We start from the raw sequence: 57,671 nt of genomic DNA, 5'->3' as shown, positions 1-57,671 counted from the left end.
TTCTTCTTTTTTTCCATCATCTAAAGACTGCGACGCCATCGTTTCTTCATATCTTTTCTCCCTTCTCATCTAAAACAAAAAACACGCCCACACATAGCAAAAGCTATGTGAGGACGTGTCATCGCGGTGCCACCTCACTTATGGGAAAAGGATAGTCTCCCCCATATCTCTGTCTTGTCTAGCAACAAGTTGCACGATAAGGTGTGCCAACCGAATTTTTATTGTTTCAAATTCATCTCATCATTAGTCCAATTTCATAAACTGCCGCTACCCACTCTCAGCAACCGTGGGCTCTCTTGAAACTTTCATTTACTACTTTTCTAATTTCTTACATTTTAAAGTTTTCTTACAAAAATGTCAATACTTTTTCTGCATTTTTTTTGAAAACGTTCGCATTTTCTATATTACATCCCCTTGCTTCTTTCTGGGATTTCCGCTCTATTTTTGATATAATTTACTAGAATAAACGCTAGAATGATGAGGAATCCCATGTCTTTTGATGGATTTTTTTTACACCATATGGTCCACGAATTGAAGGCTGAACTCTTAAGTGGTCGCATTCAAAAAATTAATCAACCTTTCGAGCAAGAATTGGTACTCCAAATCCGAGGCAATCGGAAAAACCAAAAACTCTTACTCTCTGCCCATTCTGTTTTCGGACGGATACAACGGACCCAGACCAACTTTGAAAATCCTGCCTTTCCTAATACCTTTATTATGGTCATGCGTAAATATCTTCAAGGCGCTGTCATCGAAGGGATTGAGCAATTGGAGAACGACCGGATTCTCGAAATCCGTGTCTCCAATAAAAACGAAATTGGAGATGCCATTTCTGTCAGCTTAATGATCGAAATCATGGGCAAGCACAGTAATATTATTCTCCTAGACCGGACCAGCAATAAAATCATCGAGGCCATCAAACATGTCGGCTTCTCACAAAATAGCTACCGGACCATTCTTCCTGGATCAACCTATGTAGCCCCTCCGAAAACCGACGCGGTCAATCCTTTTACAATTGGAGATGAAGCCCTCTTCGCCCTTCTTCACAAGGAAGAGTTAAGTCCCAAAAACCTTCAAAAATGTTTCCAAGGTTTGGGGCGAGATACGGCTCAAGAATTAGCCAAGCGACTTGAGACAGATGAAAAATTAAAGACCTTCCGTGCCCTTTTCAAGACACCTTCTGAGCCTCGCCTAACGACCAAATCCTTCTCGGCTATCCCCTTTGCAGATGCGACTAGTCAAACCTTTGAGACACTTTCAGATCTGCTAGATGACTATTACCGAGACAAGGCTGAGCGCGATCGGGTGCAACAACAGGCCAGTGAATTGATCCGGAAGGTCGAAAACGATCTTGAAAAGAACCGGAAAAAATTAGCCAAACAAGAAGCCGAGTTAGCAGCGACCGACAATGCAGAAGAGTTCCGCCAAAAAGGAGAATTGCTAACAACATTCCTCCATCAGGTACCAAACGACCAAGACCAGGTTGTCCTGGACAATTACTATACCAACGAACCCATCACCATCCAACTCAATAAGGCTCTGACCCCCAACCAAAATGCGCAACGCTACTTCAAACGCTACCAGAAGTTAAAAGAAGCTGTCAAACATTTGACCATCCTCATTCAAGAAACCAAGGAAACCATTTCTTATCTCGAAACGGTTGAAATGGCCCTTTCTCAAGCGAGCCTGGCTGAGGTGGCAGAGATTCGTGAAGAGTTAATCCAGACCGGCTTTATCAAACGGCGCAACCGAGAAAAAATTCATAAACGGAAAAAACCAGAAAAATACCTGGCTAGTGATGGCAAAACCATCATTTTAGTGGGTCGCAATAATCTGCAAAACGATGAACTGACCTTTAAGATCGCTAAAAAAGACGAACTCTGGTTCCATGCCAAAGATATCCCAGGCAGCCATGTCGTCATTACCGGAAATCTCGATCCGACGGATGAAGTGAAGACCGATGCCGCAGAGTTGGCCGCCTACTATTCCAAGGCCCGTCTCTCAAATCTGGTCCAAGTCGATATGATCGAAGCCAAGAAACTCAATAAACCAACCGGCGGAAAACCAGGCTTTGTGACCTATACCGGCCAGAAGACTCTGCGGGTTACCCCAGAAGAAGAAAAAATCAAAGCCATGAAACTAACAGATTGATGTCAAAAATAAAAGGTTGAGCAACGCTCAACATGTCATATTGAAGTTAGCCTGTCTCAGAAACTTTCCTTAGGTGAGATCGGACGTCAGCGAACTTCAAAGAAGTTCCATGACTTAGTTTTGGACCTAAGGTTCCAAAACTCCCGAGTGCTAGAATCAAGATTATTTCTAGCACTTTTCTCACGGCGGAAAGTTTCAATATATGTTGTATATGTTGAATGAACCTAAAAATATACCTCATTTTATTTTTTCAGCATACTTAGAACAGTTTGTCTACATTCTAAAAGGTTGAGCGACGCTCAACCTTTTATTCTGCTTTATTGATGTCTTCTTTGACCTCATCGACATTGAATTTGGCAAAGAGGTACTGACGGTCTTGGACTGGGAAACGTTGATCCAGCTGATCGATAGCTCCCACCTCTACAATCCCTTCTGAGATGACAAAATCCATCACATGGCCACCAAAGGTGTGGTCATCTGAAATAAAGTGCAAATGGTATCCTGCCACACTCACGCCATGGAAAATTTCTGGTGTCCAAAAACCGACGATGGTCCCTGTGACATTTTCCCGTGTATACTCTGGCTGATGGGTTGCAACCTCTGCAAACTTCATCTCTGGTGTTGATTTTGGAATCATACGGACATGCATCTTGACAAAGTCACCACGAATCTTAATGGAGCGAAAAAGATTTTCGCCATCGTAATAAGACTCAATACGAGCTTCCAATTCCTCATCCGTCATTTCAAAGCGTTGACGGAAAATCACTTCTGCTTGGTGAGGAACAACTGCTGCATAAGGAACCTTGGCATCAGGAGAAACTTCGACAATTTCAGGATGGTCGCCTGATCCCTTAGCCTGATAAGCCTTTCCATCTAATACGATCAACTCTCCATCAATAGAATCAAGCGTTCCAACTCCTAGATCCCCATGTTCCAAGAGTTCTCCAATCGTAAATGAACCCCCGTACAGACCCGCCATTAGGGCACCCAAGGTATTGTATTGAAAAAGTTTCACTGGTTCCATGTTTTTCTCTCCTCATTCTATCTTCTACCAGTATACCACAAACTGTTCCGAAACTTCACGATATGGTTTTATTAGAGGCTATCATAGATGGTTTGCATCTGCACATCGTCTGGTACGATCGCCAAATACTGATTGGCCACTTCACGCGCCCTTGTCACATCGCCAGCTTCACGCAACAGATACACATAGGTTTCGAGGAATTCTGGGTTGTCCTTCAAGTCCTCATAGAGCTCTTGGTAGGCTGATACGGCTTCTTCTGTTTTCTCTAAGGCAGCCAAAGCACGAGCAATGTTCCAACGGGTGACAACCGTTTCGACTTCTTCATTTTGCCAATCTAAGACTTGGTCAAAGCGCTCCTGTTCTAAATAAAGGGTAGTGAGGCGAAGAGCAATCTCTTCGAGATCATCTGCCACTTCTTTAGCTTCCAACAGATAAGTTTCTGCCTGTTCAGGCTGGTGGAGCTCATAAGAAAGCTGAGAGGAAAGAAGCTTCAACTGTGCGTCAAATGGATTCTTCTCAATCCCTTGTTTGGCGATTTCAAGCGCTTTTTCACGGTCATTTTCAGCCTGTAAGGCCAAGGCATACCCAAACTCATAGCCTTCAAAATCAGGCGACAAGGTGTCAATTTGTTTGTAGTAGATCAGGGCTTTTTGGTATTCTTCTTGATCAGACAATAAGGTCGCCAATTCGTAGGCAATCTGGTCATCAAACTCAATCTCCAGAGCTTTCTCTAAGAAGGGCACAGCTGCTTCAAACTTACCAAGATTGGCATAGGCAAAACCAATCCGTTGATAGGTAGAGATCCCCGTCGCTTCCAAAATCTCCCGATTGTCCAACTGGGCATACTCTTGGATAGCCTCTTGGTAGCGTTCCAATTCCAGATCGATTTCTGCAAGCCCTAATTGAATGATCGGATCATCAGACAGACTGGCTGCTTCAACTAATTTTTCACGCGCCACATCTGCAAGACCTTCCAGCTGATAGAGATCTGCCTTGACCAAGAGACTGGCTACATACCAGTTAGACTCAGGGCCAATTTCTTCTAAATAAGCAAAGGCCTCTTCCGTTTGCCCTTCCTCTGCAAGGATGGTTGCCAAACTCAGATATACTTCTGGATAGGTTTCTGCAATCTGTTCATAAACCTCTTTTGCCTGAGGGTAAAAACCGATACTTTCAAGATATTGACCCAAATCCAATAGTTGCGCTTCACTATCTTCTAACAAGGCCTTTTGAAATTGAACTTCTGCTTCTTCTAGCTCTTGCTGATCAAGAGCCTCTACCATTTGTTGACTATGACTCACTCTGTGTTTCCTCTTCTACTTCATTGTGTTCTTCATACAAGCCACTAACGACCTTATACCATTCAAAGATAGCTCCAATAACGACCTTAGCAGACGCATAGACCGGAATACCAAGGAAAACTCCCCAGATTCCAAACATAGATCCTGACGTCAAGAGCACAAATAAAATGGTAATCGGATGGATATTTAACTGACTTCCCAAAACCAAAGGAGATACGAAACGTCCTTCAATGGTTTGCTCCACTGCAAATACAATCAAGACCTTGATAAACATCTCTGGTCCTGCTACCAATCCTAAGACTAAAGCAGGTAACATGGCTAAGAAACTACCCAAGTAAGGGATTAAATTCAAGATCCCCGCAGAGATCCCAAGTGTCACCGCATAACGCAAGCCAATGATCTTAAAGAAGAGGATAAACATAATGGCGACGACAATGGCTACCGTAATTTGCCCTCGAACATAATTGGAGAGCTGGGTATTGACATCTGAGAGAACTTGTTCAGCCGATTTACGAATCTTAGTCGGTAAGAAGCGAACAATGTGACCCTTTAAATTTTTTCCATCTCGCAGAAGATAAAAGACAATAAAAGGCATGATGATCAAGGCCACAATGACTTGCGAAGCAACTCCGATCAAGTTACTGACCCAATTGACCGCCCGCCCAGAGATCGAACTAGCCCAAGTAGTAATATTTGCAGACAATTCCTTGGTGATCTCATCCAACTGAGGTTTGATATCTGAGGAAACGCGATTGTCTAGAAAATCGTCGATGGTTGCATTGGCCTTCTCCAAATAAGTTGGCAGGTTATGAAAGAAACTCACCACTTGTCGTTGGACAGCTGGAATCACGACAGCCAGCCCCCAGATTAAGAGCACTGCAATCAAGAAAAAGACGAAGGAAATCGCAAAAATCCGCTTAAGACCTTTTCTTTCAAGAAAGTCGACAATAGGATTGAGCAAGTAATAGAGCAAACCAGAAATAATGACTGGCAGCATGACAGCTCCTGCAAACTCAAAAATCGGAATAAAAATAAAGGTGATCTTACTCAAGACCAAGAGGTTCAGGCCCAAGAGCAAGGTAACTAAAAATACGGTAATAGCCTTGTTGTCTAAAAACCATCTAAAAAACCAGGACAAACTAAACTGTTTTTCTTTATTATCCACAGAGAACTCCTTTTCATTTCAATCTGTTTCTATTTTAGCATTTTTTGAGCTTAAAGTTACGAAAAAACTAGCAAAATAAGAAAGAAAGGCCCTCCCCTTTTCAACTAGCAATTGCCTTCCAATAGGACCTTTGATATAATAAACCTAACAAATCATACGAGGTGACCTATGTCTCAAACCATTTATTTCGGTACCTATACCAAAAAAGAATCCAAAGGAATATACAAGGCACAATTTGACCCTGAAACAGGGACATTGAACCATCTGGAACTAGTGGCAGCTGAGCCCAATCCAACCTATATCGCCTTTTCTGAAAAAGGCAACCTCTATAGCGTCGGAGCTGAAGAGGGAAAAGGAGGAATCGCAAGTTTTACAGCTGATTTTCAGCCGCTCAATCACGTCGTTGAAGAGGGAGCACCACTCTGCTATGTCTCTGTCGATGACAAGCGTCAACTGGTCTATGGAGCCAACTATCACAAAGGCCAAGTTCTCGTATATAAGCTAGAGGCAGATGGGCGTTTGTCCTTTGTCGATCAAGACACCCACCAAGGAAGTGGTCCTCATGCCAATCAAGCAAGTCCACATACCCACTATGCAGACCTTACACCAGATCAGTACCTGATCACGTGTGACCTAGGAACAGATAGTTTGCATGTTTATGATGTCAGTGAGGAAGGAAACCTAACCCTGATCAATCAATATCAAACAGCTCCAGGGGCAGGACCTCGTCACTTGGTCTTTCATCCTCACTATAAGACTGCCTATCTCATCAATGAATTAAATGCTACGATTGATGTCCTCTTTTATGACGGTATGGGTGAATTCGAACACTTCCAAACCGTCTCTACCCTTCCGTCTGACTACGATGGTCAAAAATGGGCTTCTGCGATCAAGCTCTCAGCTGATGGAAAATTCCTCTATGCATCTAACCGTGCTCACAATTCCATCGCTGTCTTCAAAGTTGTAGCTGATGGTAGCCTAGAACTCATTGAAATTGTTCCAACTCAAGGCCTCAATCCACGAGATTTCACGCTTAGTCCTGATCAAAACTATTTGATCGCAGCCCATCAAGATTCACCTAATGCTACCGTCTTCAAGCGAGATCCTGCTAGCGGAAAATTAACCCTTCTATCCGACGACTTCTATGTTCCAGAGGCCGTTTGTACGGTTTTTCATTAAGTCGTTTTAGTTGTCAAACCTCTAAAAAAATGATTGAATAGATGTGAAAAAGGTGCGAGCCTGACTTCACAACTTATATTTTAGGAGATCCTAACATGAATCCATTGGACTTATTTAACCAAGTTAAAGAAATGATCGAAAAGAAGGATTTCGACGCTGCAAAAAAATTTGTTGATGACAACAAAGACAACCTCGGTGACTATCTTGAACAAGCCAAAGGGCTTGTATCTGGAAATGAAATGGTCAGCGGTGCCTTGGACAAAATCAAAGGCTTGTTCTAATAAGACGATGAGAGTGGGACAGAAATCGGTTATTCGTTAGAATTCGATTTCGTCGTCCCACCTCCGCACAGTTGAGTAGGGCTGTAAAAGCTGATGAAATCAGCGTAGTAGAGCCCACTCAACCACTGCGTCTTGCTCGACAATCCAAAAACAATTGAGAGGCTAGGACTTTCGTCCCAGACTCATTTTTGTTTACCCCAATCACAAAAAAAGACCCCTGAGAAAATGATATGTACCCTCTTTCTTTCTGCCATTTATTCCCCTTTCATTCGTTCTTTCTGTATATAGCCGATTTATACATTTCTAACTCGGCTTTCAGTTGCTTGTTTTCTTTTGTAAGCTCACGTTCTCGGTTTAGCGTGACACGGTTAATAAAATTAGATTCTTTTATCCAAGATGTTCTAAGTGATCCATCGTTCGAAGTTTGTTGTGTAGACCCTGAACTTTATGCTATCCCTAAAAACGAAATTATTGCTGAATGCATAAGCGCTGGCTACACAGTTGAAGAACGTGAAGATGGTATCTTGAATATTTCATGATTTGCTAGACTGATCACTTGAGATTCAAGTCTACAGATTCGTGTTAGTGAGTCTATCGAGTTTTCGATAGGCTTTTTTCTTTTTCCACTATACGGATATCGTTTTGGTCTCATTCTTTCACCTCCTCATTATTTAATTCCCTATCGTTATTTGGTATAATAAAATAAAAACGAATGGGGTTAGTCGTTATGTCTAATAAAACTTGCTTTGTTGTTACTGCTATCGGATCACCAGGAGATGCCACCAATAAACACTCTAACAAAGTATTGAGAAACCTAATTCAACCTGTTTGTGAAGAACTTGGTTACAATGTAGTTCGAGTCGATCAAGAAAGTTCATCTGGAAATATCAATGATAGTATTATTAGTCATCTTAAACATGATCATCTTGTAATCGCAGATATGACTGGGCACAATCCAAATGCTTTTTATGAGCTAGGATTTAGAGAGGCTCTTAATCTACCTATGATTCCGATTATTCATCACGGAGAAAGTTTGCCTTTTGATGTTTCTAGTAATAGAACAATTATGTATTCACTAGAGGTAGAGGACATTGACGTGGCCAAACATAAACTTCATGAGATGATCGAAAGTTTTGATGGTTTTATCATGCCTGACACAAAAGAACAACAGCAAACAACATTAAATGATTTGGACAATAAGCTCGACAATATTCTTGCAAATTCATCGAGTAAAACAATTAACAATAAATTAGATAAAATACTAGAATTGTTAGAGAAAAACACTAACAAAAATTTTCCAATCTCATCAGAGATTAATGGAATTGATAGCAATAGTATCCGAACATTTTTAGAACGTTCTCGAGAAATAACTCCTATCATTGCTCCTGATCTGAAGCATCCATCACACCCTGAAGATAGTAAATAAGCATCTTCTGTTCAGTTTGTAATTGAATCAATTCTTCTGTTTTACTACGTACAACATTAACACTATTTAGCAGTTCATGAAATGCTTTTATTTCTTGTTCGTTCAGCATGAAGCTACCTCCTTTTAAATTTTTGATTCAAGCGCTCGTAGTTCAATTTCGTGAGCAACGTTGGCCATCAATTTCATGCACTTGCTTTTTGCTTCGCTATAAGTTTCAGATCGATCAATAAGCCACTCTGAAATTTCGATAACTTTATCTTCGGAGTTAGCATTTGAACTTATAACACCAGTGCTGAGATTTACAGATGATTTTCCGTCTACGGAAATAAAGATTCCTTTTTTTAAAGTGCTTCTATTCGATTCTGGTAACATTGGTTAGTGCTATGATCGCCGCTATGACTGTGGCTCTTGGTTGCGTCAACCAAGGGTCTTTTTTCTTTTGCTTTCGTCTTAGCATACTGTCCTTCCTTTCTTTTGTTTTGGGTTAATTCCTTAACCTTGATTATATTATACTTCACGAAACGTGAACTATCAATAGTTTTTTTGTCGAAATAATTAAAAAACTTTTCAAATCGTGAAGTATTTGTTATAATCTACCTATAAAATGTACAAAAAAGGTGATGAATATGACCGATCAAGAATTAGCCATTTACATTGGATTAAAAATAAAAGAATTTCGTGACCAAAGAGGTTTGACGCAGAAAGAGCTAGCGGACCTAATTGAAATGGGAAATACAACGATTGCTAATTATGAAAAAGGGTTTAGGACTCCAAAGAAGAACACCTTATTTAAAATAGCGAACGCTCTTAATGTCACTATAGATGATCTATTTCCTATTTTAAAACAATCAGACAATTCTATTATCGAAAGTATCGAAGAAATACTATCTGAACTCGACCCAGAACCATACCAGCATAACGTACTGACTTACGCAGAAGGACAGCTGGAAGAGCAGAAAGAGGCTAAGAAAAAGCTTGCTGAAGTCCATGAAATATTCGTAGAGTATATAGACTACAACTACTACGACCAGCCTGTATCTGCTGGTACAGGGCAATATCTAAATGAAGTACAAATCGAAACAATCCAATTACCTGTGAAGGTGGACGCTGATTTTGTCTGCCCGATTTATGGAGATTCGATGGAACCAGATTACAAATCTGGGGATTATGTGTTTGTTAAATTATCGGTAGACCTTCCAAGTGGTATGGTGGGAGTGTTTGACTACGAGGGAGAAGCCTATATCAAGCAGCTCATTATAGAGGAAAACAAGGCCTATCTAAGAAGTTTCAACAAAAAATACAAAGATATACCAATTGATTCAAACAGTGATTTTAGGATCATCGGCAAAGTTGTAGATGTGTACAGGGAAGAAAAATAAAAACCATCGCTAATGAAACGATGGTGATCGATGAATATAAGGCTTTAATTAATTAAAAGGGGAATTATTATGGGATTTTTTGATAATGTTAAACCAGAAGTTAGCTTTTCTAATACTTTTGGAACAAGTGGTTCTACTACTTTTGAAACAAGTGGATTGAACTATGTTGTTCTTCAAGTAACTCTAAAAGAGAAGTTTTTTGGTACTGGATCTGGTAACCTAACAGAACTTGAAAATGTGATTAACAAACAAGCTGCCAAAGGATACCGACTCCATACAATTAGTACAGCTAACGGAGGAAGCAAGGGTCTAGGTGGAGGAGATCGTATCCAGGCTACGATGGTATTTGAGAAGATTATTTAGTTATATTTTTTCAATATTACCTTCACAAAAATCTCAACAACCTGGGGCGAAGATATGATTCAGGAAGAGTTTAAGAATATTGTAGGAGCGTGAAGATGAAACATTATATAGAAATCCCTAAACTTTTAAACTTTGAGTTTAAAAACATGTCTAATTTTTATAGCCGTTTCTCTCAAATTAATGAAGTTCTTGCAAAAGACGATATTGTCCGTCTAGATTTTAAAAACACGAACTTTGTTAGCGGAGAAATGACAGTCTTATTATCAATGGTAGTTGAAAACCTACATGCCAGAAATTACCGTGTAGAAACTAATCATACAGTATTACCTGAAAGAACACAAAATCTTTTAGCGCGAAATGGTTTTTTTAAAAGATATAAATTAGCACCTGGATTATCAGACAATAAGAAAACTGTTATTCAATTATCTAAGATTCCCTGTGATGATGAAGATGCTGTTGATGAGTATATTGAAAATAAATTTCTTGCGAAAATTATTTCTGAAATTGAGCCAATTTTCAGAAATGAAATCTCAATTTTTATTTTCGAACTTGTACACAATATTTTAGAGCATTCTGGAGCTCAACATGTAATAATGTGTGGACAACACTATCCAAATATTAACAAGATACGTTTTGCTATCGCAGACACCGGGATTGGATTACCAAATTATATTCTAAGCAAAAAAGACTTATCTAGTGAAAGAGAAGCTATTGAATGGGCTTTTACAAGAGGGAATACAACGAAAGAATTAGAATCTGATTCTGATGCAGACAGTGGTGTAGGTTTGGCTTATATACAAGAAAAAATATCAAAAAAAGCATCTATGAAGTTATTTTCTAATCATTCGTATTTTCATATCAAACAAGATGGGAGTTTATCTTATAGAAATTTGGAATACAGTGTACTCGGAACACTAATTATTTTTGATTTCGACATCGAACAATGTAATAAAATGTTATAATTAAAGAAATGAAATGGAGGAATAATATGGAAACAGTAAATGTAAAAGAAGTCATTGGAAGTAAGCTAGCAACTAGTAGTGATAAAGGTTTGCTTCTCTATAAAATTTTGGAAGAAAAAGTAACTAATAAAGAACCAGTGACGGTTGATTTTTCTGATATAAAAACTGTTATCCCATCATTTACAAATAAAGCATTTGGTAAACTTTTTGATGTGATTAATTTAACAGAATACGAAGAATTAATAAACTATAATGAAAATATAAATAAACTTTTTATGGATTGTATTGAATATTCGATAGAAAACAGTACAACAAAAAGAGAACAATACAAAGCAGAAATTGATAAAATGTACAAAGAAATTGAGGAACAAAATGCTGAGTCCTAATTTTATTAAAGCTACTATCAACAAACTTAACTTAAGGATGCCAACTAGAGATGTTCTGGTGGATACAAATGTACTTTTAGATTTGTTTAGTGGTGAAAACAAATATAGATACGATAAATTCTGGGAACACTCTTTAGAAAATAATATCACTTTATATGTAACAACATTAACTATTTCCGAATATATTAATCGAAAATGCCGGACTGCATATGAAGTTTATCGGGATAATTTGTGTGATCGTGAAGAAAAAGGAGAAAGTATTGATGATGTAGAGTTTGAATACAAACGAGGATTTCAAAAAACATCTGAGTATACTAATGTTCTTGATGATAGTTTAAAACAAGTTAGGATTATATTGAACGATGTTCAATTGATAGACATAGAACATGATGAACTAAAAGATATAGAGCCAAGCAATTACAATCTCAAAGATTTCAATGATGCAATTTTTTATCATTTGGCAACAAAAAATTCTTTTGGCATTGTAACTCATGACAGGGATTTTCTTGAATCACCGTCACCTTTAATCGTTTATACAAATTTAAATTAATAAAAAAATCCTCACCTGCCTGCAAGCAAAGATGTGAGGATGTACTGTGTATAGAAAGAATGGCATTAAAAAGCCCTCTTTTCTGTACCCATTTTAACAAAATAAAGGGGAAAAATCAATGTGGGTTGAAGAACTTCCCAACGGAAAATACAAATTTTTTGAGAGATACAAAGACCCTTATACCGAGAAATGGAAAAGGGTTTCTGTCACGCTTGAGTCTAGATCAGCAAGGGCTAAAAAAGAAGCCCAAAAATTGCTGGACGATAAAATAAGTGAAATATTACGAAATCTTACAATTAGTGATGTGCTATTCCACCCGATATTTAATGAGTGGTGGGATCTGCATATTCTAGAAATGAAAAAAAGCTCGTACATCACACAGAAAGCTACAATCACGCGCATTCTTGATAAGGTTGAAAAAGGTACCAAAATTAAAAATATGAACGTGCGACTTATTCAATCAATCATCGATACCGAAGATTGGACTTACACCCAAAAATATCGTGTAAAATCCATGCTTAATGTATTCTTTGACTACGCTCAAGAACGCGACTACATAGATAGTAACCCTGCGAGAAAAGCAAAACTGCCTCCAAAAGAAAACAGGATCCAGAAGAAGCTGAAAGCTCAAAATAAATATCTGGAGCCATGGGAATACAAGGCGATTTTGAAAGAGTTGTACAGGAAAGATATCACGTTAAGATACGCCCTTGCTTGCGAATTTATGCTTTTAAATGGCTGTCGGATTGGAGAACTGGCAGCCTTAAAAATAGATTGTTTTAACGAAAAAGAAAAAACTCTGGATATTAGGACAACATACAATCGATACATACCAGACGATAATGGGCCTAAGACATTCGCGAGCTTTCGGACTGTGCATTTAACAAAGAGAGAAATCGAGATCATACACAAAATGCTGGAGCTTCGAGAATTGAGTGAAGCAACGGATCCCAAATGGTATAAGAGCGATCGCATATTTGTCACAAACACAGGTAAGCCAATACACAGCTCAATACTCTGTGCGTCACTTAAACGGGCCAATTCTCGGCTCGAGAAACCGATTGAAAAAGATATTGGATGTCACTACTTCCGACATACCATGATAAGTATACTGGCAGAAAATAAGGTACCGCTCAAGACAATCATGGATAGAGTCGGACACGCTGACTCTGAGGTGACTGAGTCAATATACATGCACGTCACGAGGCACATGAAAGATGAAGCAATAGAAATATTAGACAATGCTATAAGCGGGATTATTTAAAAAGTTTTGCCCCTTTTATGCCCCCTGAACAAAGAAAAAGCCCTTCGGATAAAATCCGAGGGGCTTAAAACGTTGTTAAATCAACGATTATTTTTTCAAGTTGTAGAATGATTTCAATCCACGGTATTCAGCTACTTCACCAAGTTGATCTTCGATGCGAAGCAATTGGTTGTATTTAGCGATACGGTCTGTACGTGAAAGTGAACCAGTCTTGATTTGTCCTGCGTTTGTTGCAACTGCGATGTCAGCGATTGTTGAATCTTCAGTTTCACCTGAACGGTGTGATACAACGGCAGTGTAACCAGCTTCTTTCGCCATTTCGATAGCGTCGAATGTTTCAGTAAGAGTACCGATTTGGTTAACTTTGATAAGGATTGAGTTAGCAGCACCTTCTTCGATACCACGTGAAAGGTAATCAGTGTTTGTTACGAAGAAGTCGTCACCAACCAATTGAACTTTACCACCAAGACGTTCAGTAAGAGCTTTCCAACCTTCCCAGTCGTTTTCATCCATACCATCTTCGATAGTGATGATAGGGTATTTGTCAACCAATCCTTCAAGGTAAGCGATTTGTTCTTCAGCAGTACGAACAGCAGCGCCTTCACCTTCAAATTTAGTGTAATCGTAAACTTTGCGTTCTTTATCGTAGAATTCTGATGATGCACAGTCAAATCCGATAAATACGTCTTTACCTGGAACATAACCAGCAGCTTCGATAGCAGCGATGATAGTTTCTACACCATCTTCAGTTCCGTCGAAACGAGGAGCGAATCCACCTTCGTCACCAACGGCAGTTTCAAGACCACGACCTTTAAGGATTTTCTTAAGTGCGTGGAAGATTTCAGCACCCCAACGAAGAGCTTCTTTGAATGTAGGTGCACCAGCAGGTACGATCATGAATTCTTGGAAAGCGATTGGAGCATCTGAGTGAGATCCACCATTGATGATGTTCATCATTGGAGTTGGAAGAACTTTAGTGTTGAATCCACCAAGGTAGCTGTAAAGTGGGATTTCAAGGTAGTCAGCAGCAGCACGAGCTACAGCGATAGACACACCAAGGATTGCGTTTGCTCCCAATTTACCTTTGTTAGGAGTACCGTCAAGAGCGATCATAGCACGGTCGATAGCTTGTTGATCACGTACATCATAGCCGATGATTGCTTCAGCAATAATGTTGTTTACGTTGTCAACAGCTTTTTGAGTACCAAGACCACCGTAACGAGATTTGTCACCGTCACGAAGTTCAACTGCTTCGTGTTCACCAGTAGAAGCTCCTGATGGAACCATACCACGTCCATGAGCACCTGATTCAGTATATACTTCTACTTCAAGTGTTGGGTTACCGCGTGAGTCTAGGACTTCGCGAGCGTAAACATCAGTAATAATTGACATTTCTTACTCTCCTTATTGAGTTATATTTTTTACTCCTCTATCATATCGTAATTAGGCTATTTTTTCAAGAAAAAACAAGGAAATCTACGAAAATTGAGAAGTTTTTAACAAGAAAACGGTTCCACTGCCTTATTTTCTTCCATTTCCCTTCCTTATTTAATTTTTTAGCATTCTTCTACTCTTCTGCTGCGCTTTATGCTATACTAAGCTTATGACAGATATTAATAAAACGATTTTAGAAAAAGCTGCTGGTCCTACTCGATTCAATCCGGATGAGCAGCGTCGATTTTTGGAGACGTATGAGGAACGGGTGATTGCTTCATGCACCTTGGAGGAGGCAAGGGACAAGATGTACCTGGAGCAGTATTCGACAATCCTCACTGATATTTCAGAGCGCTTTCAACCTATTTTGGTCAAGATCTCTCCAGCTTTAGATGAAAGCAGCCAGCTACAATATTTGAAAAAAACCAAGGACCTTGGCTTGGTAGCGAGCATCGTTTCGGATGACTGTCGCCATTCCCCCTTTGGTCTCATCATCCATACTGACCACCCATCTGGAATTTCTCCAACAGATATGAGTCTCCAGTATCCAAATTTGTTTGAAAAGAAAGAAGAGACTGCCAGTCCAGAAAAGAAATCATTTTGGAAACGTCTCTTTAGCTAAAGAAAAACCAATGGAAGGGAACATCTCCTTTCCATTGGTTTTTTAGTTTGCTTTTATTTTCAAAAGGTTCCCAATATTTCGAGCGCAGGAAATTAAATTTCTTTCAGCGTGAGCGAGTGCATCTGCTACCTCACAAGGACCATTTACGATAGAGAAGGCAGCATCAATGTGATGACTAGGAAAAGCAGGCAAATCCTCCGCTAAGCTACCACAAATAGCAAGCACTGGGATCTTCTCTGGTGTTCGTTTGGCTACCCCGACAGGAGCCTTCCCAGAAAGAGATTGGAGATCCATCCTACCTTCCCCAACGACGACCAGATCAGCTTTTTGTACTTTGTGATCAAAGTCAATCAAATCGAGGCTTTTTTCAATTCCTGAGGAAATCTGACCTCCCGCAAAAACAACCAAGCCAGCAGCCATGCCACCTCCAGCTCCGGCGCCAGGCATGGACAATATTCGTGCATCAGCAAGCTGGTAAAAATCCTGCATAGCCTGATCAACAGCTGGAAACAGAAGGGGATTCAATCCCTTTTGCCCACCAAAGATATAGGTCGCTCCTTGACTGCCACAGAGAGGATTGGTTACATCCGTTAAGACTTGGAGCTCGATGTCTTCTAAAGCTTTTGGAACCGCACTGGTATCTATTCTAGCCACACGACCGAGCGAAGCTCCTACAGGACGAAGCAGATGGCCTTGATCATCATAGAAGGCTACCCCTAATCCAGCTGCCATCCCAATCCCAGCATCATTCGTTGCAGAACCGCCAATTCCCACACAGATCGTTTTAACCCCTTGGTCAACCAATTGCAAAATAAGTTCACCAATTCCTCGTGTTTCCAGTTCAAGAGGATTTCGTTTTTCAGCTGGAATCGACCCTAAACCGACAAGAGACGCCATCTCAAAAAAGGCCATCTCATCTTTTTGGTAGTAAGACATTGAAACAGGCTGTCCAAATGGTCCGGTTACTTGCGTTTGGTACTCCGTTACATCCAGAACTCCAGCTAGGGTTTCCATGGTGCCTTCGCCACCATCCCCTATAGGAAGGAGGTCAAAAGTTGCATCTGGTAGAGCCTCTTGAAATCCTTTTTTCAAGGCTTCTGCTACTTGTTTGGCAGATAAGGATTCTTTAAATGAATCCGGTGCTAGTAGGATATGCATGCTGTTTCCTTTCTATGCTGGTCTAGAATTTCAAGAACAAAGCTTAAATCCCTCTTCTCGATACGATATGGGGCTCGCTCAGCGACGATTGGCTTGGCCATAAAGGCAATCCCGATACCGGCTGTTTCAATCATCGGAAGATCATTGGCACCATCACCCATCGCAATCGTCTGACTTTGTGGGACATGATTTTCTTTCGCCCAGGTCAGGAGAGATTCTTTTTTCCTTTCAGGAGTTATAATTTCACCAAGGACTTTCCCTGTTAAATGGCCATCAGAAACTTGCAAACGGTTGGCTCGGACTAGATCAATTCCTAAAGACCTCGCGATGGGGTCGATGACTTCATGAAATCCTCCGGAAACAAGGCCAACCTTGTAACCTCTTTGATGCAGTTCCGTGATTAAGCTTTCAGCACCCGGTGTGACTTCAATCTGCTCCAAAATTTTCGGAAAGATAGAGGTCTCTAATCCCTTCAATAAAGCAACACGCGCCTCTAAAGATGCTGCAAAATCCAGCTCCCCATTCATTGCTTGGGCTGTAATCTCAGCCACTTTTTCTCCCACGCCAGCTTCTTGAGCTAGTAGATCAATCCCTTCCTGTCGGATCAAGGTTCCATCTACATCCATAACGAGAAGACCTGTTACTTCTTTCATCGCTTTCCTTTCTTATTTCTCCCTTACTATACAAAAATAGGGTTTAAATTTCAAGTTTCAATTATGATTTGAAGATAAAAAAATGACCTCCTAAAAGGTCATTTTTCTGTTATTAAAAGCGAATTTGCTCGCGGGTTTTTTCATAGGAAGTAACAAAGCGATCAGTTACACCAGCTTCTACCATTTCCAAAGCATCTGAGATGACTTTGAAGGAAGCCGCATAGTCATATTCTCTTTCGAAAATATAAAGGGACTCATCAAAGGCTGCCTGTACATGATCATCAAATGAACGGTAACGGTTCGAGTATTGCAACAACTGCTCGGTTAAAGTAGCATTTTGTACAATTCGATAAGTCGCTTCTTCCAATTCATTCATATCATTTGTCAAAATATCTAACAAACGATTGGTTGATTCGATGTTGATTTTATCCCCTTCCAACTCATCCATCAAAGCCTCTGTATTGTTGCTTGCTGTGAAGAATAATTCCAAGAATTCTTGAGGGATTCCTGGCAAGTTTCGCTTGTCCATATAGCGTTTAATGGCATGCAAACGGTTGGCATAGATGTTAACTTTTTGGCGAGCATTGGCATCGTCTTTTTCAACTTTTGAAAGGGAATCACTCAAGCCGATTTGCTCATCTTCGATTTCTTTCAAGCGAGCCTCGATGGCTTCTAATTCTTCCTCTACGATAGAATAGGCCTTTTGTGTTTCAGATGAATCTTTCAAGGCATCTTCTACCACATTTTCTTGTGAAGACAGCTCAGCTTCCAACTCTTTTAACTGTTGGCTGAAAGCTTCATTCAAGACGAATGTTTTACCAAGGCGTTCCACTTCTGCTGCAAGGTTGCTATTGTTATCTTTTGCGTGTTTCAAATAGCCCGGCAGTTGTTTCACTAACTTCTTCACAACTTTTTGTGATTCAATTTCACGAGTAAAGATGTGATACAATGCATCGATTTCTTCTTGAATTTGTTCATTTTCGTAAATGGCATTGTCCAATTCAAGGGCAGATACATTTGCCATATTGTTCTTCAAGGAAGCATGCAACTGTTGGAAACGAGATTCAATATCTGTTTCAGTGAAGTGGTATCCAGATTCCAAAAGCTTGCGGTAGCCACTTTCCAAATCCTCTAATTGATCAGGAAGTTTTGCTTGAAGAGCAGTGACAATTTCTGGCACACGCTCAACAATTTGTTTTAAGGCTACAATATGATTTTCAGCTGTATCAAGGATTTCAGCCGCTTCAACAGGATCACCTGAAGAATTCAAGGTTACAAATTGTGAAAACTCAGATTGAATATTTCCAATTTGTTTTTCAATTTCAGGAAGCGCACTGCCATAACGATCTGGGTCTGAAGTGACTTCTTTTTGAAGTTCTTCAAACATATCCAAGGCGTGAACCACACGACCGCTATTCTTTTGTTCCTGCTCTTCCAGATCAGAAAGGGCTTTGCGAATCGCCTTGATATCTTCGTCGATCAATTGGATCTGACTTTCGATATTATCAATGGCTTGTTTAGCTTTCATGAAACGGAAAGAATTGTTATAGCCTTCCGCTTCAAACAGATTGTTTTCAATATCAGCAAATGAATTTAAGGATAAATCTACCCATTTTTGATTCCATTCACGAAATGCAATTTGACTTTGACCAATCAAATGCATGTTTTTTACGGCCTCTACTTCATCGTTGACCGGAAGGTTGTATAACTTTTCTTTTCGTTCTTCCAGTGCTGCCAGTAAGGCTTCATTTCGTTTTCTCAAAATGACTGCAACCACATATCCTACAATCAAGATAAGGGCGACAATAAAGATGAGAACAATTAGTCCACTAGACATATAAAAACTCCTTCATCGTATTACTTGAACGTAATCCTAGTAATTATACCATAAAATATCCATTAATGGGAAGCGTTCGGTGAATTTTATACATCGAGTGTACTATATTCAGCGTTTTCTTCGATAAATTCACGACGTGGTTCCACGCGGTCCCCCATCAACATATCAAAGATCTTATCTGCTTCCGCAGCATCGTCTACTGATACTCGTGCCATCAAGCGATGTTCTGGATTCATGGTTGTTTCCCATAATTGGTGATCATCCATTTCTCCAAGACCTTTATAGCGTTGGATGGTTGGTTTTGAGCGACCTTCTGAATAACGTTCCAAAGCTGCAGCTAATTCGGCTTCTTGGTTGGCACCAGGTTGGATATATTCTTTGATTTCACTACCGACTTTGACCCCATAGATTGGTGGTTGCGCAATATAAACATATCCTGCTTCCAAGACTGGCTTCATATAGCGATAGATCAAAGTCAATAGAAGGGTTCGGATATGAGCGCCATCGACATCGGCATCGGTCATGATCACTAATTTTTGATAACGCGCTTTTGTAACATCAAATTCGGCACCAAATCCAGTTCCCATAGCAGTAAATAAACTACGAATCTCTTCATTGGCTAGAATTTTGTCCATACTTGCTTTTTCAACGTTCAAGATCTTACCACGGATTGGTAAAATCGCTTGGAATTCCCGATTTCGACCAGATTTTGCAGATCCACCGGCTGAATCCCCTTCGACGATAAAGAGTTCTGTTTCTTGTGGATTATTTGAAGAGCAATCTGCCAATTTACCAGGTAGGTTGGAAATCTCAAGCCCTGATTTCTTACGGGTCACCTCACGCGCTCGCTTAGCAGCTACGCGAGCTTTCGCAGCTAAAATCCCTTTTTCGACGATTTTCTTAGCAATTTGCGGATTTTCCAAAAGGAAATCAGAAAAGGCATCACTAAAGAGTCGATTGGTAATCTTAACAACTTCTGAATTTCCAAGTTTAGTCTTGGTTTGTCCTTCAAACTGTGGATTTGGATGTTTAACCGAGATTACTGCTGTTAAGCCTTCTCGAACATCTTCCCCAGTTAGATTGTCTTCGTTTTCTTTTAAGAGTTTATTTTTCTTAGCATAATCATTGATCACACGAGTGAGAGCTGTACGGAAGCCCTGTTCATGCGTTCCACCTTCATGGGTATGAATGTTATTCGCAAAACTCATGACCGTCTCATGGTAGCCTGTGGTATATTGCATAGCTACTTCAACTGTAATATCATCCATTTCACCATCTGTGTAGATTGGTTTTTCAAAGATGACATCCTTGTTTTCATTGATGTATTCGACGTAACTAGAGATCCCACCTTCGTAGTGGTAATGTTTTTCTTGCTCTAAGCCTTCTCGCTTATCCGTCAAAGAAATACGCAAGCCACGATTCAAAAAGGCTAGTTCTTGAATTCGTTTATTTAATTTTTCAAAATCATACTCGGTGGTTTCCGTAAAGATTTCTGGGTCTGGAATAAAGTGAACAGTTGTCCCTGTCCGATCTGTCTCTCCGATGACTTTCAAATCATCCACAACGTGTCCTCGTCGATACTCTTGGTAATGGATACTACCATTTTTATAGACGCGAACATCGAGGGATGTGGAGAGGGCATTGACAACGGATGACCCTACCCCGTGAAGACCACCAGAAACCTTGTAGCCACCTCCGCCGAATTTTCCTCCTGCGTGAAGTACAGTAAAGACAGTTTCGACGGCAGGTCGACCTGTCTTTTCTTGGATATCCACTGGGATCCCACGACCATCATCGACAACCGTGATCGAATTATCTGCTTCAATGAAAACTTCAATATGGCTAGCAAAACCAGCTAAGGCTTCGTCAATCGAGTTATCTACGATTTCCCAGACCAGATGATGAAGACCTTCTTTTGAGGTAGAACCAATATACATCCCCGGACGCATCCGAACGGCTTCTAGTCCTTCCAAGACCTGAATCTGACTGGCATCATATTCTTGCACTTGAATTTCTTGCTGTTTATCCTCTGTCATAATTTCCCTTTTCTATTCAAATATAAACTGGTGTAAGTGTGGCATGGAATCAAATAAATAGGTCGAAAGCCCTGCAGCCTTCCCAGCTTCTATATCGATCGGACGATCTCCGATGACCAGACCGTCTTGAATGCCATATTTTTCCTTCAAATAAAGCATAGAGGCTGGGTCTGGTTTTCGAGGAAAGCCCTCGTCTGCTGTAACAATCTCCGTAAAGTAGGGTGCAATACCTGTCTGATCAAGAAGGGTCAAAACTTGGCGATCCCGATGAGATACCAAAAAATTGCGTCCTCCATGTGCTTGGATCTCTTCTAGTAACTCTTTTGCCCCCTCAAATAAGACCGGCTCTTGCAAGCCCAAGGCTTCTTTTTTCTTGTATTCCGTACGAAAATTTGAAATATGTGGTGCAAAGGTTTGAATTGCATCCTGTGTTGAGATTTTTAATGCTGCATAAACAGAATCATGATCGGCTTGGATGTGAAAGTCCTTCAATGTCGCTACAAAAGCATTTGTGGACGTTTCGTAATTATCCAATAGCGTCCCACCAAGATCCCATATAAAATCATGATAATTCATAGTCAATATTATACCACAAATGGACAAAAAAAATAAGCTAAAACCCTCATTTAGGGGGGATTTTAGCCATTTTTTACGGTCATTTCATTTTAAATCATAGAGAAGTCATTTCCCGTCATAGAATGGGATTTTTCACCAGAAAAAATGGTGTCCAAAAGAGCACTTTTAAGCATCTCCAAAGACATCTTGATAGAGCATTCCTTGACGAAGGCTTTGGGCATCTCCTCCAAATTGCTCTACCAAGGCATAAGCCAAGGCAAGCGCAGTTGAAGGACCACGACTGGTCAAGAGATTCCCGTCTTTCACCACTGTTTCTTTCTGATAGTGCCCATCTTGAATCTCTTCTTCAAAACCATCGTAACACGTATAGTGTTTATCTTTTAAGAGGCCGGCACGTGCCAAGACAATTGGTGCTGCACAAATCGCAGAAATGATTTTTCCTTTCCTACTTTCTTCTTGGAGAGCTGCAATCAATTCCGGATTATCCCGCAAATTCGCAGCTCCTGGCATCCCACCTGGTAAGAAGATTCCATCATAATCTGATAGGTCCCCATTCCAGAGGCGGTCGACTTCCACTGTGATCTGGTGAGAACCTGTGACCGTTTCTTCCATGCCAACGAGGTCACAGTCGATCCCAGCACGTCTCAAAACATCGACAATGGTCAAGGCTTCAATTTCTTCAAAACCGTTTGCTAAAATCGTTGCTACTTTTTTCATTTTCATTCCTTCTTTCTATCTATTGCGCCTTTTTAAGGACTACTTTTTTACGGATTGGAGGCCCATCTTCTGGCTCTTTCTTTTTGCTACTATGATTATATATTGAAAGGACCAGTCCAATACCAATCAGGTTACTAATAATAGACGATCCACCTTGTGAGATAAAGGGGAGGGGAATTCCCGTCAAAGGGAGAAGACCCGTTACCGCTCCGACATTTTCAAAAATATGAAAGACCAGCATCATAATAAATCCGATGGAAATATAGGTATAAAATTGGTTATTGGACTGGAGGGTAATTTTTAAAATGCGGTAAATCAGGGTCACATATAAAATCAGCAGCACCAGAGCTCCAACAAAGCCAAAGTCTTCTGCTACTACTGTAAAAATCATATCGCTTTCTCGTACGGGAACCAATAAATTAGAGACATTAAAGCCTTGCCCAAAGAGGCCACCACTAGCAATAGCTAGCTGTCCTTGTGCCTGCTGGTAGGTGGTGGTTTGTGCATAGTCAAAAGGATTTAACCAGGCTAAAATACGGTTCATCTGATAGGTTGGCATCCCTACTTGCTGGTGCAGAAAAGCTCGCCCCCCTTCTGAAAGAAAGAGGAAGAGAAAGCCTGATAACCCACCTGCTAGAAGCAAGATGACCGGCAAGATAATTTTCCAGGAAACTCCTGAAACGAGCACTAAGCCCGCAAAAATGGCCAAGAATACTAAGGCCGTTCCCAAGTCCTGCTGGAGGGCCAATAAGGCAAAGACCGGAATCGTATAGATGGTCAACTCTAGAATCAAAAACCAATCTTGTCGTAATAATCGCTCACGCCCCTTATTTCTTTGCAAAAATCGGACAATAGAGCGTGACAGCATCAGGATGAAGGGGATCTTCATAAATTCTGAGGGCTGAAATAAGGTGATGTTCCCATAAGCCACCCAGTTTTTAGCTCCTGTTGAAGCTACCAAGTTGGGATTATAAAAAACAAGGGGAAGAACCATCAAGGCCAGGCCAAGCAGGTAAAGAAAGGGAGTGATTTTCCAAAGAAATTTCGTGCTAAAAATGGTCACAATTAGGCAAATGACGCATCCCACACCAATCCAGGCCAATTGCTGCCCTAAAAAAGGCCACACCATTTGGGGATAGTCATGAGAAACTGCTACATAAACAGATAAAATCCCAATCATAAGAAGGGCGAAGACAATCCCAATGATCGAATAATCCAGGTGAATCGTCCAAAAATGATGTTTCTTCATTCACGTTCCTTTCTGTGAAAATCATCAAATCAATTAATAGAACAACATTTGTAGAATCAAGCTAGATCCTGCTACACAAAACCAAGCAATCAACCCTACTAGAAGAGGGGCTGCTCCTGCTGCACGGAACTGTTTCCAAGAAACCTTGCTTCCGATTCCGACCAAGGCCATGGCCATAAAGAGGTGAGAAAGGTCCTTTAAGTAAGGTAGAACCACTTTAGGTACCAAACCGATAGATGAAAGAATAGAAGCCACAATAAACCAGATGATGAACCAAGGAATAATTTTCTTTAGCATCCCTTTGTTTCTTCCTTGTTGCTTGCTCCGATACCATTTTAAACCAATCAAGCCCAAACAAACCGGTACAATCATCAGGGCGCGTGTCAACTTAACAATGGTCGCCATTTCACCCGCAGCCTTACTGTAGGAAAATGCTGCTGCTACAACTGATGACGTATCGTTAATAGCTGTTCCTGACCAGAGACCAAATTGAAAATTAGACATATGCCACAAATGCCCTAATACTGGAAAGATAAAGACAGCCAAAATGTTGAAGAAGAAGATAGTTGACATAGATAAGGCAATTTCCTCTTCATCAGCTTCAATGATCGGCGCTGCTGCTGCGATGGCAGATCCACCACAAATAGCTGTTCCAAACCCAATTAAGGTCCGTAGGTGAGATTTCAGATGAAAGACTTTCCCAAAGATCATCGCTGCAAGAAAGGCAACTGTTAGTGTTGGCAGACTAATCTTCAAAGAAGACAAGCCTGTAGAGGCAACCGTCGCAATGGGCAAGCTAAATCCCATGAAGATAATCGAATACTGCAATAATTTCTTACCAGACCAGTTCAGTCCTGGTCGTGAATTCTCTGGTAAATCTACTAATTCATTGAGGACAATTCCTAAAATCAAAGCAAAGACACTGGAGCCAATGATGGGAAAGAAAGTTCCTAACAGCATGGCGCAAAGAGCCAGTACAAATGCAATTGCAAGTCCAAATCCTTTATTTTTCATTCTCTCAATTCCTTTCAAAAAAGTCAGCTGCTTGCTCAACAAGCCGCTCTCTCACTGTCGTGTGAAGGGGCAACACTTGCTGCAAGCCATCTAAAATTTGTTTTCCATATCGTTTGGTCACCACCCGCTGATCCAATAAAAGGACCAACGATTCCTGGTCTTGAAAACGGCTGGTTCTCCCAATAGCCTGTTTGAGCCTTAAAATTGCGACTGGAAGACTATAGTCATAAAAGGGATTTTTTCCCTGTTCTCTGAGTTGGGTATTCAGCTTTTGAACCATATAATCTTTAGGGTTGTCAAAAGGAAGGCGCGTGATGATTTGAATCACTTCTTTTTGTTGGGAAAAATCGACTCCCTCCCAAAAGCTTCCCGTCCCCAATAGAATGGAGCTTTCTCCTCGGTCAAAGCGTCGCTTAATATTAGCTGCATCGCCATTTCGATACTGGGCCAAATGAGGAAACTTCAAGGCGTTTGACGTCTCCAGTAACAATTCTTTTGAGGTAAACAAAAGAAAAATTGGTTTTCTTAGAGGAAGGAGTTCATCGATGAGCTGACAAATCTCTCCTGCATACTCCACGGAAGATAAAGAAACGACATCTGGAAAATCTATCGGCACCAATAATTCCTGGTGTTGTTTGACTGCTATTGGCACCCGGTAGATCTGCTGCTCTTGGTATCCTAAAAGAGCAGGTAAATGCACTTTTTTACTAATAGCGATCGTCGCTGATACAAAGAGCACGGGTACTTCTTCAGGCACAAACTCCTTAAAGGATAGCAAGTCCTCAACTCCTCCATGGAGACGAAGAATCTGGTGGCTTTCGACCACTTCCTTGTCCATCCAAAAGGTCTGGTAGCGCTCATCAAACAATTCCCTTAGATTCTCTAGAGATTCGTTTTTTAATTCTGAGACATCCTGTCGAATTTTTGCCACTGTTTGATCTGATAAGATTGCTGTTTTTCCTTGTACAACTTCCTTAGAGCAGGCATTTAATTCAAATTGAATACTTTCCAGCAAACGCCGTTGCAGAAGATCTTTCTCCTCTTCGATGGCGTGTTGCAAGCCTAGAAGAAGAGATTGCAAGGTTTCTTCTCTCTGTGAAAACTGCTCTAAAGCAAAGAAGAGTTTTTGCGCTTCATCCACTACCAGAACAGATTCTTGAAGTAGACTCTTATCATCCTCTAGACGGGTTAACAGATAGGCATGATTGGTCAGAATTACCCGGCTGGTTTTCACTTTTTCCTGGCCGAGGCGCCAAAAATCTTCCTGATAAAAAAGTGAACGCTTCGACAATTGGCCATCGTGGCAAATGTCAGCTACAAAATGAAGATGACGATAGAGTTGGCCAATTTCACTGAACTCTCCTGATTCAGTCATGGTCAGCCAAACCAACAGTTGCATTTTAAAGCGTCGAATCATCCCATTATCTGACTCAATCTGTAAGGTCTCATAAAATTTATCGAGTTGGATATAATCCTTGGGACTTTTAAGGCTATGAAAGGGAATTTGGAAAAGATCCTGGATGGTCTTTCCTTCTTTCTTCATAATTTGATCCTGAAGAATTTTAGTTGGAACACTCACAAGAATGCGCTTGGAGGTTTTCGCCAAAAGCGTTAACAGATAAGCGTAGGTCTTCCCAATTCCCGTTGGCGCCTCGATAAAACTTGGAAGCGGCTGGTGCAAACTGTCCTCGATATAGGCAACAAATTCTCTCTGCTCCGGATAAGCTTCCATTCCCAACAACTGCATATTGAGTTCAAACTGTTCAGACAAATAGTGACTTTCTAAGAACTGCTGTGGCTTGCGCAGATAGAGACCATGAACTTCTACTAAATGAGCTGGTAAAAAAAGGCTACTGTCTTTAAGCGCATCTTCTATTAAGAGTCGCGATTCATAAATCAAACAATCTGCCATCGAAAGAAGTTTTTCGATCAATCCTCTTGGTAAGCTCGCAATTTTCTCTCTCAATTTCAACAGCAGCTGGGCTGTTGCCATAGCATCCGCTAAAGCGGAGTGAGCATGGTGCAACTCAATTTCCAGTTCAGCTGCAAGCGCTCCTAAATTGTAGCGTTCTAAAGTCGGATAGAAAATTTGAGACAATTCAACCGTATCAATCCGAGGAGTCGTTAGCTCAAATCCTTCCCAAAAGAGCGCTTCTGCCAATAAATTCGCATCAAATTTGACATTATGGGCCACAAAGACGGCATCTTCTATTAATTCAAAAATTTCTTTTGCCACTTGTGCAAACTCTGGTGCTTTTTTCAAGCGAGCATCTGTCAGGCCAGTCAGTTGTTTGATATGCTCATCCAATCGTTCATGGGGATTCACATCCGTCTCATAGGATTGCGTAATCCTCCCATCTTCGATGATGACAATCCCAACCTGAATGATCTTAGCATTGCTTCCAGCACTGGTCGCTTCCAGATCCACAATGGCATATTTCCGTTTCTGTCTTGTCATAATACTTAAAATTATATCACGTTTGAGCAAGCTCTGCAGATTTTTTTCTCCTTTCATGCTGACTTCAATCCTGTTATTTTCCTCGCAATTTGATACACTATTCTAGAAAGGAGTCCTTATGAAAATCTATCGTACCGTTAATCCTGTAGCTTATGAAAACACCTACTACCTTGAAAATGACCACTCCCTCATTCTTGTCGATCCAGGTAGCGACTGGGCGACTATTCAAAAACAAATAGATCGCATCGGAAAACCAATCGTAGCGATTCTTTTAACCCATACGCATTATGATCACATTATGAGTCTTGAAAAGGTTCGTCAGACCTATCATTTCCCACCTGTTTATGTCCATTCAGCAGAAGCCAGTTGGTTGTCTTCTCCTGTCGATAATTTATCTGGTTTGGATCGTCATGCGGATTTAGAAGATGTGGTATGCAAGGAGGCCGACTTCCTTTATGACATTCGCTCCGATTACCAAATAGCCGATTTCCACTTTTATGTTCTGGAGACACCAGGCCACTCTGCAGGAGGAGTCTCTATCGTCTTTCCTGAGGATCACCTGGTTCTATCCGGTGACGCCCTTTTTCGCGAAACCATTGGACGGACCGATCTTCCAACAGGGAACGCGGCACAGTTACTTAGCAGTATCAGAGAAGAACTCTTTACCCTTCCATCTTCCTACACTGTCTATCCCGGGCATGGCCCTGAGACTTCTATTGGTCACGAGAAGATGTTCAATCCCTTCTTTAGACAATCCTAAAGAGTCCTTATCATCCTTCCTGTCCTCATAGAAGTAGACAAAAAAAGCAAGTGCGAACTTGCTTTTTTATTATATCTTAAGAAAACGTCTCATGGAGATTGAAGAACCAATCGCCCCAATCAAAATTCCTAATCCAAAGAGGCCACCGACCATGATCGGTACCAAGAGATGAGGACTATAGAGATACAAGTTTTGATCTGCCAAGTTATTGTTCATAGATGTATAGACAACATTATACACATAGAAGACCAAAGCTGAAGGAACCAAGGCTCCCAAGAGACCGATCCAAGCACCTTCTAAAAGGAATGGTGCACGAATATAGCCATTTTTTGCTCCTACCAGTCGCATAATCTTAATCTCACGACTACGTGAAATGATGGTAATCCGAATGGTATTTGAAATCAAGAAGACTGCGATGAAGATCAATAAAGCTACACCAATCAAGCCCCAGTTTCGGATGAAGGTTCCAAGAGCAAACAAGCGTTGGGTATCGACCCCACCATCTTTAACTTCAGAGACCCCTTCAATTTTTTTGGCATCTGCTGAGACTTGCTTCACATATTTTGGAGCAGTCGTCTCTACATAATAAGCATCATAGAGAGGATTGGCATCTCCATCAAAAATCTTCCAGTTGTTCCCAGCCGTTTTGATCAGTTTATCATACTGTTCTTCCTTGCTAGAAAAATCAACCTTGTCGACATGCTTCATGGCTGTCAGAGCATCGTAGACCTTATGGTAGTTTTCATTGGTCACGGTTTGACCGTCTTTTTCAATCTGCTCGCTCTGATCTTGAATATCCTTGCGCATGTATACTACAACCCGCACACTGTTTTGAATATCATCTGAAAGCTTGATGGTATTAGCAATAACAGAGGCGAAAATAGCAACCAAGCTAAGGGTAATCATAACCGAGCTGACCGCTGCAATCGTCATCCAACCATTTCGTTTCAAGCTTTTAAGCGATTCGATTAAGTGTCGGAAAAATCTTCTAATCATCGTATCCGTACTCTCCTTCCGCTTCATCACGCACTACACGACCATTTTCAATCGCGATGACACGGTGACGTAAAGTATTTACAATCTGGCTATTGTGGGTCGCCATCAATACTGTGGTCCCTTGCAGATTAATCCGCTCCAAAAGATTCATGATTTCCCATGAATTATCTGGGTCCAAGTTCCCCGTTGGCTCATCCGCAATCAAGACTTTCGGATTGTTGACGATCGCACGAGCAATCGCAATCCGTTGTTGCTCCCCACCGGACAATTCATTCGGGAATGAGCGGACCTTGTGTTTCAATCCGACAAGATCCAAAACTTCCATCACACGCTTTTTAATATTGCGACGGCGCTCACCGATAACTTGCATTGCGTAGGCAATATTTTCATAAACGGTTTTCTTTGGAAGCAATTTATAATCTTGGAAGACCACTCCCACATTGCGTCGCAACATAGGAATATCGCGTTTTTTGATTTTATCCAAATCAAAATCAGCTACTTTCAAACTTCCTTTATCGTGTTTGACTTCACGGTATAAAAGTCGAATAAAGGTCGACTTCCCTGCACCAGAAGGTCCTACGATGTAGGCAAATTCTCCTGGTTCAATTTGGACAGAGACCCCGCGAAGGGCCGTCGTCCCGTTGTCATACTTTTTGACAACATCTTTCATTTCAATCATTGACATGTAATGAAATTCCTCTCATTCTTTTCTGGTTGATTCCCTCGAGGTTATTGGAGACGCCATTTAAGGTAGGCATCGATAAAGCCATCGATATCTCCATCCATCACCTTGTCCACCTGCGCTACTTCGTAGTTGGTCCGGTGGTCCTTAACCATGGTATAAGGGGTAAAAACATAGGAGCGGATTTGACTTCCCCAGGTGATTTCTTTTTTATCCCCTTTTAGAGAATCCACTTCTGCTGCTTTTTTCTCTTGCTCTAATTGGTAGAGTTTAGCTTGCAACATCTTCATCGCACGATCACGGTTCCCGTATTGGGTCCGATCCACGGTGGACGCCACTACAATCCCTGTCGGAATGTGGGTCAAGCGCACCCCTGTAGAGACCTTGTTGACGTTTTGTCCACCAGCTCCACCAGAGCGGAAGGTGTCCATCTTGATATCATCATCACGAACTTCGACTTCGATGGTATCGTCTAATTCGGGCATGACCTCAACAGATGTAAAGGAGGTATGACGACGTTTAGCGGAGTCAAATGGAGAGATCCGAACCAAACGGTGAACGCCCATTTCAGATTTCAGAAGACCGTATGCATGTGGCCCTTCAAAGGATAGGGTCACAGACTTGATTCCAGCCTCATCTCCAGCCTGATAGTCCAAGACTTCAACTTTAAATCCGTGGGCATTTCCAAAACGAGTATACATCCGAAGAAGCATGTCGCCCCAGTCCTGAGCTTCTGTTCCTCCTGAACCTGGGTGGATTTCTAGGATGGCATTATTATTGTCATAGGGTTCAGACAATAGCAAGGTCATCTCATAGCTGGTCATACGTTTATCCAGCTCCTCCAACTTCTCGATCAATTCTTCCTTGACCGAATCGTCTTCTGCCAAAAAGTCCAGTAAGATTTCTGACTCATCAAAGAGATCCACCATTTGATGGAAATTTTCATAGGTCTGCTTGAGTTCATTTAATTCTTGAGATGTCTTTTGCGCAGCAATATTATCATCCCAAAAATCAGGTTCTGTCATTTTATTTTCTAAAATGGCAATTTCTTCTTCCAATGCCTCTAAGTCAAAGAGACCCCCTGAAAGAAGCTAATTTTTCACGATTTGCGTCAATTTTTTGACGAATTTCTGAAATGTCCATAAGTACCTCTTTCTATGTATCTAGTCTATTATATCATAACCTTCACTATTTGCCCACCTTCCAATATTGGATCTGCTGGTTGACTACTGCCAAGCCAGCTAATTTTCAACATTTTTCCATTCATTTGTAACCTAATTGTTAGAAAAAAAGATCCTCTTATGCTAGACTGGTAGCATGACAATAGTAGCTTTTATGTCCGATTTACATATTGATTCGAACAACTTCGGTAAAGAAGAATTAGAGACCCTGATCACTCTTTTCAAGGACAAAAAAATTCAACATCTCCATATTGCAGGAGATATTGCCAACGGCTTTGAAAAGACCTCACAGAAATTTTTAGACCAACTTCATTGTCATCTTCCAGTGACCTTTAGCTTGGGAAATCATGATATGCTGGGCCTATCAGAAGAAGCCATGGGACCTTTTGAATTTCAAAAGATTCCTTTTTCAAAGCATACACTCCTTGCCTTTTCGGGCTGGTATGACTACAGCTTTGTTCCTACTATCTCTCCCCAAAAACATCTCCAAACTAAGAATCTGTTTTGGTTTGACAGACGTCTCCAACGAAGGGGATCTGATCCAGCCATTACCCAACGTCTGTTGCAAGAGCTCGAAACAGAACTCATGCAAGTGGATCAACCCTTGATCATCGCTATGCACTTTGTTCCTCATAGTCAGTTTCTCCTGCGCCACCCTTATTTTGAACGCTTTAATGCTTTTCTAGGGAGCCAAGCCTTTCATGAAATGTTTAGACAATATCCTGTCAAAGAGGTGATTTTTGGTCATAGCCACCATCGAATGCCAGCAACAACCATTGACAACATCACCTATCATGCTAGACCTTTAGGCTATGTCCGAGAATGGGAGCTCTGCAAGCAATTTTTCGAAGCTTTTCCTGAATATGATTTTCCAAAACGATACGATCCCTACAAACGCTATCGCAGAATCAAAGACCTCCCCGAATTTAAAGCATACAAGAAAAAACAGCTCGCTCATGAATTTTCTCAAGCCATGACGATCCTTAAACTATAAAAAAATTGGTCCCTCTGGGACCAATTTTTTTACTCTTCTGTATCCAAGAGATTTTTTGCAACGATTGCAGCCAGAACACCACCGACAATTGGAGCCAAGATAAAGATCCAAATTTGTTGAAGGGCTGCACCACCAACAAAAAGGGCAGGTGCCAAACTACGAGCTGGGTTAACAGAAAGTCCTGTAATGTTCAAACCAACAAGAATAATCAAAGTCAAGCTCAAACCTATGACAAGACCAGCGATTTTCCCATTACCTTTGCTAGCTGATGTCACTGTCATGATGACTAAGATAAAGATAAAGGACGCAATCACTTCAAACAAGAAACCGCCAAATGGAGTCACACCCTTCGCTAGGGCATTTTCACCAAGACTAGCTGTTGACATACCTGAATTTGACAAGAGGAAGAGTACTGTTGCAGATGCGAGAACCGCCCCCACTACTTGAGTTGCAATATAATTAACCAAGTCCTTTGAAGACAAGCGTTTGTTTACAAACATGGCAATCGAAACAGCTGGGTTCAAGTGGGCACCAGAAACAGTCCCAATTGAGTAAGCTGCTGCAACAATGGATAAACCGAATGCCAAGGCAATTCCTAAATGTCCCAGACCTTCTGTTCCATTTCCAAAAACAACTGCGCCAGTCCCGATAAAGACAAGCATAAATGTGCCGATTACTTCAGCAAAAAACTTTTTCATAACTAAGTTTCCTTTCTTCAAACTGTTGACTAGTTTATCAAAAATCCACACGTACCTCAAGAAATATGCCCAGTCTATTTTGCCCGCAAAAAAAGCCATCCAAAGATGACTTTTTTTATGTTTAAATGGCGTTTTTATCTTTTCCAAGTGCACGTTGAACGGCTTTAACAATCTCAACGAGAACAACAATCAAGAGCGAACCAATCATAACTGCTAACCATTGTGTCAAACTCAAATGAGAGACATGGAAGAGTTTGTTAAATCCAGGGACAATGATGGTCGCCATCAAGAGAACAAAGGCAACTGGAATCGACCAGTTAAAGCTCTTGTTCTTGAAGAGTCCCACTTTAAAGATCGATTGGTAAACCGATTTAACGTTAAAGGCATGGAGCAATTGGATCAAACCAAGAGTTGCAAATGCCATGGTCAAAGCGTCTGCATGGATTTCGGCACGAGTCGCATGTTCTGGAGAGAGCAAAGCCCAGCCATAAACACCAAGAACCAGCATGGTTTGGAAGATACCTTGATAAAGAATAGCTCCGAAGACCCCACCGTCAAAGAAGTTAGATTTACGTCCACGAGGTTTGTGGCTCATGACACCTGGCTCAGCTGGTTCCACACCAAGAGCGATGGCTGGAAGCGTATCGGTTACCAAGTTGATCCAGAGAAGATGCACTGGTTGCAATACATCCCAACCAAAGAGGGTTGCAAAGAAGATGGTGAAGACCTCAGCCATATTGGCAGACAAGAGGTATTGGATAGATTTTTGGATATTTGAGAAGACCTTCCGTCCTTCTTCTACCGCTACGATAATGGTTGCAAAGTTATCATCTGCAAGGACCATGTCTGAAGCTCCCTTAGAAACTTCTGTACCTGTAATCCCCATACCGATACCGATATCAGCTGTCTTAAGTGATGGTGCATCGTTGACCCCATCCCCTGTCATGGCAACAACTTTGCCTTCATTTTGCCAAGCTTTCACGATCCGAACCTTGTGTTCAGGTGATACACGCGCATAGACAGAATATTGCTTGAAGACTTTTTGGAATTCTTCGTCAGAGAGTTCATTCAACTCAGCCCCTGTGAAGACATGGTCTTCGGTATCATTTGGATCGATGATTCCCAGACGTTTGGCAATAGCTTCTGCTGTATCTTGGTGGTCACCAGTGATCATGATCGGACGGATACCCGCTTCCTTAGCGACACGGACAGCTTCTGCAGCTTCTGGACGCTCAGGGTCAATCATACCGACCAAACCAGAGAAGATCAGGTCAGACTCAACAATTTCAGACTCCAAAGTTGGAATTTCCTTGCTTGTCTTATAAGCCATCATCAAGACACGAAGGGCTTGTTTAGCCAAGTCTTTGTTGGTAGCAAGGATAGCTTTCTTATCTTCATCCGTGATAGGACGAACTTCCCCATTGACTTCAATACGCGTCACACGTTTGAGCAATTGGTCAGGCGCACCCTTCACAGCGATAAAGTAAGAACCGTTTTCTTCTTTATGGATGGTAGACATAAGCTTACGGTCTGAGTCAAATGGCAATTCAGCTACACGTGGCTCATCCTTCAAGACTTCACGAACATCAAAGTTGTGATCTAAGCCAAACTGCACCAAGGCAGTTTCTGTTGGGTCCCCAATCAACTTGCCAGATGGGTCCACTTTGGTATCATTGGCAAAGTTCATGATACGAAGGGTATTGTTGCTAGCAGCTATCTCAGTTGCTGCACTTTGTAATTGACCGTTGGTATAGACTTTTTCAACCGTCATTTGGTTCATGGTCAAAGTACCTGTTTTATCAGATGCGATGATTTCTGTTGAACCAAGTGTTTCAACGGCTGGCAATTTACGAACAATCGAATTGCGTTTGGCAAGGGTTGTTGTTCCCAAAGAAAGAACGATGGTTACAATGGCAGGAAGTCCTTCTGGAATCGCCGCAACCGCAAGGGCAACAGCTACCATCAAGCCTTCCAATGGATGTTCCCCACGAACGAAGACACCAACTAAGAAAGTAATGACCGCAATCACAACAATTAAGTAAGTCAAGGCTTTAGATAATTGTTCCAAGCTTTGCTTCAATGGTGTTTCAGTCTCATCGGCATTAGCCAACATATCTGCAATCTTACCAACTTCTGTATACATACCAGTGTTTGTTACGACACCAATACCACGACCATAAGTTACATTTGAGTTTTGGTAACCCATATTAACGCGGTCCCCAATACCAGCATCTGCTTCAACAAGTCCTGTCACATCTTTTTCAACTGGCACAGACTCCCCTGTAAGAGCTGCTTCTTCAATTTTAAGAGAAGCTGCTTCAAACAAACGCATATCTGCAGGCACGACATCTCCCGCTTCAAGCAAGACGATATCTCCGGGTACCAATTCTTTTGAGTCAATCTCAATAACATGGCCATCACGACGAACACGAGCCATGGGGCTAGACATATTTTTCAGAGCTTCAATGGCTGCTTCTGCTTGCCCTTCTTGGTAAACCCCAAAGGCAGCATTCAAGACAACAACGGCCAAGATGATCATGGCATCCGTTAGACCGTCCATTCCTTCTGTAATCACAGAAAGTGCCGCTGCCACAAGCAAGATGATAATCATCAAATCCTTAAATTGATCAAGGAATTTAGCTAGTAGGCTACGTTTTTCACCCTCTTCCAACTCATTACGACCATAATTCGCTAAGCGTTCTTGAGCCTGGGCGGTTGACAAACCTTCGACAGATGAGTCCAAGTTCTTTAGGACTTCCTCAGAAGATTGCGTGTAAAACAAATCTTTATTTTGTTCTTTTGACAAAACAGTCTCCTCCTTTTTGGCCTCTTTTTACAAAAAAAGAGACCTGTTTTTTAAAAAAACAAGTCTCGCTGTTTAATATAGTGCCGGAAATAATTCGTAATGACGACACTATCGCGGAAAACCGCCAGCTACTCCCTTGAGTGGTTTTATTATACCATTTTTATAGAATAAAGCAAGCGGGATCTCTAATAATTTAATGAGGTCTATTCTTCCCATTCCACTAGTAATTGATAATTAGCAAATTCCTGTTCTCCATCGAGAGTTAACAAGCGATAAGAGACTTGCAAATGACCTGCTTCTAATTGAAAGAAATCTGTTGTAATCAAAAACTGCTGAATGCCCATCGGAGTTGGGATGATTGCCCCACCATCTTCATTTTTGTAGAAACGCATGATGGATTTAGGACTTGAGAAACGTGTCATGACCAATTCGTCATTGGAAAATTTCAAAGCAACCTTTTCATCTTCTTCATTGGTATACAAGAGATACTGAAAACCTGCTTTTTCCTTCCATTCACCTTGATAGTACTGATCAACGATTTCCATTTCTTCTCCAAATCGAATGGTATTTTGAATGCGAATCTGCATCTTTGTCTCCTTCTCTTCTTTTCTTGCCTTACTATTCTATCAAATTTTACGCATTTTGACTGCCCCTATTAGCCTCTATATCGCAAAATAGGCTTTTTTTTGCTATAATAGACCCATGAATGAAAAAGTCTTTCGCGATCCCGTGCATGATTACGTTCATGTGGATCATCCCATCATTTATCAATTAATTAATAGTAAAGAATTTCAACGACTACGCCGCATCAAACAACTGGGGACATCTGGTTTTACCTTCCACGGTGGGGAGCATAGTCGTTTTTCTCACTGTCTTGGCGCCTATGAAATTTCAAGACGCATTCTATCCATTTTTGAGGAGAAGTATGCAGAGCAATGGAATTCTGATGAAAACTTACTGACCATGACAGCCGCTCTTCTTCATGACATTGGACATGGTGCTTATTCTCATACCTTCGAAGGACTCTTTGGAACCGATCATGAAAAAATGACCCAGCTGATCATCACCAGCCCAGAGACGGAGGTCAATCAGATCCTCTTGCAAGTGGCTCCTGATTTCCCAAATCGTGTAGCCAGCGTCATTGATCATACCTATCCCAATAAACAAGTGGTGCAATTAATTTCTAGTCAGATTGATGTGGACCGAATGGATTATTTACTGCGGGATGCCTATTTTACGGGTGCTTCCTATGGAAAATTTGACTTGACCCGTATTTTGCGCGTCATTCGACCGATTGAAAATGGCATTGCCTTCCAACAAAATGGCATGCACGCTGTCGAGGATTACGTGGTCAGCCGTTACCAAATGTATATGCAGGTCTACTTCCACCCGGCTACTCGTGCCATGGAAGTCCTCCTTCAAAATCTTCTCAAACGAGCTAGAACCATTTATCCAGATCAGAAAGAGTATTTTCAACTGACTTCACCTCGCTTGATTCCATTTTTTGAAGAAGAGGTCACCATTCAAGACTACCTAAATCTAGATGACGGTGTGATGAATACCTATTTCCAAGTCTGGATGGATAGTCCGGATACCATCTTGTCTGATCTTGCTCAGCGATATATTAATCGGAAAGTCTTTAAATCGATTCTATTTACAGAAGATAAACGAAAAGACTTAGCAATCCTTGAAAAACTGATTAAAGAGGTTGGGTTTAATCCAACCTACTACACCGCTATTCATCAAAATTTCGATCTGCCCTACGATATTTATCGACCAGAGCTTGAAAAACCGCGGACCCAGATCGAGATGATCCGAAAAGATGGGAGTCTCGCTGAATTATCTCAGTTGTCTCCACTCGTCGCTGCTTTAGCAGGAACTCGCTATGGGGACAACCGCTTCTATTTTCCAAAAGAAATGCTGGAGGTTAATGGACTTTTCAGTAAGCAAGTAGAAGAATTCACTTCTTATATCACCAATGATTATTTTACAGGAGAGACGGATGTCCATTAAATTAGTGGCGATCGATATCGACGGTACACTTCTCAATTCAAAAAAAGAGATCACACCTTCCGTATTTGGAGCCATTCAAGACGCTAAAGCCGCAGGCGTTAAAATCGTGATCACAACCGGTCGTCCTATCGCAGGGGTCTCAAAACTTTTAAAAGAACTCCATTTGATGGATCCTGGAGACTATGTTATTACCTTTAATGGTGGTCTGGTTCAAGAAACCGCTACTGGAAAAGAACTCATCAAGGACCTTTTAGATTATGAGGACTATCTCGATATCGAGTCTCTTGCTAACAAACTCCAAATCCACTCTCATGCAATTACTAAAGACGGCATCTATACCAGCAATCGCGATATCGGACGCTACACCATTCATGAATCTCAACTGGTTAATATGCCCCTTTATTACCGGACGCCTGAAGAAGTTCGTGAGAAAGAATTTGTCAAGGCCATGTATATCGATGAACCAGACATTCTGGATGCTGCGATTGCAAAAATCCCTAAAGAATTCGAGGATCGCTTCACGATGGTCAAATCAGCTCCTTTTTATTTAGAAATTCTAGGGAAAACAACCAATAAGGGATCAGCTGTTCTTCATCTAGCTGAACGACTTGGAATCCAGCAAGAAGAAACCATGGCCATCGGAGATGAGGAAAATGACCGTTCCATGCTAGAAGTCGTGGGACATGCCGTCGTTATGGAGAATGGCAATCCAGCTCTTAAAAAAATTGCTACAACTATTACTAAATCAAATGATGAATCTGGCGTTGCATACGCCATTAGAAAGTGGGTATTATAAGAAATGTACCATTACCAGCTAGGAATTTCTGCTAGTGAGCATGATGACTTTGTTATTCAGAGTGACCAAACCAATCTCTTACAAAGCAGTTCATGGGCAAAAATTAAAGATAATTGGGGAAATGAACGGGTTGGTTTTTATCAAGAAGACCAATTAGTCGCTGTTGCAAGCATCTTGATTCAACCCCTGCCACTTGGCTTTTCCATGCTCTACATTCCTCGAGGCCCCATCATGGATTACCAAAACAAGGAGCTGGTTTCATATGTGATCCAGTCCCTTAAAAAGATAGCCAAACAATACAAGGCCTTGTTTGTGAAATTTGATCCAAGTCTTTTCTTGAGTAAACAATTGATTGGACAAGAAAATACGGAAACCACTGATGTGCAAGCAGTGATCGATACCCTAACAAAAGAAGGGGTTGAATGGACTGGCCGAACCATTGATATGGCAGAAAATATCCAACCACGCTTTCAAGCGAATATCCACAATGAGTTTTTCACCGAGCAAGATCTTTCAAAATCTACTCGACAAGCCATCCGAACGGCTCGGAACAAAGGGATCCAAGTCCAATTTGGCGGGACTGAATTGTTAGAGGACTTTGCATCTCTCATGAAAAAGACTGAAGCTCGTAAAAGCATTCATTTACGTGGAAAAGACTACTACGAAAAACTACTCACAACCTACCAAGGACAATCCTACATTACTTTATCTACTCTAGATCTCGAGAAACGGAAAAACTCCCTTACAAAAGATCTTGAAAAAAGCAAGGCTGAGGCTGAAAAATTCACAGAAAAAACAAAGCCTGGCAAGGTTGAGAATAACCAAAAAGAAAAAGAGCGGATAGAGGAAGAACTGCAATTTCTTGAACAGCATCTCCAAGCAGGTATACAGGTTGTTCCTTTATCTGGGACCTTAACCCTTGAATTCGGTGGGACATCTGAAAATGTTTATGCAGGGATGGATGAAGAATTCCGCCGTTACCAACCTGCTATCCTCACCTGGTATGAAACTGCCCAACACGCTTTCGACCGTGGTGCTTCTTGGCAAAATATGGGGGGGATTGAAAATTCACTCGATGGTGGTCTCTATCATTTCAAATCTAAATTTAATCCTGTCATTGAAGAATTTGTTGGGGAATTCAACCTCCCAACCAGTCCACTCTATCCACTTGTAAACAAAGTCTACAAGATCCGGAAAAAATTAAGGAGTAAATAAGTTACATGACTCTTACGACAATTTCAAAAGAAGAATTTACCTCATTTGCAAATACTGTCTCCCATCGCTCTTTTATCCAGTCTGCTGAAATGGCAGATCTGCTTGAAAAGCGAGGAAACACGGTCCAATTTATCGCTTGGAAACAAGAAAATCAAGTCCAAGTGGCAGCAATCTTGTACAGTCTTCCTATGACAGGTGGTCTCCATATGGAAATCAATTCTGGCCCCCTTTACCAAAAGGAAGCTATGCTAGAACCTTTCTATGCAGCTTTAAAAGACTATGCGAAAGAAAATGGGGCTATTGAACTCGTTATTAAGCCCTATGATACCTATCAAACCTTTGACAGTGACGGGAATCCAACCAGTGAAGAGCAAACTCATTTTATGGATACCCTAAAAAAATTGGGCTATCAGCATGATGGTTTAACAACAGGTTATCCAGGAGGAGAAGGTGATTGGCATTATGTGAAAGATATGGAGGGCATCACCGAAAAAAATCTTCTCAAGAGCTTCAGTAAAAAAGGAAAGCCACTTGTCAAGAAAGCTAAATCTTTCGGTATTAAACTGAAACGATTAAACCGAGATGAACTGCAACTCTTTAAGGATATTACTTCCTCAACCAGTGACCGTCGCGACTATCAGGATAAGACCTTGGATTATTACCAAACTTTCTATGACAGTTTTGGCGACAATGCAGATTTCATGATCGCAACACTGAACTTCCACCATTACTACACGAATCTTGAAAAAGACCAAGGAAAACTAGCACAGAAGATTGAGAAATTACAGAAAGATCTTGAAGTCAACCCACATTCAGAGAAAAAACAAAATCAACTTCGTGAATTCTCTAGCCAGTTTGATACCTTTGAGGTGAGAAAGAAGGACGCGAAAGAATATATTGAAAAATATGGAGATCAAGACGTCATTCTTGCAGGTAGTCTCTTTGTCTATATGCCACAAGAATCCACCTATTTATTCAGTGGCTCTTATACAGAATTTAATAAGTTCTATGCTCCTGCTGTTCTCCAAGAATATATGATGCTTGAAACCATCAAACGTGGTATCCCAAGATATAACTTCCTCGGTATTCAAGGAATCTTTGACGGGTCAGACGGTGTTCTTCGTTTCAAACAAAACTTCAACGGCTACATCGTCCGTAAGATGGGAACCTTCCGTTATTACCCAAGTCCTCTGAAATACAAACTGATTTCTCTCATTAAGAAACTATTAGGACGTTCCTAACTCAAAAGACCAGCTTTGAAGCTGGTCTTTTCTACTATAAAAAAGACAAAAAAGACGAGAAATCTCTCGCCTTTTAGATGTTATTATTTAACGAAGTCAAGCAATGCCAAGAAGCTTTCTGGATCAAGTGATGCACCACCCACAAGAGCTCCGTCAACGTCTGGACAAGCCATGTATTCAGCAACGTTTTCAGGTTTAACTGAACCACCGTATTGAACACGTACTTTATCAGCCACTTCTTGACCAAAGTCAGTAGCTACAACGTCACGAACAACTTTACACATTTTTTGTGCGTCGTCTTGTGAAGCTGATTTACCAGTACCGATCGCCCAGATTGGCTCGTATGCGATAACTGTTGAAGCGACTTGTTCTGCAGTCAATCCAGCAAGAGCAGCTGAAACTTGAGCTCCTACGAATTCTGCTGCTTTACCAGCTTCGTAAGTTTCAAGGCTTTCACCACAACAGATGATTGGAAGCATACCGTTCGCAAAGATTGCTTTTGCTTTTTTGTTGATATCTTCATCAGTTTCATGGAAGTAGTCACGACGTTCTGAGTGACCGATAACAACGTAGTCAGTACCGATTTCTTTCAAAACTTGTGGGCTAGTTTCACCAGTGAAGGCACCAGCATTTTCAAAGTAAGTGTTTTGGGCAGCAACTTTAAGATTTGAACCTTTAGCAGCAGCAAGTACAGCTGTCAAGTCAACTGCAGGAGCTGCGATACCAGCTTCAACAAGGTCAGCTGAAGGAAGTTTTGATGCTACAGCTTCAACGAATACTTTTGCTTCTTCTGGATTTTTGTTCATTTTCCAGTTACCAGCGATAAATGGTTTACGTGACATTTCACATACCTCTTTTTTCTAATTTTATACTACTATTTTACCATAATTTTCGTCATAATGAAAGGTTGCACAAGCTCATTTTACTTTTTACCAAAATAAAAACCCCGTCTTCACGGGGTTTTCTGTCTGTCTATATAATTGTTAATCTGGGAACTAGATCGAATTAAGCTTCGATTTCAGTAACCATACCTGAACCAACAGTACGTCCACCTTCACGGATTGAGAATGTAGTACCTTGTTCAACGGCGATTGGGTGGATCAACTCAACGTCGATAGTCACGTTATCACCAGGCATTACCATTTCAGTTCCAGCTGGAAGTTCGATAGATCCAGTTACGTCAGTTGTACGGAAGTAGAACTGTGGACGGTAGTTGTTGAAGAATGGAGTATGACGTCCACCTTCTTCTTTAGTAAGGATGTAAACTTCACCTTTGAATTTAGTGTGTGGGTTGATTGAACCTGGTTTAGCGATAACTTGTCCACGTTCGATTTCATCACGTTGGATACCACGAAGAAGCACACCAACGTTATCCCCTGCAAGACCTTCGTCAAGTTGTTTACGGAACATTTCAACACCAGTAACAACTGCTTTTTGGATTTCGTCTTTGATACCAACGATTTCGATTTCGTCGTTGACACGAACAACACCACGGTCGATACGTCCTGAAGCAACTGTACCACGTCCAGTGATTGAGAATACGTCTTCGACTGGAAGAAGCAATGGTTTGTCAGTATCGCGTTCTGGTTCTGGGATGTACTCATCAACAGTATCCATCAATTCCATGATGATGTCTTCATATTTAGAGTCACCTTCAAGAGCTTTAAGAGCTGAACCTTGGATAACTGGAAGGTCATCACCTGGGAAATCGTATTCTGAAAGAAGGTCACGGATTTCCATTTCAACCAATTCAAGCAATTCTTCATCGTCAACCAAGTCAACTTTGTTCATGAAGACGATCAAGTGTTTAACACCAACCTGACGTGAAAGAAGGATGTGTTCACGTGTTTGTGGCATTGGTCCGTCAGTTGAAGCTACTACAAGGATAGCTCCGTCCATTTGAGCGGCACCAGTGATCATGTTTTTAACGTAGTCCGCGTGTCCTGGAGCGTCGATGTGAGCGTAGTGACGTTTAGCAGTTTCGTACTCAACGTGTGCAGTGTTGATGGTGATACCGCGTTCGCGTTCTTCTGGAGCAGCATCGATAGACGCATAGTCTTTAGGTTGGTTAACTGATGAAGGCAAGCGACGTGCCAAAACAGTTGTGATTGCTGCAGTTAGGGTAGTTTTACCGTGGTCAACGTGTCCGATTGTACCGATGTTAACGTGCGGTTTACTACGATCGTATTTTTCTTTTGCCATTTGAGTAAAAGCCTCCAATAAAATATATTTTATAGATAGACAGTAGGCAATACAGTCTAACTTTCCTTACTATTCTATCGAATTTTAGATAAAATTGCAAGCCTTTTACCTATATTTTCTTAATTATTCCTCTTCTTTTCTTTTATTTTATCAGCTTGCTGAAAGATCCTGTTCTAGCTTTGAAAATTCTCATTTAAAATCTTCTATTCAAGCCCAATACGTACCTTTTGCGCCTTTTGGGTTCAGGGAATAAAAAAATCGGAACAGTCGTTCCGATTTTTTTAACCTGAATTACGTAATCCTGTAGCCACTCCATTGATCGTAATATGGATTAGCTTGTCTTGATCGGCTGGTAATTGGCCGGTCCGTTGACGTCGAATCAGTTCTAACTGAATATAGTTCAAGACGTTAAAGTATGGCATCCGATAGTCCAAACTTTCTTTCAGATAAGGGTTTTCAGCGAGCAACTCGTCTTGCTCTTCAATCATCAAGATGATGTCCTTGGTCAATTGCCATTCATGTAAGATGATCTGATAGATATTACGAACTTCTTCTTCTTCACACAATTGGGCGTACTCAAAGGCAATGTCCATGTTGGCTTTGGATAAGACCATGTCCACATTTGACAAGAGAGATTGGAAGAAAGGCCAGTTTTTATACATGTATCGAAGGGTTTCGATATTCTCAGGATCCTCATCGATAAATTCCTTAAAGCTAGAACCTACTCCGTACCAACCAGGGAACATCACCCGACTTTGTGACCATGAGAAGACCCATGGGATAGCACGCAAACCACCGATTTCTGTAATGGTCTTACGAGCAGCAGGACGTGAACCAATATTAAAGCTTGAAATTGCTTTGATCGGACTTGATTCAAAGAAGTAGTCATAGAAGTGCTCATTTCCAAAGACCAAATCACGATAGATATCGTAACTGCGATTCACGACTTTATCCATGACTTCCCCGAAACGATCAAACATAGAGAATGGACTCTTTTGTTCGGCAATCATTCGGTTAATGGTTGCAGAGACGAGCATCTCAAGGTTGTAGTAAGCAGCATCTTTATTTCCATATTTATTGCCGATTACTTCCCCTTGCTCCGTTAAGCGGATACGGTCATTAATGGATTTCAATGGTTGAGACGTGATGGCTTCATAAGTAGGACCTCCACCACGACCAACAGTACCACCACGACCATGGAAGAAGGTAATCTTCACTCCAAACTCATCTCCGATAGCGGTCAATTGTTGTTGGGCTTTAAAGAGGGTCCAGCAAGAAGACAAGTATCCACCATCTTTGTTGGAATCAGAATAACCTAACATAATCTCTTGGTAGTTGTTCTTAGAAGCAATCCAACGTTTGGCAATCGGAAGAGACAAGTAACTTCTCATGGTTTCTTCTGAGTGATCCAAATCTTCGATGGTTTCAAACAAAGGCACGATTTGCACACGAGCTTTTTCCGTATCGACTAAGCCCACTTCTTTCAACATCACAGCCAATTCCAACATATCTGACACACTGGTTGCATGAGAAATGATGTTTTGACGAATGACTTCTTCTCCTAAACGATCCTTCAATTCACGGGCCGTTTGGAAAATCGCTAATTCTTTTTCAAGCAGTTCAGATTTTTCAGCATGAGTTGCTGATAAAATACGTGGATCTTCTAAAAGTTCTTTCAAGAGAACTTGACACTTTTCATCCTCTGATAAATCAGAATAATGGTCATTAATTCCAGCTGATTTCAGCAATTCTGCCACACAGGCTTCATGCACACTCGAATCCTGGCGCATATCAATAGAGGCCAGATAGAATCCAAAAACATCGATGGCTTCTAGAAGTTCTGCAAATTCACCAGAAATCAAATACTCTGATTTGTTTTCTAACAAGGAATCTTTGATCTTTTCAAGGTCTTCTTTAAATTCTTGAGCTGATGCATAAGCTGGAGCTTCTTTCTCAGAAATTTTCTTTAGAGCCCCAGAGATACGATTGCCGATATAATCAGAAACTGGCCCTTGTTGATGAGCATTTGCTCCTAATAACCTCTCGACAGCATAACGATCTTCTCTAGTTTCCCCAACCATCGTCCATTCTTTTAAATTGACCAAGGTTTGGATCAATTTTGATTGGATATAGTGGAAAGCTCGACGGTAAGGTTCTTTTTCACGAAAGACGGATGTATCACTGGATAGGGCTGCCATTTCAGCTACTGCTTCACTTGTTTTAGAAAGACTCGTTGAAAGGGAGAAGTGACGGTATAATTTAGAAATCTTTTCGATGTAATAGTTCAAAATGACTTCACTTTGGATAGTCGCTGAACGCTTCAAGGTCTCAGCTGTTACAAACGGATTCCCGTCCCGGTCTCCCCCAATCCACATGCCCATTGTGATCGGACGTGGTTGTTCAAGCTCTAATCCATGCTCTTTTGCCAAGCGTTTGTATTCCAACATCAGGTTTGGAACAGCTTGCAAGAAAGAGCTATTGTAATATTCCATGACATTGGTGATTTCATTAGTAACCTTCAATTTTTTGTCACGAATCATATCCGTTTGCATCATGATTTCGATATTACAACGAAGGTTGTTGTACCACTTATTCTCATTCATTAAACCAGCTTTAACATCCCGGTGCTGACGAAGAAGAGCATGAATATGATTGGTTAGATCCAGCATGGTTTTTCGTTGCACTTGAGTTGGATGGGCTGTTAAAACAGGTACAATATTGAGATTTTCAAGAATTTCTTGTGCATCTTCATTTTTCGCAACTTCTTTGATGGTTGAAGAAAGTTTTCCGAGGTATTCACCATCCACGTTATTCAAATGATTGATTTCATAGGCCAAATCGACATCTTCTGAGATGTTAATCAAGAGTGGCAAAATGGCAAAATAACGTGAAATCACTGTCATTTCTTCATTTGTCAATTGTTCCACTATTTGATTCAACTCACGATAGTTCTGTGTTTTTGATAGATCCTTCAACTGCCTAATTTTATCAAAGGTTTCCGGACGAACCAATTTTTTCGTAATATCATCTAATAAATTGGTTAAGATTTCTGCTTCTTCTTTGATAATATCTTTATTTGTGAAGTTCTCTAATTTTTGTAAGACCATTTTTTCTCCTTTTTGAATAGCCATTCAACAATTGCCTTTTAATAATAAGGTTTGATTTTACCTTTTTCTTCAAAAACCATGCCTTCTTGTTCCATCTTGGCCCGTTTTTCACTAGCGTCGATATTCAAAACGAAAGCAATCGCTACGGATAAGACCCATAAGCTATTTCCCCCTTGGGATAAGAAGGGGAAGGTCACTCCTGTAGACGGAATCAAACCAGAAATTCCTCCGATGTTAATGAAGGTTTGCACTAAGATCATCCCACCGATCCCAATGGCCATCATCGAATTAAAAGGATTCTTTGCTCGAATACCGACTAAAATGATCCGAAGAATCAAGAAGAATAAGAGAGCAAGGATCAAGCTAGCTCCAACAAACCCTAATTCTTCAATCACAATCGCAAACACAAAGTCTGTGTGCGCTTCTGGTAAGTAACCTTGTTTTTCAATGGAATTTCCTAGCCCCAAGCCAAACCAACCACCGTTACTCATGGCATAGTAAGAATTAGCTAATTGGTGACCTGCGCCAGACAAGTCATTAAAAGGGTTAAAGAAGGCACTAAAACGTTTGGCTACATAACCAAAGACAGGAATTTTAGCGACACGGTCCACACCGATGATCCATATTGAACCAAGGACAATGGTGGATGCTCCAACAACTAAACCAAGTAAAGAGGTAAACCAACGGTAGCCCACTCCACTAGCCGTAATCATGATCAAGACCGTTAAGGCCAAGATCGTCGCATTTCCCAAGTCCGGCATAATCACAACGATTCCAATCAGAATCAAGGTCAGCCAACGCCAATCGTTTAAATTCCTTGGAATCCATTCATTGTGGGTCAAGGCTTGATAATCATAATCGCGTATCTCGTCTTGTCGTTTAGAAAAGATCAAGGCTAGATACCAGACTAAGATCACCTTGAGGTATTCAGCCGGCTGGATACTAAACCCTCCAGGAATCGTCAACCAACCGTGAGCCCCATTGACCGTATCTGTGATAAACCTAGACAAAATCAACAAAATCACTTCAGCAAAAATGACAACAGCCAGTACTTTTTTATTTCGAAGGAAATCTAAGCTAAATTTATAAATCAGGGCGATGGTTAGGAGACTAAGGATAAAAAAGAGTCCCTGTGTCCGTACCATCCGAATCGAACTCACTCCACTTTGAATTGCCAAGGCACTTGTTGTCGAATAGACAACAATCAAGCCAATGATGGATAAAATCAAATAGGGAATGAGGATGGAATAATTTAAAAGATGTCTTTTTTCAATTTTCATAATTCACCATATTCCTAATGTTCAACCTTCATTATATCATTTTTAAGAAGCAAAACCAAGGAAAGGCCAGAAAAGATTCGGCTTCTTCCCTATTTTCAAGAAATATTCTAATCATTCTTCTTATTTTCATATATTTTTATCCTTTTTCGATGAAAAGATTCCTTTTTTTTTGAAAATAATGGCTGAAATCAGCATCTTTTAAGCATTAAGTTTTGCCTTTTCGTTTTTTTTACGGTAAAATGTTTCTGTATGAGAAAAAGGATAAAACCCGTTGTTCTCTTGGTCTTTTTTATCGGTTTCATTTCTTTTCTCGTTCTTTCACGAACGATTGCCGATCTGCAAGCCAGAGAGCGACAAGAAACAACCCAAACGATTCCGAACTCCAATACACCTAAAAAAACAACCACTGCAAGCTCTTCTTCTCAAAAAGAAGAAGACATCAATCCAGAACTGGTTGGCCGTCCGATCATTGATATCTCAGGCTGGCAATTGCCTAGTGAAATTGATTACGATGTCCTTTCCCAAAATGTGGGAGGTGTAATCGTACGTGTCCATAGTGGGGCTCAAGCTAAAAAGGAAAATGCAGCAACCTACTTAAATGGTCTGGATAAATCTTTTAAAACCCATATCCAAGAATTCCAAAAACGAAATATCCCTGTCGCAGTCTATGCTTATGTCGCTGCTAAGGATAAAAAAGAAATGGAAAAAGAAGCAGAGGAATTTTACAAGGCTGCTTCTCCTTACAAACCGACCTACTATTGGTTAGACGTTGAGGAAAAAACCATGAAGGATATGAATGCAGGCGTTGAAGCTTTCCGAGCAAAACTACAAGCTTTGGGTGCAAAAAATATTGGACTCTATATCGGAACTTACTTCATGGAAGAACATAGTATCTCCACTGATAAATTTACGGCTCTTTGGATTCCTACTTATGGATTTGATGATGGCTACTATAATGCCGCGCCAGATACTAACACGGAATACGACTTGCATCAATATACCTCTCAAGGGCAATTAAATGGATTCTCACACTACTTGGATCTCAACCAAATTGCTCCGACGCAAGACCAAGAAGCGATTTATCGGAAACTTTTCAAGGTACAAAAAGATAACTCTTCCTCATAGCCTTAAAACAGCAGATCAAGTGGCTTTCACTTTTTCTGCTGTTTTCTATTTTTCAGGAGAAGGCAATATTGCCACTATTATATGTTATAATGGTCTAATGAAATCTGGTTTTGTAGAGAAAAAGAGAAAAGGAGAAAGCCATGGCAAAAAAAAATAAAGTGAAAAAAACCTTGGTCGAGCAGATCTTAACAAAAGCAAAAATTGAGCACATAGGCTTACAAATCAACGCCCTTGAAGGAATCATTCCAGATGGGATTACGACCGATCAAATCTTTAAGACACTGGCTCTAACAGGCGATAAAACTGGTCCTGTCATCGGGATTATTCCCATCTCTGCCCACTTGTCAGAAAAAAAATTGGCCAAACTCTCTGGCAATAAAAAAGTTAGTATGATTCCGCAAAAAGACTTAGAAAAGACGACGGGCTATGTCCACGGAGCCAATAATCCTGTTGGCATTCGACAAAAACACAACTACCCTATTTTTATTGACCAGTCGGCCCTTGATCTAGATCAGATGATTGTCTCTGCAGGTGAAGTTGGTCACAGTATTCAAATCAAGGCGCAAGATTTAGCTGATTTTGTCAAGGCTAGCTTCGAAGACTTAGTCGAGTAAAGGATAAAACCAATATGAAATTATATTTTGTCCGTCACGGACGTACTGAGTGGAATGAGGAGGGACGTATCCAAGGGGCAAATGGTGACTCTCCGCTTTTAGAATCTTCCGTCCAGCAGTTAAAAGCCTTGGGCCAGCATTTATCTCAAACATACTTTGATGCAGCTTATTCAAGTGACTTGCCTAGAGCCGTCCATACTGCTCAAATCATTCTCGAGCAAAATCAACATCCTATCTCCCTCCAAAAGACTCCTGCTCTACGGGAATGGCGGCTTGGTAGGTTAGAAGGTAGAAAAATTGTGGAGTTGAAGGCTCTCTATCCGGAGGAAATGAAGGCCTTTCGTCATAATTTAGCTAAGTTTCACCACGATATTTTCGGAGCAGAATCCGTTGAAGAAACCACCCAACGGACCGGAAATTTTATCAAAAGTTTAAAAGACCAGTCTGGCGAGGCCATTCTAATCGTTGGCCATGGGGCTAATTTAACCGCTTCTATTCGGAGCCTACTTGGCTATAAGCCAGAGGAACTCCGTAAAAACGGTGGCCTCAACAATGCTAGTGTGACCATTTTGACAACAGATGATTTTGAGCACTTTTACTTAGAAACTTGGAATGATACCTCTTATTTAGAGACTAAAAAACACTGATTGCAAGATAATTGTTTTAGAATAGAGGCAAAGTTCACTTAGAAACTTTCCTTAGGTGAATGCGGACGTCAGCGAACTTCGAAGAAGTTCCATGACTTAGTTTTGGACCTAAGGCTCCAAAACTCCCGAGTTCCTGAAACAATTTAGTTTCAGGAACTTTTCTCACTGCGGAAAGTTTTTAATCTTCTTAAATAACAAAAAAATAGTAGATATTTTTTGAAAATCATCTAGTTGTCTTATGTAAAACAATAGTCTGTATACATTCAAAAACACTGATCATCAGATCAGTGTTTTCTTTTAGCTTATTTCATAGTTGGGAAGAGAAGGACGTCGCGAATTGTTGTTACATTGGTCAACAACATAACGAGACGGTCAATACCAATTCCAAGACCACCTGTTGGTGGCATACCATATTCGAGGGCTTCAACATAGTCATAGTCGATGCCTGTAGCTTCGTCATCTCCCAATTCTTTCGCGCGCGCTTGCGCTTCAAACCGTTGCAATTGATCGATCGGATCATTCAATTCCGTGAAGGCATTCGCATACTCTTTGGTCATGATGAAGAGTTCGAAACGGTCAGTGAAGCGTGGGTCTTCTGGATTTTTCTTAGCCAATGGAGATACTGCTACTGGGTGACCGTAAACAAAAGTTGGTTGTGTCAAGGTTTCTTCAACGAATTCTTCGAAGAAGGCATTGATAATTTGTCCCACTTCTGTGTAGTGTTTTTCAACCGGTACGTGTTTTTCGTTTGCCAGTGCTACAGCTTCTTCAAAGGTCATGTCTTGCCAGAAGTCAACACCTGTGATTTCTTTGATCGCATCAACCATGTGAACCCGTTTGAATGGTTCATTGATTTTGATCTCTGTTCCTTGGTAGTCGATTGGACCATCACCATGGACCGCTTTCGCAGCATGTTGGATAATGCCTTCTGTTAAGTCCATGATATCGTGGAAGTCAGCGTAAGCTTGATAGACTTCGATCGAAGTAAATTCAGGATTGTGAGTGGCATCCATTCCTTCGTTACGGAAGATCCGTCCGATTTCGTAAACGCGTTCCATCCCACCAACAATCAAACGTTTCAAGTGAAGCTCAGTCGCGATACGAAGCACCATGTCAATGTTTTGCGCATTGTGGTGAGTGATAAATGGACGCGCAGATGCTCCACCAGCTTCATTGTGAAGCACTGGTGTTTCCACTTCAAGGAATCCTTGACCATCTAAATAACGACGGATTTCAGAGATAATTTTTGAGCGAGTTACAAAGCGTTCGAAGCTTTCACGGTTTGAAATCAAATCCAAATAACGTTTACGATAGATGGTTTCAACATCTGAAAGTCCGTGGAATTTTTCAGGCAAAGGACGAAGGGCTTTTGACAAGTGAGTGATATGAGTGGCTTTAATCGAAAGTTCACCCATGTCTGTACGCATGATTTCCCCTTCAACACCAAGGAAATCACCAAGGTCTGCTTTTTTGAAGATCTCGTAGTTTTCTTCTCCAACAGCGTCCTTACGAACGTAGATCTGAATTTGACCTTCACGGTCTTGAAGATGGGCAAAGCCAACCTTTCCTTTTCCACGTTTGGTTACGAGACGACCGGCAATAATTGCTGTTTCGTTCAATTCGTGGAGTTGTTCTTTATCTAATTCTGAATATTTTTCTTTTAATTGACCTGAATTTGCAGTACGTTCGAATCGCTTCCCAAATGGATCGATTCCTTGTTCACGAAGGGCCGCCATTTTCTCACGACGGACAATCTGCTGGTCATTCAATTCTTCCATATGTTCAGTAGTCATTTGGAACCTCCTAAGTTATTCTCCCCTATTCTATCATATTTAGGCCAGAAATTCACTAATATTTACCAATTAAACAAAAATAAGGCTAGGTAAAATGTAACCTCTCGAAGCTATACTCAAATAATATCTGAAAACTGTCGTTGACTGCTTAAACTGTTTAACCTGTACAGGGCGAGATGATTGAAAAGGTTTCGACAAGCTATTCCACAACAGCATCAAAAAGGAGCGTGGAGAATCTTGATCCATTCATCCTGACCCGCTCCTATTTTTTTATTCATAACGCAGTGCTTCGATCGGATTTAACTTAGAAGCCTTATTTGCTGGTAAAATTCCAAAGATGATGCCTACAAAAGCAGAGAAAATAATACTGCCGATAGCGACATTTAAGGAAATAATCGGCGGTCCTTCTAGGGAGGCTGCTGCGAGTGTAGTAATCAAGCTATTCACACCATAAGCAAGGCCAAGTCCAATCAGTCCACCAATGATGGTCAAGACCATCGACTCAATCAAAAATTGAACCAAAATCTTACCTCGGGTTGCTCCCAATGCTTTGCGAAGTCCAATTTCTCTCGTCCGCTCTGTCACAGAAACCAACATGATATTCATGACTCCAATCCCGCCAACCAAAAGGGAAATCCCTGCAATGGCACCGATCACTGACGTCATAATTCCTACTACTTTATTGGTTTCCTCTAGGATGCTATCCAAATTAAAGATTTGAAATTCTCCCTGGCGAACACCTGAAAGTTCTGTTAACTTTTGAGCAGCTTCGATCCCAACGGTTTTGATCTGTTTCACATCCGGTACATGGACGACAATATTTTGAATTTCATCGGTTCCGAATTCAGATGCCAGCTGGGTATTGGCCATCAAGGCACTTCCACCTGAGGAAGCTCCGTAAAGAGCTGTTCCTGCATTTGGATCCTTGAAAATACCAACGACGCGATAATTGTTGTCTCCAACAGAGACCACCTGATTCAGTGGATTCTCCGTTCCAAATAATTGTTGGGCCAATCCTTCATCAAGGAGCACCACCCGGGAGAAATTACTATAGTCTGAAGGGGTTAATTTTCGTCCAGATAAGAGCTCAACCTTTTTGACAGAAAAATAGGTCTCATTTACCCCTTGAATGTTCACTCCGTCTGCTTTTTTCTTTTGAAAAGCAATAGTTGCATTGGAGGTATTGCCTACATAATAGCCATCGATTCCTTGAATCTTGGTTAATTCCTTGACCCAAGATTCTTGCACAACTGGTGGTGCTTCTTGAACTTGACCATCAACATCTTCAGCGTTTTCCCCATCAATATCCGATGGAGCAGTCATCCCTCGGTCTTCAGCTGCAGGGCCACTTTCGCCTCCGCCTTCTCCTGTATCATCAGAAGGGCCAATATTGATCCCAGTCACATAGCCACTCTTGTTGGGAGAATAAGAGATTTGTACATACTCTTGGTCCTTGGTGAAGGTCTTGGTAACACCAGCCTTCATACCATCTCCCAGTGCCATGATGACAACAACAGAAGCAACCCCAATAATGATCCCCACCATGGTCAAGAAAGACCGTAATTTATGGCTCATAATCGAGCTGATCGCAAATTTCCAATTTTGCATTAGGTCCCCCTTTCCAGCTTGCTATCTGAGGAGATCACTCCGTCACGAATGACGATGCGACGATGCGCAAAGGCTGCAATTTCTGGCTCGTGTGTAACCATGATAATGGTTTTTCCTTCTTGGTTTAGCTTGGTCAACAAGTCCATTATTTGCTCTCCCGTCTTGGTATCTAGGGCACCAGTCGGCTCATCTGCTAAGACAATGGCTGGCTGATTGACGAGAGCTCGAGCGATCGCTACCCGCTGTTTTTGACCTCCAGAGAGTTCCGAAGGCAAATGGTGCATGCGAGAATGGAGCTCTACCTTTTCAAGGTACTGCTCAGCTAATTCTTTCCGTTTAGCAGGATGAACTCCTGCATAAATGAGAGGCAGTTCCACATTTTGAAAGGCATTGAGCTTAGAGAGAAGAAAGAATTGTTGAAAGACAAAACCGATCTGTTCATTTCGAACACGTGCTAATTTTTTCTCACTGAGATTTCCAACCTCCTGACCTTCTAGAAAATACTCTCCACTGGTCGGGCGGTCCAACAAGCCAATGACGTTCATCAAGGTCGATTTCCCTGAGCCAGATGGACCCATAATGGCCACAAATTCTCCCTCTTCGACTTCTAAATCGATGTCTTTTAAGACACGAAGTTCCTGGTCCCCGTTTTTATAGGTTTTATTGATTCCTTTTAGTTCAATCAATTTTGTCATATTTTCCGATCTCTTTTCCATCTTCCAGTTTCTCATTAGGATTCACAATAACTTGAGCATCTTTCTTCAAGCCTGACAAGATTTCCTGATTTTCAGCATCGGCGTTACCAAGCGTCACTTTTACTTTCTTAGCCTTGCCATTTTCGACCGTCCATACATAACTCGTATCCCCATCAGCCATGACACTTGTCACGGGAACAAGGGGATGTTGAGTAGAACTTTTGACTTCAATATTGACAGAAAAGCCTTGTTTGAGTTCCCCAATCTCACTGGTAATATCCACTGTGAATGGGTACTTGGCTCCACCGCTTCCTTGTGTTCCACCTGCTGCATTGGTGCCTGCTTGACCCGCGTCGGTCGGATAGTTGGCTACATAAGAAATCTTTCCTGTCCAGGTTTTATCCGGATAAACCTTGGAAGTGAGGACCACTTCCTGACCTTCAGAGATATTGGCCAAATTGTATTCAGACAATTCCCCTTTGACTTGTAAATTCCCGTTGCTCACAATGTGAACCAGAGTTTGGTTGGTCCCTGTAGTCGATTTTGAAACATCTTTATTGACTTCGACCACGGTACCATCTGTATTACTCCTAACTGTTGTCGCATCCAGAAGAGCCTTAGCCTTGTTCATATTATCGACTGCATCCGACTTAGCATCTCGTAAATCGCTAGCTTGAGAATCGACTGTTCGCTGGGTCTGCGAAGCTGATTTGGCATCTGCTTCTTCATCGCCTGTCGTATCAATGGTCACACCATTTGTCAGTAAGTCATTTAACTGACGATCTGCCTTATTGACAGCACGAACGGCTGCATCATAAGCGGTTTGGGCCTCTGTACTGCTATACTGAACAATTGGCTGACCGGCCGTCACTTGATCTCCTACATTGACCAAAATCGACTGCAAATCCCCTTTGGTTCCATCAAAATAGACATACTGTTCCTGGTTGGCAGTGACTTTCCCAGTTAACAAGACTGAAGAAGCGATCGATCCATCCTTGACCGTTTGCACCATTGGAGTTTCTTTCGTGATTGCCTGATCAGGTGTAGTTGGGTGCGAAAACACCATCACACTTCCTGTTCCAATCACCGCAATAGCTGCACCTGCAGCTGCAAAAAGTTGCCATTTTTTCAATTTCTTCATCGTTTTTCTCCATCAAAGAAAGCGTTTTATTCTATACCATAGTATACCATATTTCCTTACTTTTCTATCTAAAATTGACACGGCAAAATGAAATTTAAATGCTTGGTAACATGCTAAACCCTTGACTTTTGTAACAGTTGATATTACAATCAAACTGAAATCCCATTTAGGAGGAAAACATGAAAGAATTTGATATTATTTCAATCGGTGGAGGTAGTGGAGGAATCGCTACCATGAACCGGGCTGGGGAGCACGGAGCGCGCGCTGCTGTCATTGAAGAAAAACAATTGGGTGGCACCTGTGTCAACAGAGGATGTGTGCCTAAAAAGATTATGTGGTATGGTGCACAAATTGCAGAAGCTATTCGCGATTATGGACCAGACTATGGATTTACTTCTGAACAAACAAGATTTGATTTTGCAACCTTAAGAAAAAATCGCGAAGCCTATATTGATCGTTCCCGTAATTCCTATGATGGCAGTTTCAAGCGAAATGGAGTTGAACGAATTGAAGGACGTGCCCGTTTTGTGGATGCTCATACGGTTGAGGTAAATGGAGAAACCATTAAGGCTAAGCATATCGTGATTGCGACCGGTGCCCATCCTTTTATCCCTTCTGTTCCTGGAGCTGAATTTGGCGAAACTTCTGATGATGTCTTTGCTTGGGAAGAACTCCCTACATCTGTTGCCATTATCGGGGCTGGCTACATCGCGGTGGAACTAGCTGGTGTGCTCCACCATTTAGGAGTCCAAACAGACCTCTTCATCCGAAGAGATCGGGTTTTACGTAGTTTTGATTCCTACATTGTCGATGGCTTAATGGAAGAAATGGAAAAACAAAACCTTCCGCTTCACAAACATAAGGTTCCCATGAAGCTTGAAAAATTAGAAGACGGTCGTGTGAAGATTTATTTTGAGGATATGACTAGCCACGTGGCAGATCATGTTATCTGGGCAACAGGACGAAAACCAAACGTCCAGGACCTCAATCTAGAAGCTGCAGGTGTCACCTTAAATGAAAAAGGATTCATTGCAGTGGACGAGTACCAGAATACAGTTATTCCAGGAATCTATGCTCTTGGGGATGTCACAGGAGAAAAAGAATTAACCCCTGTCGCTATTAAAGCTGGACGCACTCTTTCTGAACGACTATTCAATGGAAAAGTCAATGCCAAAATGGATTATACAAATATCCCGACTGTTGTCTTTTCTCACCCCGCTATCGGAACCGTTGGCCTAACGGAGGAAGAAGCCCAGCAAACTTATGGAAAAGAGCATATCAAAGTCTATACTTCTCAATTTGCTTCCATGTACACTGCTGTAACCCAACACCGCCAGCAAGCAAAATTCAAACTCATCACTGCTGGTCCCGAAGAAAGGGTCGTTGGCCTTCATGGTCTTGGCTACGGAGTCGATGAAATGATCCAAGGATTTGCAGTTGCTATCAAGATGGGAGCGACAAAAGCTGATTTCGACGCAACCGTCGCCATTCACCCAACCGGATCCGAAGAATTTGTGACAATGAGATAAAACATAAGCTTGAAGTTGTTCCACTTTAAGCTAAAAGGACTATTTTAACAAACAATAGTCCTTTTTCATTTATCTGATTTTTATAAAATCCTTAAAATTTCATAGATAAAATATTTTTATTGTTAAAATCTTACTAATTTGTGATATAATTCACTTTGTAGATGTCTTTTTTGAAAATAGACGAGTGGGGGGTGCACTTTTATTAATGTCGTCTTAAAAGACACCTATAAAAATTTCTCAATTTTGTAAGTTTTTGGCAACAACATACAAATTGATGTAAATATTGGAGAAAAATGGGAGAAGAAAATGAAAAAAATGAATCTAAGTAGACTTGCCAAAGTCTTCTTTATTGTATTTTTACCATTATTATTCATCGTATTGTCGCAATCTGATATGGTAAAAGCTGGCGATGTCAGCAACAATATTAGCTCACTTACTGTTTCATCAGAAGAAATCACAGATGGTGGACAAACAACTGTTAAGTTTACATTTGATGAGCATGCACAAAAGATTCAACCGGGGGATACATTAAAAGTTAATTGGACTAGTTCTGGAACAGTCTTTGGGGTAGGATTTAAAAAGACTATTCCACTAAGTATTGACGGAACTTACGTTGGAGACATGGTCATTACAGATGGATCTGCGACAGTTACTTTCAATGAAGCTATCAAAAACCTTCAAAACATTCGCGGTTGGGGTGAGTTTGAGATTGAGGGTCATAACGATACAGCAACCGATAAGGAGCATGTTGGAAAATTCACTATTATTAGTGGAGCTAGAAAAGTAGAATTAAACGTTAAGAAAATGGCTACTGGTGTTAACAGCGCTCCATTCTATCTCAAAGCGGGTGATATGCACGCGAATGATCCTGAACATATTCTTTGGACACTAACCATTAATGCAATGAACTTAGATGTAGATGGTGATGTTCGTGTTGAAGATGACATCCAAGGTGGTCATTCACTTGTAAAAGATAGTTTTAGTATTACTACTACAGGTAACAAACCAGGATATTACGGTGGCTCAACTGCTATCGATGATTTCTTAGCAGCCTTTCCTGGAGCAACTTTCACAATTGATGCAGCAGGAAAAATTACGGTTACTATTCCTCAAAGTGAAATTAATAAGACTGGTGTCCTGATCTTTTACCAGACTAAAGTAGAGAATGAAAATCAAAAGAATTTCTTAAACAATACTAAGGTCTGGTATCACGTTAAAGGTGAGCAAGCCGTTGTTGCCAAGGAAGTAAATGCATCTGTTGCAAATATTAATGCAAACGGTGGAGTGGATGGCGATATGACATCAACCACTACAACAACCACTACTACAACTACGACTCAAGAGCCGACTACTACAACCACTA

49 protein-coding genes and 1 other annotated feature are annotated in these 57,671 nt (G+C 41.1%); of the genes, 22 read left to right on the top strand and 27 right to left on the bottom strand.

Features of this window, described 5'->3' with window-relative positions:
• Positions 1–106: 106 nt before the first annotated feature.
• Positions 107–338, bottom strand: a binding site (T-box leader).
• Between the two features lie 151 nt (positions 339–489).
• Positions 490–2,151 carry an Rqc2 family fibronectin-binding protein gene (locus tag HMPREF2893_RS03525; RefSeq protein WP_070674363.1) on the top strand — a complete coding sequence of 554 codons (1,662 nt, stop codon included), beginning with the start codon at positions 490–492 and terminating at the stop codon, positions 2,149–2,151.
• 307 nt (positions 2,152–2,458) lie between these two features.
• Here HMPREF2893_RS03525 and budA read toward each other — a convergent pair whose 3' ends face one another.
• From budA to HMPREF2893_RS03510, 3 genes are all read right to left on the bottom strand, one after another.
• Positions 2,459–3,175: an acetolactate decarboxylase gene (gene budA, locus HMPREF2893_RS03520; RefSeq protein WP_049486420.1), complete on the bottom strand. Its 717-nt coding sequence runs from the start codon at positions 3,173–3,175 to the stop codon at positions 2,459–2,461.
• 71 nt (positions 3,176–3,246) lie between these two features.
• Positions 3,247–4,476 (bottom strand): tetratricopeptide repeat protein, encoded by a 1,230-nt coding sequence (locus HMPREF2893_RS03515; RefSeq protein ID WP_070674360.1) that lies wholly within the window; start codon positions 4,474–4,476, stop codon positions 3,247–3,249.
• Entirely contained in the window at positions 4,466–5,641 is a 1,176-nt protein-coding gene (locus HMPREF2893_RS03510) for an AI-2E family transporter (RefSeq protein ID WP_070674357.1), read from the bottom strand. Before HMPREF2893_RS03510 ends, HMPREF2893_RS03515 begins: the two co-directional genes overlap by 11 nt.
• 168 nt (positions 5,642–5,809) lie before the next feature.
• Between HMPREF2893_RS03510 and HMPREF2893_RS03505 the strand changes: the two genes are divergently transcribed.
• The 9 genes from HMPREF2893_RS03505 (at position 5,810) to HMPREF2893_RS03460 (ending at position 13,431) form a co-directional block, all read left to right on the top strand.
• Positions 5,810–6,820, top strand: a complete 1,011-nt coding sequence (locus tag HMPREF2893_RS03505) for a lactonase family protein (RefSeq protein ID WP_070674356.1) — start codon at positions 5,810–5,812, stop codon at positions 6,818–6,820.
• A 95-nt stretch (positions 6,821–6,915) separates the two neighbouring features.
• On the top strand, positions 6,916–7,101 hold the full coding sequence (locus tag HMPREF2893_RS03500) for a hypothetical protein (protein WP_003002861.1): 186 nt from the start codon (positions 6,916–6,918) through the stop codon (positions 7,099–7,101).
• Positions 7,102–7,828: 727 nt separating this feature from the next.
• Positions 7,829–8,527 (top strand): hypothetical protein, encoded by a 699-nt coding sequence (locus HMPREF2893_RS03495; RefSeq protein ID WP_070674353.1) that lies wholly within the window; start codon positions 7,829–7,831, stop codon positions 8,525–8,527.
• Between the two features lie 626 nt (positions 8,528–9,153).
• On the top strand, positions 9,154–9,906 hold the full coding sequence (locus HMPREF2893_RS03485; RefSeq protein ID WP_070674347.1) for a helix-turn-helix domain-containing protein: 753 nt from the start codon (positions 9,154–9,156) through the stop codon (positions 9,904–9,906).
• A 69-nt stretch (positions 9,907–9,975) separates the two neighbouring features.
• A complete protein-coding gene (locus tag HMPREF2893_RS03480) occupies positions 9,976–10,269 on the top strand; it encodes a DUF4177 domain-containing protein (protein ID WP_070674344.1) in 294 nt (97 codons plus the stop codon).
• 95 nt (positions 10,270–10,364) lie between these two features.
• Complete coding sequence (locus HMPREF2893_RS03475; RefSeq protein ID WP_070674341.1) at positions 10,365–11,231, top strand: ATP-binding protein; 867 nt, start codon at positions 10,365–10,367, stop codon at positions 11,229–11,231.
• 26 nt (positions 11,232–11,257) lie between these two features.
• A complete protein-coding gene (locus HMPREF2893_RS03470) occupies positions 11,258–11,617 on the top strand; it encodes an STAS-like domain-containing protein (protein ID WP_070674339.1) in 360 nt (119 codons plus the stop codon).
• Positions 11,604–12,167: a type II toxin-antitoxin system VapC family toxin gene (locus HMPREF2893_RS03465; RefSeq protein ID WP_070674336.1), complete on the top strand. Its 564-nt coding sequence runs from the start codon at positions 11,604–11,606 to the stop codon at positions 12,165–12,167. Before HMPREF2893_RS03470 ends, HMPREF2893_RS03465 begins: the two co-directional genes overlap by 14 nt.
• A 118-nt stretch (positions 12,168–12,285) precedes the next feature.
• Positions 12,286–13,431 carry a tyrosine-type recombinase/integrase gene (locus HMPREF2893_RS03460; protein ID WP_070674333.1) on the top strand — a complete coding sequence of 382 codons (1,146 nt, stop codon included), beginning with the start codon at positions 12,286–12,288 and terminating at the stop codon, positions 13,429–13,431.
• Between the two features lie 87 nt (positions 13,432–13,518).
• Here the strand turns inward: HMPREF2893_RS03460 and eno are convergent, their stop codons facing one another.
• Positions 13,519–14,823: a surface-displayed alpha-enolase gene (gene eno / locus HMPREF2893_RS03455; RefSeq protein ID WP_049483377.1), complete on the bottom strand. Its 1,305-nt coding sequence runs from the start codon at positions 14,821–14,823 to the stop codon at positions 13,519–13,521.
• A 211-nt stretch (positions 14,824–15,034) separates the two neighbouring features.
• Between eno and HMPREF2893_RS03450 the strand changes: the two genes are divergently transcribed.
• Entirely contained in the window at positions 15,035–15,487 is a 453-nt protein-coding gene (locus HMPREF2893_RS03450) for a DUF1694 domain-containing protein (protein WP_024055076.1), read from the top strand.
• A gap of 42 nt (positions 15,488–15,529) precedes the next feature.
• On the opposite strand, the gene HMPREF2893_RS03445 is transcribed toward HMPREF2893_RS03450, so the two are convergent.
• The 9 genes from HMPREF2893_RS03445 to HMPREF2893_RS03405 all read right to left on the bottom strand — a co-directional run bounded on the left by HMPREF2893_RS03445 (position 15,530) and on the right by HMPREF2893_RS03405 (position 27,185).
• Positions 15,530–16,645, bottom strand: a complete 1,116-nt coding sequence (locus HMPREF2893_RS03445) for a glycerate kinase (RefSeq protein ID WP_070674330.1) — start codon at positions 16,643–16,645, stop codon at positions 15,530–15,532.
• Positions 16,630–17,298, bottom strand: a complete 669-nt coding sequence (gene serB / locus HMPREF2893_RS03440) for a phosphoserine phosphatase SerB (protein WP_070674327.1) — start codon at positions 17,296–17,298, stop codon at positions 16,630–16,632. The genes HMPREF2893_RS03445 and serB overlap by 16 nt, the downstream gene beginning before the upstream one ends.
• Before the next feature lie 112 nt (positions 17,299–17,410).
• Complete coding sequence (gene ezrA, locus HMPREF2893_RS03435) at positions 17,411–19,135, bottom strand: septation ring formation regulator EzrA (RefSeq protein WP_049483374.1); 1,725 nt, start codon at positions 19,133–19,135, stop codon at positions 17,411–17,413.
• An 86-nt stretch (positions 19,136–19,221) separates the two neighbouring features.
• Positions 19,222–21,171 (bottom strand): DNA topoisomerase (ATP-hydrolyzing) subunit B, encoded by a 1,950-nt coding sequence (gyrB, locus tag HMPREF2893_RS03430; RefSeq protein ID WP_070674324.1) that lies wholly within the window; start codon positions 21,169–21,171, stop codon positions 19,222–19,224.
• Positions 21,172–21,183: 12 nt separating this feature from the next.
• Entirely contained in the window at positions 21,184–21,747 is a 564-nt protein-coding gene (locus HMPREF2893_RS03425; protein WP_070674322.1) for an HAD-IA family hydrolase, read from the bottom strand.
• A 165-nt stretch (positions 21,748–21,912) separates the two neighbouring features.
• Positions 21,913–22,464 (bottom strand): DJ-1 family glyoxalase III, encoded by a 552-nt coding sequence (locus HMPREF2893_RS03420; RefSeq protein WP_049486074.1) that lies wholly within the window; start codon positions 22,462–22,464, stop codon positions 21,913–21,915.
• Positions 22,465–22,483: 19 nt separating this feature from the next.
• Positions 22,484–23,713, bottom strand: coding sequence for an FtsW/RodA/SpoVE family cell cycle protein (locus HMPREF2893_RS03415; RefSeq protein WP_049486073.1), 1,230 nt, complete (start codon positions 23,711–23,713; stop codon positions 22,484–22,486).
• A gap of 33 nt (positions 23,714–23,746) precedes the next feature.
• Entirely contained in the window at positions 23,747–24,727 is a 981-nt protein-coding gene (locus HMPREF2893_RS03410; RefSeq protein ID WP_049486072.1) for a YeiH family protein, read from the bottom strand.
• Between the two features lie 4 nt (positions 24,728–24,731).
• A complete protein-coding gene (locus HMPREF2893_RS03405) occupies positions 24,732–27,185 on the bottom strand; it encodes a bifunctional DnaQ family exonuclease/ATP-dependent helicase (RefSeq protein ID WP_070674441.1) in 2,454 nt (817 codons plus the stop codon).
• A gap of 118 nt (positions 27,186–27,303) precedes the next feature.
• Between HMPREF2893_RS03405 and HMPREF2893_RS03400 the strand changes: the two genes are divergently transcribed.
• Positions 27,304–27,945, top strand: a complete 642-nt coding sequence (locus HMPREF2893_RS03400; RefSeq protein ID WP_049475350.1) for an MBL fold metallo-hydrolase — start codon at positions 27,304–27,306, stop codon at positions 27,943–27,945.
• 69 nt (positions 27,946–28,014) lie between these two features.
• Here HMPREF2893_RS03400 and ftsX read toward each other — a convergent pair whose 3' ends face one another.
• The 3 genes from ftsX to prfB form a co-directional block, all read right to left on the bottom strand.
• Positions 28,015–28,941: a permease-like cell division protein FtsX gene (ftsX, locus tag HMPREF2893_RS03395; RefSeq protein ID WP_042759907.1), complete on the bottom strand. Its 927-nt coding sequence runs from the start codon at positions 28,939–28,941 to the stop codon at positions 28,015–28,017.
• Entirely contained in the window at positions 28,934–29,626 is a 693-nt protein-coding gene (gene ftsE / locus HMPREF2893_RS03390; protein WP_003008021.1) for a cell division ATP-binding protein FtsE, read from the bottom strand. Before ftsE ends, ftsX begins: the two co-directional genes overlap by 8 nt.
• Before the next feature lie 44 nt (positions 29,627–29,670).
• Positions 29,671–30,766 (bottom strand): peptide chain release factor 2 gene (gene prfB / locus HMPREF2893_RS03385; protein ID WP_100209015.1). Its coding sequence is split into 2 segments (ribosomal slippage): positions 29,671–30,693 and positions 30,695–30,766, totalling 1,095 coding nucleotides; the frame shifts between segments, so codons are not numbered across the junction.
• A gap of 174 nt (positions 30,767–30,940) precedes the next feature.
• Here prfB and HMPREF2893_RS03380 point away from each other — a divergent pair.
• Positions 30,941–31,798 carry a metallophosphoesterase gene (locus HMPREF2893_RS03380; protein ID WP_070674319.1) on the top strand — a complete coding sequence of 286 codons (858 nt, stop codon included), beginning with the start codon at positions 30,941–30,943 and terminating at the stop codon, positions 31,796–31,798.
• Between the two features lie 29 nt (positions 31,799–31,827).
• Here HMPREF2893_RS03380 and HMPREF2893_RS03375 read toward each other — a convergent pair whose 3' ends face one another.
• From HMPREF2893_RS03375 to HMPREF2893_RS03365, 3 genes are all read right to left on the bottom strand, one after another.
• Entirely contained in the window at positions 31,828–32,496 is a 669-nt protein-coding gene (locus HMPREF2893_RS03375) for an MIP/aquaporin family protein (RefSeq protein WP_070674316.1), read from the bottom strand.
• Between the two features lie 121 nt (positions 32,497–32,617).
• Positions 32,618–35,302 (bottom strand): cation-translocating P-type ATPase, encoded by a 2,685-nt coding sequence (locus tag HMPREF2893_RS03370; protein WP_070466285.1) that lies wholly within the window; start codon positions 35,300–35,302, stop codon positions 32,618–32,620.
• A 203-nt stretch (positions 35,303–35,505) separates the two neighbouring features.
• Entirely contained in the window at positions 35,506–35,889 is a 384-nt protein-coding gene (locus tag HMPREF2893_RS03365) for a YwiB family protein (protein WP_049475354.1), read from the bottom strand.
• A 115-nt stretch (positions 35,890–36,004) separates the two neighbouring features.
• Here HMPREF2893_RS03365 and HMPREF2893_RS03360 point away from each other — a divergent pair, with 115 nt between their 5' ends.
• The 4 genes from HMPREF2893_RS03360 to HMPREF2893_RS03345 are packed head-to-tail and all read left to right on the top strand — an operon-like array spanning position 36,005 to position 40,567.
• Positions 36,005–37,315 carry an HD domain-containing protein gene (locus HMPREF2893_RS03360; protein ID WP_013903868.1) on the top strand — a complete coding sequence of 437 codons (1,311 nt, stop codon included), beginning with the start codon at positions 36,005–36,007 and terminating at the stop codon, positions 37,313–37,315.
• The gene (yidA, locus tag HMPREF2893_RS03355; RefSeq protein ID WP_070674313.1) at positions 37,305–38,111 is read left to right on the top strand and encodes a sugar-phosphatase; all 807 of its coding nucleotides are present in this window, start codon (positions 37,305–37,307) and stop codon (positions 38,109–38,111) included. Before HMPREF2893_RS03360 ends, yidA begins: the two co-directional genes overlap by 11 nt.
• A gap of 3 nt (positions 38,112–38,114) precedes the next feature.
• Positions 38,115–39,326: an aminoacyltransferase gene (locus HMPREF2893_RS03350; RefSeq protein WP_049483363.1), complete on the top strand. Its 1,212-nt coding sequence runs from the start codon at positions 38,115–38,117 to the stop codon at positions 39,324–39,326.
• Between the two features lie 5 nt (positions 39,327–39,331).
• Positions 39,332–40,567, top strand: coding sequence for an aminoacyltransferase (locus HMPREF2893_RS03345; RefSeq protein ID WP_070674310.1), 1,236 nt, complete (start codon positions 39,332–39,334; stop codon positions 40,565–40,567).
• An 83-nt stretch (positions 40,568–40,650) separates the two neighbouring features.
• Here the strand turns inward: HMPREF2893_RS03345 and tpiA are convergent, their stop codons facing one another.
• The 4 genes from tpiA to ftsW all read right to left on the bottom strand — a co-directional run bounded on the left by tpiA (position 40,651) and on the right by ftsW (position 47,156).
• Positions 40,651–41,409, bottom strand: coding sequence for a triose-phosphate isomerase (gene tpiA, locus HMPREF2893_RS03340; RefSeq protein ID WP_070674307.1), 759 nt, complete (start codon positions 41,407–41,409; stop codon positions 40,651–40,653).
• Between the two features lie 163 nt (positions 41,410–41,572).
• A complete protein-coding gene (gene tuf, locus HMPREF2893_RS03335) occupies positions 41,573–42,769 on the bottom strand; it encodes an elongation factor Tu (RefSeq protein ID WP_003008055.1) in 1,197 nt (398 codons plus the stop codon).
• Positions 42,770–43,050: 281 nt separating this feature from the next.
• The gene (gene ppc / locus HMPREF2893_RS03330) at positions 43,051–45,876 is read right to left on the bottom strand and encodes a phosphoenolpyruvate carboxylase (protein WP_070674304.1); all 2,826 of its coding nucleotides are present in this window, start codon (positions 45,874–45,876) and stop codon (positions 43,051–43,053) included.
• A 38-nt stretch (positions 45,877–45,914) separates the two neighbouring features.
• Positions 45,915–47,156: a cell division peptidoglycan polymerase FtsW gene (gene ftsW / locus HMPREF2893_RS03325; protein WP_045759674.1), complete on the bottom strand. Its 1,242-nt coding sequence runs from the start codon at positions 47,154–47,156 to the stop codon at positions 45,915–45,917.
• A gap of 249 nt (positions 47,157–47,405) precedes the next feature.
• On the opposite strand from ftsW, the gene HMPREF2893_RS03320 reads away from it, so the two are divergent.
• The 3 genes from HMPREF2893_RS03320 to HMPREF2893_RS03310 all read left to right on the top strand — a co-directional run bounded on the left by HMPREF2893_RS03320 (position 47,406) and on the right by HMPREF2893_RS03310 (position 49,542).
• Positions 47,406–48,281: a GH25 family lysozyme gene (locus tag HMPREF2893_RS03320; RefSeq protein WP_070674302.1), complete on the top strand. Its 876-nt coding sequence runs from the start codon at positions 47,406–47,408 to the stop codon at positions 48,279–48,281.
• Positions 48,282–48,421: 140 nt separating this feature from the next.
• Positions 48,422–48,895 (top strand): aminoacyl-tRNA deacylase, encoded by a 474-nt coding sequence (locus tag HMPREF2893_RS03315; RefSeq protein ID WP_070674299.1) that lies wholly within the window; start codon positions 48,422–48,424, stop codon positions 48,893–48,895.
• Between the two features lie 14 nt (positions 48,896–48,909).
• Positions 48,910–49,542 (top strand): histidine phosphatase family protein, encoded by a 633-nt coding sequence (locus HMPREF2893_RS03310; protein ID WP_070674296.1) that lies wholly within the window; start codon positions 48,910–48,912, stop codon positions 49,540–49,542.
• Positions 49,543–49,844: 302 nt separating this feature from the next.
• Here the strand turns inward: HMPREF2893_RS03310 and lysS are convergent, their stop codons facing one another.
• The 4 genes from lysS to HMPREF2893_RS03290 all read right to left on the bottom strand — a co-directional run bounded on the left by lysS (position 49,845) and on the right by HMPREF2893_RS03290 (position 54,779).
• Positions 49,845–51,335, bottom strand: a complete 1,491-nt coding sequence (lysS, locus tag HMPREF2893_RS03305) for a lysine--tRNA ligase (RefSeq protein WP_070674293.1) — start codon at positions 51,333–51,335, stop codon at positions 49,845–49,847.
• Positions 51,336–51,605: 270 nt separating this feature from the next.
• Positions 51,606–52,943: an ABC transporter permease gene (locus tag HMPREF2893_RS03300; RefSeq protein ID WP_070674290.1), complete on the bottom strand. Its 1,338-nt coding sequence runs from the start codon at positions 52,941–52,943 to the stop codon at positions 51,606–51,608.
• Complete coding sequence (locus HMPREF2893_RS03295; protein WP_003002759.1) at positions 52,943–53,638, bottom strand: ABC transporter ATP-binding protein; 696 nt, start codon at positions 53,636–53,638, stop codon at positions 52,943–52,945. The genes HMPREF2893_RS03300 and HMPREF2893_RS03295 overlap by 1 nt, the downstream gene beginning before the upstream one ends.
• Complete coding sequence (locus tag HMPREF2893_RS03290; protein WP_070674286.1) at positions 53,622–54,779, bottom strand: efflux RND transporter periplasmic adaptor subunit; 1,158 nt, start codon at positions 54,777–54,779, stop codon at positions 53,622–53,624. Before HMPREF2893_RS03290 ends, HMPREF2893_RS03295 begins: the two co-directional genes overlap by 17 nt.
• A 179-nt stretch (positions 54,780–54,958) precedes the next feature.
• On the opposite strand from HMPREF2893_RS03290, the gene gorA reads away from it, so the two are divergent.
• Positions 54,959–56,308: a glutathione-disulfide reductase gene (gorA, locus tag HMPREF2893_RS03285; protein WP_070674283.1), complete on the top strand. Its 1,350-nt coding sequence runs from the start codon at positions 54,959–54,961 to the stop codon at positions 56,306–56,308.
• A gap of 315 nt (positions 56,309–56,623) precedes the next feature.
• The coding region (locus HMPREF2893_RS03280; protein ID WP_261674173.1) for a collagen binding domain-containing protein at positions 56,624–57,671 on the top strand (1,048 nt) is incomplete at its 3' end.

The organism is Streptococcus sp. HMSC072C09, from assembly GCF_001813105.1.
Lineage (GTDB): Bacteria > Bacillota > Bacilli > Lactobacillales > Streptococcaceae > Streptococcus.
Note: the sequence above shows the minus strand (reverse complement) of the source record. Positions and strands in the feature narration are given on the sequence as shown.

What these genes read in the sequence shown, in the direction of transcription:
- HMPREF2893_RS03525 (WP_070674363.1), top strand. Translation starts at nt 490, where the DNA reads ATGTCTTTTGATGGATTTTTTTTACACCATATGGTCCACGAATTGAAG.
- budA (WP_049486420.1), bottom strand. Translation starts at nt 3,175, where the DNA reads ATGGAACCAGTGAAACTTTTTCAATACAATACCTTGGGTGCCCTAATG.
- HMPREF2893_RS03505 (WP_070674356.1), top strand. Translation starts at nt 5,810, where the DNA reads ATGTCTCAAACCATTTATTTCGGTACCTATACCAAAAAAGAATCCAAA.
- HMPREF2893_RS03500 (WP_003002861.1), top strand. Translation starts at nt 6,916, where the DNA reads ATGAATCCATTGGACTTATTTAACCAAGTTAAAGAAATGATCGAAAAG.
- HMPREF2893_RS03495 (WP_070674353.1), top strand. Translation starts at nt 7,829, where the DNA reads ATGTCTAATAAAACTTGCTTTGTTGTTACTGCTATCGGATCACCAGGA.
- HMPREF2893_RS03485 (WP_070674347.1), top strand. Translation starts at nt 9,154, where the DNA reads ATGACCGATCAAGAATTAGCCATTTACATTGGATTAAAAATAAAAGAA.
- HMPREF2893_RS03480 (WP_070674344.1), top strand. Translation starts at nt 9,976, where the DNA reads ATGGGATTTTTTGATAATGTTAAACCAGAAGTTAGCTTTTCTAATACT.
- HMPREF2893_RS03475 (WP_070674341.1), top strand. Translation starts at nt 10,365, where the DNA reads ATGAAACATTATATAGAAATCCCTAAACTTTTAAACTTTGAGTTTAAA.
- HMPREF2893_RS03470 (WP_070674339.1), top strand. Translation starts at nt 11,258, where the DNA reads ATGGAAACAGTAAATGTAAAAGAAGTCATTGGAAGTAAGCTAGCAACT.
- HMPREF2893_RS03465 (WP_070674336.1), top strand. Translation starts at nt 11,604, where the DNA reads ATGCTGAGTCCTAATTTTATTAAAGCTACTATCAACAAACTTAACTTA.
- HMPREF2893_RS03460 (WP_070674333.1), top strand. Translation starts at nt 12,286, where the DNA reads ATGTGGGTTGAAGAACTTCCCAACGGAAAATACAAATTTTTTGAGAGA.
- eno (WP_049483377.1), bottom strand. Translation starts at nt 14,823, where the DNA reads ATGTCAATTATTACTGATGTTTACGCTCGCGAAGTCCTAGACTCACGC.
- HMPREF2893_RS03450 (WP_024055076.1), top strand. Translation starts at nt 15,035, where the DNA reads ATGACAGATATTAATAAAACGATTTTAGAAAAAGCTGCTGGTCCTACT.
- HMPREF2893_RS03445 (WP_070674330.1), bottom strand. Translation starts at nt 16,645, where the DNA reads ATGCATATCCTACTAGCACCGGATTCATTTAAAGAATCCTTATCTGCC.
- serB (WP_070674327.1), bottom strand. Translation starts at nt 17,298, where the DNA reads ATGAAAGAAGTAACAGGTCTTCTCGTTATGGATGTAGATGGAACCTTG.
- ezrA (WP_049483374.1), bottom strand. Translation starts at nt 19,135, where the DNA reads ATGTCTAGTGGACTAATTGTTCTCATCTTTATTGTCGCCCTTATCTTG.
- gyrB (WP_070674324.1), bottom strand. Translation starts at nt 21,171, where the DNA reads ATGACAGAGGATAAACAGCAAGAAATTCAAGTGCAAGAATATGATGCC.
- HMPREF2893_RS03425 (WP_070674322.1), bottom strand. Translation starts at nt 21,747, where the DNA reads ATGAATTATCATGATTTTATATGGGATCTTGGTGGGACGCTATTGGAT.
- HMPREF2893_RS03420 (WP_049486074.1), bottom strand. Translation starts at nt 22,464, where the DNA reads ATGAAAAAAGTAGCAACGATTTTAGCAAACGGTTTTGAAGAAATTGAA.
- HMPREF2893_RS03415 (WP_049486073.1), bottom strand. Translation starts at nt 23,713, where the DNA reads ATGAAGAAACATCATTTTTGGACGATTCACCTGGATTATTCGATCATT.
- HMPREF2893_RS03410 (WP_049486072.1), bottom strand. Translation starts at nt 24,727, where the DNA reads ATGAAAAATAAAGGATTTGGACTTGCAATTGCATTTGTACTGGCTCTT.
- HMPREF2893_RS03405 (WP_070674441.1), bottom strand. Translation starts at nt 27,185, where the DNA reads ATGACAAGACAGAAACGGAAATATGCCATTGTGGATCTGGAAGCGACC.
- HMPREF2893_RS03400 (WP_049475350.1), top strand. Translation starts at nt 27,304, where the DNA reads ATGAAAATCTATCGTACCGTTAATCCTGTAGCTTATGAAAACACCTAC.
- ftsX (WP_042759907.1), bottom strand. Translation starts at nt 28,941, where the DNA reads ATGATTAGAAGATTTTTCCGACACTTAATCGAATCGCTTAAAAGCTTG.
- ftsE (WP_003008021.1), bottom strand. Translation starts at nt 29,626, where the DNA reads ATGTCAATGATTGAAATGAAAGATGTTGTCAAAAAGTATGACAACGGG.
- HMPREF2893_RS03380 (WP_070674319.1), top strand. Translation starts at nt 30,941, where the DNA reads ATGACAATAGTAGCTTTTATGTCCGATTTACATATTGATTCGAACAAC.
- HMPREF2893_RS03375 (WP_070674316.1), bottom strand. Translation starts at nt 32,496, where the DNA reads ATGAAAAAGTTTTTTGCTGAAGTAATCGGCACATTTATGCTTGTCTTT.
- HMPREF2893_RS03365 (WP_049475354.1), bottom strand. Translation starts at nt 35,889, where the DNA reads ATGCAGATTCGCATTCAAAATACCATTCGATTTGGAGAAGAAATGGAA.
- HMPREF2893_RS03360 (WP_013903868.1), top strand. Translation starts at nt 36,005, where the DNA reads ATGAATGAAAAAGTCTTTCGCGATCCCGTGCATGATTACGTTCATGTG.
- yidA (WP_070674313.1), top strand. Translation starts at nt 37,305, where the DNA reads ATGTCCATTAAATTAGTGGCGATCGATATCGACGGTACACTTCTCAAT.
- HMPREF2893_RS03350 (WP_049483363.1), top strand. Translation starts at nt 38,115, where the DNA reads ATGTACCATTACCAGCTAGGAATTTCTGCTAGTGAGCATGATGACTTT.
- HMPREF2893_RS03345 (WP_070674310.1), top strand. Translation starts at nt 39,332, where the DNA reads ATGACTCTTACGACAATTTCAAAAGAAGAATTTACCTCATTTGCAAAT.
- tpiA (WP_070674307.1), bottom strand. Translation starts at nt 41,409, where the DNA reads ATGTCACGTAAACCATTTATCGCTGGTAACTGGAAAATGAACAAAAAT.
- tuf (WP_003008055.1), bottom strand. Translation starts at nt 42,769, where the DNA reads ATGGCAAAAGAAAAATACGATCGTAGTAAACCGCACGTTAACATCGGT.
- ppc (WP_070674304.1), bottom strand. Translation starts at nt 45,876, where the DNA reads ATGGTCTTACAAAAATTAGAGAACTTCACAAATAAAGATATTATCAAA.
- ftsW (WP_045759674.1), bottom strand. Translation starts at nt 47,156, where the DNA reads ATGAAAATTGAAAAAAGACATCTTTTAAATTATTCCATCCTCATTCCC.
- HMPREF2893_RS03320 (WP_070674302.1), top strand. Translation starts at nt 47,406, where the DNA reads ATGAGAAAAAGGATAAAACCCGTTGTTCTCTTGGTCTTTTTTATCGGT.
- HMPREF2893_RS03315 (WP_070674299.1), top strand. Translation starts at nt 48,422, where the DNA reads ATGGCAAAAAAAAATAAAGTGAAAAAAACCTTGGTCGAGCAGATCTTA.
- HMPREF2893_RS03310 (WP_070674296.1), top strand. Translation starts at nt 48,910, where the DNA reads ATGAAATTATATTTTGTCCGTCACGGACGTACTGAGTGGAATGAGGAG.
- lysS (WP_070674293.1), bottom strand. Translation starts at nt 51,335, where the DNA reads ATGACTACTGAACATATGGAAGAATTGAATGACCAGCAGATTGTCCGT.
- HMPREF2893_RS03300 (WP_070674290.1), bottom strand. Translation starts at nt 52,943, where the DNA reads ATGCAAAATTGGAAATTTGCGATCAGCTCGATTATGAGCCATAAATTA.
- HMPREF2893_RS03295 (WP_003002759.1), bottom strand. Translation starts at nt 53,638, where the DNA reads ATGACAAAATTGATTGAACTAAAAGGAATCAATAAAACCTATAAAAAC.
- HMPREF2893_RS03290 (WP_070674286.1), bottom strand. Translation starts at nt 54,779, where the DNA reads ATGAAGAAATTGAAAAAATGGCAACTTTTTGCAGCTGCAGGTGCAGCT.
- gorA (WP_070674283.1), top strand. Translation starts at nt 54,959, where the DNA reads ATGAAAGAATTTGATATTATTTCAATCGGTGGAGGTAGTGGAGGAATC.